At 70.8% G+C, this 54529-nt stretch carries 49 protein-coding genes and 3 pseudogenes; 19 read left to right on the top strand and 33 right to left on the bottom strand.

Features of this window, described 5'->3' with window-relative positions:
- The 4 genes and pseudogenes from ABD378_RS25735 to ABD378_RS25750 form a co-directional block, all read right to left on the bottom strand.
- Window positions 1-146 (bottom strand): annotated as a pseudogene (locus ABD378_RS25735) (electron transfer flavoprotein subunit alpha/FixB family protein); the annotation flags it as partial.
- Window positions 147-208: 62 nt separating this feature from the next.
- Complete coding sequence (locus ABD378_RS25740) at window positions 209-994, bottom strand: electron transfer flavoprotein subunit beta/FixA family protein (RefSeq protein ID WP_344524237.1); 786 nt, start codon at window positions 992-994, stop codon at window positions 209-211.
- 230 nt (window positions 995-1224) lie between these two features.
- A complete protein-coding gene (locus ABD378_RS25745) occupies window positions 1225-1734 on the bottom strand; it encodes a flavin reductase family protein (RefSeq protein WP_344524239.1) in 510 nt (169 codons plus the stop codon).
- Window positions 1735-2065: 331 nt separating this feature from the next.
- The gene (locus tag ABD378_RS25750; protein WP_344524241.1) at window positions 2066-2428 is read right to left on the bottom strand and encodes a thioredoxin family protein; all 363 of its coding nucleotides are present in this window, start codon (window positions 2426-2428) and stop codon (window positions 2066-2068) included.
- Window positions 2429-2628: 200 nt separating this feature from the next.
- On the opposite strand from ABD378_RS25750, the gene ABD378_RS25755 reads away from it, so the two are divergent.
- On the top strand, window positions 2629-3357 hold the full coding sequence (locus tag ABD378_RS25755) for a lysophospholipid acyltransferase family protein (RefSeq protein ID WP_344524243.1): 729 nt from the start codon (window positions 2629-2631) through the stop codon (window positions 3355-3357).
- 5 nt (window positions 3358-3362) lie between these two features.
- Here ABD378_RS25755 and ABD378_RS25760 read toward each other — a convergent pair whose 3' ends face one another.
- From ABD378_RS25760 to ABD378_RS25795, 8 genes are all read right to left on the bottom strand, one after another.
- Window positions 3363-4070 carry a B3/B4 domain-containing protein gene (locus ABD378_RS25760; protein ID WP_344524245.1) on the bottom strand — a complete coding sequence of 236 codons (708 nt, stop codon included), beginning with the start codon at window positions 4068-4070 and terminating at the stop codon, window positions 3363-3365.
- A gap of 28 nt (window positions 4071-4098) precedes the next feature.
- Window positions 4099-4692 carry a transglutaminase domain-containing protein gene (locus tag ABD378_RS25765; protein WP_344524247.1) on the bottom strand — a complete coding sequence of 198 codons (594 nt, stop codon included), beginning with the start codon at window positions 4690-4692 and terminating at the stop codon, window positions 4099-4101.
- An 86-nt stretch (window positions 4693-4778) separates the two neighbouring features.
- Window positions 4779-5849: a threonine aldolase family protein gene (locus ABD378_RS25770; RefSeq protein WP_344524249.1), complete on the bottom strand. Its 1071-nt coding sequence runs from the start codon at window positions 5847-5849 to the stop codon at window positions 4779-4781.
- Window positions 5850-5878: 29 nt separating this feature from the next.
- Window positions 5879-6649, bottom strand: coding sequence for an SDR family NAD(P)-dependent oxidoreductase (locus tag ABD378_RS25775; RefSeq protein WP_344524251.1), 771 nt, complete (start codon window positions 6647-6649; stop codon window positions 5879-5881).
- Window positions 6646-8061: a DUF6421 family protein gene (locus ABD378_RS25780; RefSeq protein ID WP_344524253.1), complete on the bottom strand. Its 1416-nt coding sequence runs from the start codon at window positions 8059-8061 to the stop codon at window positions 6646-6648. The genes ABD378_RS25775 and ABD378_RS25780 overlap by 4 nt, the downstream gene beginning before the upstream one ends.
- Window positions 8062-8142: 81 nt before the next feature.
- Window positions 8143-9150: an alpha/beta hydrolase fold domain-containing protein gene (locus tag ABD378_RS25785; RefSeq protein WP_344524255.1), complete on the bottom strand. Its 1008-nt coding sequence runs from the start codon at window positions 9148-9150 to the stop codon at window positions 8143-8145.
- On the bottom strand, window positions 9150-10280 hold the full coding sequence (locus ABD378_RS25790; RefSeq protein ID WP_344524257.1) for an LLM class flavin-dependent oxidoreductase: 1131 nt from the start codon (window positions 10278-10280) through the stop codon (window positions 9150-9152). The genes ABD378_RS25785 and ABD378_RS25790 overlap by 1 nt, the downstream gene beginning before the upstream one ends.
- A 333-nt stretch (window positions 10281-10613) precedes the next feature.
- On the bottom strand, window positions 10614-11177 hold the full coding sequence (locus ABD378_RS25795; RefSeq protein WP_344524259.1) for a tellurite resistance TerB family protein: 564 nt from the start codon (window positions 11175-11177) through the stop codon (window positions 10614-10616).
- Window positions 11178-11383: 206 nt separating this feature from the next.
- On the opposite strand from ABD378_RS25795, the gene ABD378_RS25800 reads away from it, so the two are divergent.
- Window positions 11384-12019 (top strand): glyoxalase, encoded by a 636-nt coding sequence (locus ABD378_RS25800; RefSeq protein WP_344524261.1) that lies wholly within the window; start codon window positions 11384-11386, stop codon window positions 12017-12019.
- A gap of 15 nt (window positions 12020-12034) precedes the next feature.
- Here ABD378_RS25800 and ABD378_RS25805 read toward each other — a convergent pair whose 3' ends face one another.
- The gene (locus ABD378_RS25805) at window positions 12035-12763 is read right to left on the bottom strand and encodes a DsbA family protein (protein ID WP_386546006.1); all 729 of its coding nucleotides are present in this window, start codon (window positions 12761-12763) and stop codon (window positions 12035-12037) included.
- Between the two features lie 160 nt (window positions 12764-12923).
- On the opposite strand from ABD378_RS25805, the gene ABD378_RS25810 reads away from it, so the two are divergent.
- Window positions 12924-13271, top strand: a complete 348-nt coding sequence (locus ABD378_RS25810; RefSeq protein ID WP_344524263.1) for a VOC family protein — start codon at window positions 12924-12926, stop codon at window positions 13269-13271.
- A 30-nt stretch (window positions 13272-13301) separates the two neighbouring features.
- On the opposite strand, the gene ABD378_RS25815 is transcribed toward ABD378_RS25810, so the two are convergent.
- Entirely contained in the window at window positions 13302-14498 is a 1197-nt protein-coding gene (locus ABD378_RS25815; protein WP_344524265.1) for an acyl-CoA dehydrogenase family protein, read from the bottom strand.
- Between the two features lie 324 nt (window positions 14499-14822).
- Between ABD378_RS25815 and rox the strand changes: the two genes are divergently transcribed.
- Window positions 14823-16271, top strand: coding sequence for a rifampin monooxygenase (gene rox, locus ABD378_RS25820; protein WP_344524268.1), 1449 nt, complete (start codon window positions 14823-14825; stop codon window positions 16269-16271).
- Between the two features lie 3 nt (window positions 16272-16274).
- On the opposite strand, the gene ABD378_RS25825 is transcribed toward rox, so the two are convergent.
- Window positions 16275-17408, bottom strand: coding sequence for a hypothetical protein (locus tag ABD378_RS25825; RefSeq protein WP_344524343.1), 1134 nt, complete (start codon window positions 17406-17408; stop codon window positions 16275-16277).
- A gap of 200 nt (window positions 17409-17608) precedes the next feature.
- On the opposite strand from ABD378_RS25825, the gene ABD378_RS25830 reads away from it, so the two are divergent.
- On the top strand, window positions 17609-18181 hold the full coding sequence (locus ABD378_RS25830) for a dihydrofolate reductase family protein (protein WP_344524270.1): 573 nt from the start codon (window positions 17609-17611) through the stop codon (window positions 18179-18181).
- Between the two features lie 28 nt (window positions 18182-18209).
- On the opposite strand, the gene ABD378_RS25835 is transcribed toward ABD378_RS25830, so the two are convergent.
- Complete coding sequence (locus ABD378_RS25835) at window positions 18210-19850, bottom strand: ABC transporter substrate-binding protein (RefSeq protein WP_344524272.1); 1641 nt, start codon at window positions 19848-19850, stop codon at window positions 18210-18212.
- Window positions 19851-19854: 4 nt separating this feature from the next.
- On the bottom strand, window positions 19855-21945 hold the full coding sequence (locus tag ABD378_RS25840) for a hypothetical protein (protein WP_344524274.1): 2091 nt from the start codon (window positions 21943-21945) through the stop codon (window positions 19855-19857).
- Window positions 21946-22130: 185 nt separating this feature from the next.
- Between ABD378_RS25840 and ABD378_RS25845 the strand changes: the two genes are divergently transcribed.
- Complete coding sequence (locus ABD378_RS25845) at window positions 22131-22943, top strand: amidohydrolase family protein (protein ID WP_344524276.1); 813 nt, start codon at window positions 22131-22133, stop codon at window positions 22941-22943.
- Between the two features lie 37 nt (window positions 22944-22980).
- Here ABD378_RS25845 and ABD378_RS25850 read toward each other — a convergent pair whose 3' ends face one another.
- A complete protein-coding gene (locus ABD378_RS25850) occupies window positions 22981-23394 on the bottom strand; it encodes a (R)-mandelonitrile lyase (protein ID WP_344524278.1) in 414 nt (137 codons plus the stop codon).
- Between the two features lie 47 nt (window positions 23395-23441).
- Window positions 23442-24281 (bottom strand): SDR family NAD(P)-dependent oxidoreductase, encoded by an 840-nt coding sequence (locus ABD378_RS25855; protein ID WP_344524280.1) that lies wholly within the window; start codon window positions 24279-24281, stop codon window positions 23442-23444.
- Window positions 24282-24495: 214 nt separating this feature from the next.
- Here ABD378_RS25855 and ABD378_RS25860 point away from each other — a divergent pair.
- Together ABD378_RS25860 and ABD378_RS25865 are read left to right on the top strand one after the other, a co-directional pair.
- Window positions 24496-25365, top strand: a pseudogene (locus tag ABD378_RS25860) (helix-turn-helix domain-containing protein).
- A gap of 88 nt (window positions 25366-25453) precedes the next feature.
- Window positions 25454-27052, top strand: coding sequence for a carboxylesterase/lipase family protein (locus ABD378_RS25865; RefSeq protein ID WP_344524282.1), 1599 nt, complete (start codon window positions 25454-25456; stop codon window positions 27050-27052).
- 30 nt (window positions 27053-27082) lie between these two features.
- Here ABD378_RS25865 and ABD378_RS25870 read toward each other — a convergent pair whose 3' ends face one another.
- Window positions 27083-27529, bottom strand: a complete 447-nt coding sequence (locus ABD378_RS25870) for an SRPBCC family protein (protein ID WP_344524283.1) — start codon at window positions 27527-27529, stop codon at window positions 27083-27085.
- A 158-nt stretch (window positions 27530-27687) separates the two neighbouring features.
- Between ABD378_RS25870 and ABD378_RS25875 the strand changes: the two genes are divergently transcribed.
- On the top strand, window positions 27688-28932 hold the full coding sequence (locus tag ABD378_RS25875; RefSeq protein ID WP_344524285.1) for an amidohydrolase: 1245 nt from the start codon (window positions 27688-27690) through the stop codon (window positions 28930-28932).
- Window positions 28933-28958: 26 nt separating this feature from the next.
- Here the strand turns inward: ABD378_RS25875 and ABD378_RS25880 are convergent, their stop codons facing one another.
- The 5 genes from ABD378_RS25880 to ABD378_RS25900 form a co-directional block, all read right to left on the bottom strand.
- Window positions 28959-30140 (bottom strand): acyl-CoA dehydrogenase family protein, encoded by a 1182-nt coding sequence (locus tag ABD378_RS25880; protein ID WP_344524287.1) that lies wholly within the window; start codon window positions 30138-30140, stop codon window positions 28959-28961.
- 30 nt (window positions 30141-30170) lie between these two features.
- Complete coding sequence (locus tag ABD378_RS25885; RefSeq protein ID WP_344524289.1) at window positions 30171-31370, bottom strand: CaiB/BaiF CoA transferase family protein; 1200 nt, start codon at window positions 31368-31370, stop codon at window positions 30171-30173.
- Window positions 31363-33042, bottom strand: coding sequence for an acyl-CoA dehydrogenase family protein (locus tag ABD378_RS25890; protein WP_344524291.1), 1680 nt, complete (start codon window positions 33040-33042; stop codon window positions 31363-31365). The genes ABD378_RS25885 and ABD378_RS25890 overlap by 8 nt, the downstream gene beginning before the upstream one ends.
- A gap of 13 nt (window positions 33043-33055) precedes the next feature.
- On the bottom strand, window positions 33056-34441 hold the full coding sequence (locus tag ABD378_RS25895) for an MFS transporter (protein ID WP_344524293.1): 1386 nt from the start codon (window positions 34439-34441) through the stop codon (window positions 33056-33058).
- A gap of 164 nt (window positions 34442-34605) precedes the next feature.
- The gene (locus ABD378_RS25900; RefSeq protein WP_344524295.1) at window positions 34606-35520 is read right to left on the bottom strand and encodes a LysR family transcriptional regulator; all 915 of its coding nucleotides are present in this window, start codon (window positions 35518-35520) and stop codon (window positions 34606-34608) included.
- Between the two features lie 162 nt (window positions 35521-35682).
- Here ABD378_RS25900 and ABD378_RS25905 point away from each other — a divergent pair.
- A pseudogene (locus tag ABD378_RS25905) lies at window positions 35683-36576 on the top strand (metallophosphoesterase); the annotation flags it as partial.
- Window positions 36577-36731: 155 nt separating this feature from the next.
- On the opposite strand, the gene ABD378_RS25910 reads toward ABD378_RS25905, so the two are convergent.
- Window positions 36732-37307, bottom strand: a complete 576-nt coding sequence (locus ABD378_RS25910; RefSeq protein WP_344524297.1) for a TetR/AcrR family transcriptional regulator — start codon at window positions 37305-37307, stop codon at window positions 36732-36734.
- Window positions 37308-37530: 223 nt separating this feature from the next.
- On the opposite strand from ABD378_RS25910, the gene ABD378_RS25915 reads away from it, so the two are divergent.
- A complete protein-coding gene (locus ABD378_RS25915) occupies window positions 37531-38265 on the top strand; it encodes an SDR family oxidoreductase (RefSeq protein ID WP_344524299.1) in 735 nt (244 codons plus the stop codon).
- Between the two features lie 18 nt (window positions 38266-38283).
- On the opposite strand, the gene ABD378_RS25920 is transcribed toward ABD378_RS25915, so the two are convergent.
- Both ABD378_RS25920 and ABD378_RS25925 read right to left on the bottom strand, forming a co-directional pair.
- Window positions 38284-38931 (bottom strand): M23 family metallopeptidase, encoded by a 648-nt coding sequence (locus tag ABD378_RS25920; RefSeq protein WP_344524301.1) that lies wholly within the window; start codon window positions 38929-38931, stop codon window positions 38284-38286.
- Window positions 38932-39046: 115 nt separating this feature from the next.
- Window positions 39047-40570 (bottom strand): bifunctional phosphatase PAP2/diacylglycerol kinase family protein, encoded by a 1524-nt coding sequence (locus tag ABD378_RS25925; RefSeq protein WP_344524303.1) that lies wholly within the window; start codon window positions 40568-40570, stop codon window positions 39047-39049.
- Window positions 40571-40649: 79 nt separating this feature from the next.
- Here ABD378_RS25925 and ABD378_RS25930 point away from each other — a divergent pair, with 79 nt between their 5' ends.
- From ABD378_RS25930 to ABD378_RS25940, 3 genes are all read left to right on the top strand, one after another.
- Entirely contained in the window at window positions 40650-41315 is a 666-nt protein-coding gene (locus tag ABD378_RS25930) for a PadR family transcriptional regulator (RefSeq protein ID WP_386545991.1), read from the top strand.
- Window positions 41316-41392: 77 nt separating this feature from the next.
- On the top strand, window positions 41393-41527 hold the full coding sequence (locus ABD378_RS25935) for a hypothetical protein (RefSeq protein WP_344524305.1): 135 nt from the start codon (window positions 41393-41395) through the stop codon (window positions 41525-41527).
- Between the two features lie 76 nt (window positions 41528-41603).
- On the top strand, window positions 41604-42287 hold the full coding sequence (locus ABD378_RS25940; protein WP_344524307.1) for a glycerophosphodiester phosphodiesterase: 684 nt from the start codon (window positions 41604-41606) through the stop codon (window positions 42285-42287).
- Window positions 42288-42306: 19 nt separating this feature from the next.
- On the opposite strand, the gene ABD378_RS25945 is transcribed toward ABD378_RS25940, so the two are convergent.
- Window positions 42307-42858, bottom strand: coding sequence for a GNAT family N-acetyltransferase (locus ABD378_RS25945; RefSeq protein WP_344524309.1), 552 nt, complete (start codon window positions 42856-42858; stop codon window positions 42307-42309).
- Window positions 42859-42951: 93 nt separating this feature from the next.
- Here ABD378_RS25945 and ABD378_RS25950 point away from each other — a divergent pair, with 93 nt between their 5' ends.
- Complete coding sequence (locus ABD378_RS25950; protein WP_344524311.1) at window positions 42952-43338, top strand: VOC family protein; 387 nt, start codon at window positions 42952-42954, stop codon at window positions 43336-43338.
- Window positions 43339-43456: 118 nt separating this feature from the next.
- Here ABD378_RS25950 and ABD378_RS25955 read toward each other — a convergent pair whose 3' ends face one another.
- Window positions 43457-44050: a TetR/AcrR family transcriptional regulator gene (locus ABD378_RS25955; protein WP_344524313.1), complete on the bottom strand. Its 594-nt coding sequence runs from the start codon at window positions 44048-44050 to the stop codon at window positions 43457-43459.
- A 135-nt stretch (window positions 44051-44185) separates the two neighbouring features.
- On the opposite strand from ABD378_RS25955, the gene ABD378_RS25960 reads away from it, so the two are divergent.
- The 4 genes from ABD378_RS25960 to ABD378_RS25975 all read left to right on the top strand — a co-directional run bounded on the left by ABD378_RS25960 (window position 44186) and on the right by ABD378_RS25975 (window position 49735).
- Window positions 44186-45124 (top strand): alpha/beta fold hydrolase, encoded by a 939-nt coding sequence (locus tag ABD378_RS25960; protein ID WP_344524315.1) that lies wholly within the window; start codon window positions 44186-44188, stop codon window positions 45122-45124.
- 213 nt (window positions 45125-45337) lie between these two features.
- Window positions 45338-46726, top strand: a complete 1389-nt coding sequence (locus ABD378_RS25965; RefSeq protein ID WP_344524317.1) for an NAD(P)/FAD-dependent oxidoreductase — start codon at window positions 45338-45340, stop codon at window positions 46724-46726.
- 356 nt (window positions 46727-47082) lie between these two features.
- Complete coding sequence (locus ABD378_RS25970) at window positions 47083-48663, top strand: hydantoinase/oxoprolinase N-terminal domain-containing protein (RefSeq protein ID WP_344524319.1); 1581 nt, start codon at window positions 47083-47085, stop codon at window positions 48661-48663.
- Window positions 48656-49735, top strand: a complete 1080-nt coding sequence (locus tag ABD378_RS25975) for an S-methyl thiohydantoin desulfurase family protein (protein ID WP_344524321.1) — start codon at window positions 48656-48658, stop codon at window positions 49733-49735. The genes ABD378_RS25970 and ABD378_RS25975 overlap by 8 nt, the downstream gene beginning before the upstream one ends.
- Here ABD378_RS25975 and ABD378_RS25980 read toward each other — a convergent pair.
- Genes ABD378_RS25980 through ABD378_RS25990 form a run of 3 tightly spaced genes read right to left on the bottom strand, consistent with a single transcriptional unit; the run spans window position 49705 to window position 54448 of the window.
- On the bottom strand, window positions 49705-52482 hold the full coding sequence (locus tag ABD378_RS25980; RefSeq protein ID WP_344524323.1) for a penicillin acylase family protein: 2778 nt from the start codon (window positions 52480-52482) through the stop codon (window positions 49705-49707). The genes ABD378_RS25975 and ABD378_RS25980 overlap by 31 nt on opposite strands.
- Entirely contained in the window at window positions 52479-54026 is a 1548-nt protein-coding gene (locus ABD378_RS25985) for a sodium:solute symporter family protein (protein WP_344524325.1), read from the bottom strand. The genes ABD378_RS25980 and ABD378_RS25985 overlap by 4 nt, the downstream gene beginning before the upstream one ends.
- Complete coding sequence (locus ABD378_RS25990) at window positions 54023-54448, bottom strand: DUF3311 domain-containing protein (RefSeq protein WP_344524327.1); 426 nt, start codon at window positions 54446-54448, stop codon at window positions 54023-54025. Before ABD378_RS25990 ends, ABD378_RS25985 begins: the two co-directional genes overlap by 4 nt.
- Window positions 54449-54529 lie beyond the last annotated feature (81 nt).

The following is a 54529-nucleotide window of genomic DNA, read 5'->3' on the forward strand; positions in this document are numbered from 1 at the left end:
GCCAGCACGGCGGCGGTGTCGGCGGCGCCGTTGCCAAGGGCGACGGCGACGGGCTCGCCGACGCGGCGGGCCAGCGTCAACAGCTCCAGGGTGGGCTTGCGGACGGCACCGTCCACGTGGTCGACGTAGACCAGAACTTCAGCCATGGGACTTCAATCTCCTGCGGTTACAAGGAACTGGGGCGGTTGGTGAAGGGAACGGCTGAAGCTCAGATGAACTTCTGACCCGCGAGGAACTCGGCGAGCTGCTTGCCGCCCTCGCCCTCGTCCTTGACGATCGTGCCCGCGGTCCGCGCGGGGCGCTCGGTGGCGGAGTCGACCTTCGTCCAGGCACCCTCCAGGCCCACTTCCTCGGCCTCCAGGTCCAGGTCCGAGAGGTCCCACGCCTCCACCGGCTTCTTCTTCGCCGCCATGATCCCCTTGAACGAGGGGTAGCGGGCCTCACCCGACTGGTCGGTCACCGACACGACGGCGGGCAGCGAGGCCTGAAGCTGCTCGGAGGCGGCGTCGCCGTCCCGACGGCCCGTGACGACACCGTCGTCGACGGAAACCTCGGAGAGCAGCGTGACCTGCGGGACGCCCAGGCGCTCGGCAAGCAGCGCGGGGATCACGCCCATGGTGCCGTCGGTGGAGGCCATACCGGAGATCACCAGGTCGTAGCCGGCCTTCTCGATCGCCTTGGCCAGCACCAGCGAGGTGCCCAGGGCGTCGGTGCCGTGCAGGTCGTCGTCCTCGACGTGGATGGCCTTGTCGGCGCCCATCGACAGCGCCTTGCGCAGCGCGTCCTTGGCATCCTCCGGACCCACCGTCAGAACGGTGATCTCCGCGTCGTCCGCCTCGTCCGCGATCTGCAACGCCTGCTCGACCGCATACTCGTCCAGCTCCGACAGCAGGCCATCGACGTCATCCCGGTCGACGGTCAGGTCATCGGCGAAGTGCCGGTCGCCGGTGGCGTCAGGCACGTACTTCACGGTGACAACGATCCTCAAGCTCACGCCGGCTCTCCTACTGCATCGTCTTTACTGGGCTGCTGCCTTGCTCTGGCCACTGCCTTCTTGCAGGCAGCATAGGCGCCTGAAGGGGCGGATCCCGGTCGGGGCGGCCCGCGCTCCGACCAGAATATTACTCGCCAGTACACCTACTGCATTCCCACTAAGCAAGCGCTTTGAACTGTGACCTTCCCAACGCTCTGTAATCGGGCGCGGAGAGGGGCATTCGGGAACTCTCAGTCGCGCAGCGCGTTGAAGCGCCCTTGGTGGTAGAGCAGGGGCCGACCGGCGCCTGCGGGGTCGCCCACCACGGCCTCCGCGAGCACGATCCGGTGGTCACCCGCGGGCACCCGCGCCGCGACCCTGCAGACGAGCCAGGCCAGCGTGCCGTCGAGCACGGGGACACCCTCGGGTCCCTCGTACCAGCGCGTGTCCCCGCCGAAGCGGTCGGCGCCGCTGCGCGCGAAGGTGGTGGCGAGGTCGAGCTGGTGCTCGCCGAGTATGTGCACGCCGACGTGATCGGCCTCCGAGACCGCGGGCCAGCTCGACGCGCCCGTACCGATGCCGAACGAGACCATCGGAGGCTCGGCGGAGACCGAGACGAGCGAGGTGGCGGTGAAGCCGACGGGCCCGGATGGGCCCTGAGCGGTGATCACGGCGACCCCCGCCGCGTGCTGCCGGAAGACGGAGCGCAGGAGGTCGGGGGAGGCGAGCTGGGGAGTGCGGAGATCGGGCGAAGCCGTCATGGAATTGTCCTTCTGCAGGAGGTACGAGCGGTTCCGTGGCTGCTCAGCAGCCCGGACAGCGCGCACTTGCATGACGGGCGAGGTCCACGTGGACGCGCTCGTAGAGAAGGAGCTCCGGAGGCATGGGAGCAGGCTGGCGATAGGTGCGGGGTGCAGTCAAGTCCGTTCCGCGATGTGAAAGACGGCTCACGGCGCCCTGGCGCCGCGTCGGCGCGGTCGCCCGCTCCCGCGTCATCGCGATCTCCCACCCGTGCCTCACACCGCCCCCATCCCTGTGTCGCGCCACCCGTTCCTGCCTCATGGCGCTCCTCCTCCCCCATGCCCCGCGGTCTCACACGGCCTTGCCGAGGGCGGCGATCACATCAACCTTGCGCGGCTGCCCGGTCGCGCGCAGCACGACCTGTCCGTCCGCGTCGAGCACCAGCACCGTCGGCGTCTTGAGGATGCGCAGTTCCCGTACGAGATCGAGCTCGGCCTCCGCGTCGATCTCCACGTGCGACACGCCGGGGACCATTTCGGCCACCTCGGCGAGGACGCGGCGGGTGGCCCGGCAGGGCTGGCAGAAGGCGCTGGAGAACTGCACGAGCGTGGCGCGCTCACCCAGTTCATGCCCCGTCCACGTGCCCTGCGCCGGCGCGTCGAGCCGGTCTCCCGCGTCGCGTATCCGCACGTCAGCCTCCCGCCCCTGCGTCATGATCCAACCGTCCCCGACTTCAGCGTCCGTACGCCCGCGGACATTCCCAACGTGACGAGAATCTCGCGCCCGCCGGGCACGATGGGTGGCCAGCCGTCCGTTCTTGGGGCACGATCTGCGCAACGCCGAAAAACCTACGGCTGCGTAACTTCCCGCCGGGAGCCCCCTCCCATGGCAGACACGAAGGGCCCTCCCCACCCATGGCAGAGCTTGTCTACCGTCCGGTCATCGGTGCCGCGAAAACGCTGTTCAAGGCATGGGACCTGAAGATCGACTGCAAGGGGTCGGAGAACATCCCTCGCACCGGCGGTGCGGTCCTCGTCAGCAACCACATCAGTTATCTCGACTTCATCTTCGACGGCCTCGCGGCCCTGCCGCAGAAGCGGCTCGTGCGCTTCATGGCCAAGGAGTCGGTGTTCCGGCACAAGATCTCCGGCCCCCTGATGCGCGGGATGAAGCACATCCCCGTCGACCGCAAGCAGGGCGAGGCGGCCTACCAGCACGCCCTCGACTCGCTGCGCTCCGGGGAGATCATCGGCGTCTTCCCCGAGGCGACGATCTCTCCGTCGTTCACGCTGAAGTCCTTCAAGTCGGGGGCCGCCCGCATGGCGCAGGAGGCCGGGGTCCCGCTGATCCCGATGGCCCTGTGGGGGACGCAGCGGCTGTGGACCAAGGGGCAGCCGCGCAACTTCAAGCGCAGCCACATCCCGATCACGATCCGGGTCGGTGAGCCGCTCGATGCTCCCAAGGACCAGTTCGCTGGCGCGATCACCAGGCGCCTTCGTGAGCGCTGCCAGGAGCTCCTCGAAGCCGCGCAGCGCGCCTATCCCGTACGCCCCAAGGGCCCGGACGACACGTGGTGGATGCCGGCGCACCTCGGCGGCACCGCGCCGACTCCGGCCGAGGTGAAGGCCGCCGAGGCGAGCTGAATCGATTACTCCGGGCGCCGGGACGCCCGCTCCGGCGCGTGGACGGTGAGCCGCACGCCGGGGCTGAACTTCTCGAGCAGCTCGGCCAGCTCGGCGCCCGCGGCCTCGACGCCGGAGTCAGGACCCATCCCCTCCAGCAGGAAGATGGCGTTGACCGACTCCTCCGTGAGGCGGGTGCGCGGGCCCTGGCGCCAGTTCCAGCGCCGGCAGGTGACGCCCTCGTCGTCGCACCAGACGACCTCGCCCGCGTCCGGGTGCTCGACGGCCTGCTCCCCCGCGGCCATGGTGACGAAGTCCTCGGTGCCGTCGGCCCGCACCAGACGCATGCCGCCCTTGATGTGGTCCAGGTCCTCGCCGCCGACCGGGATCAGGTGGGCGACGCTGATCGCGTTGTAGACGTCGACGAGGGTGTTGATCCTGGGCAGGCCGCCGTCGGCGAGGGCGCGCTTGGCAAGCGCCTCGGCGGAGTTGCGCGTACGGGACGGCTTCGCGCCGAAGGCGGTGTACGCCGCGCGCCAGGCCACCATGTGCGGGTCCTCGTGCGGGGCGCGGCCGTCGAGCCGCTCGGCGAGGCGGCGCGCGGCCTCGTCGAGGAGGGCCGAGCTCTCGTCGGTGCTGGGTCCGTTGACGAGCCCGTAGGCCTCGATGGCGACGTGGGTGAAGCCGGGCGCGAGGGCGCGCACGTCGTCGGTCACGGTGATCTGGAAGGTCATCGTCTGCCTTGCGTTCGGGTGCGGCGGTTCAGAGTGCGTCGGGAAGGTGCTCCCACAGGTACGGCCGGTCCGGAGCATCCTTCAGAGCGCGGAGGACCACCGGGTGCGGTACATCAAAGAGTACCGGATAGTCCACCTCACTGGACTCGATATCCGCCACGAAGGCCAGCCGCTCCCCGTCGAGGGAGAACTGGGCGTCGACTCCGGGATTGTTCCCGCGGGGGTCCTGCCGATGCCAGGCTCCCCGGAAACGGACCGCGACGAGGCCGTGTACGCAGTACCCCGTACCCGCGTCGTACGCCAACCGCTGATAGCAGAACGCGGTGGGGATGTCCTCGGCGCGCAGCAGCGCGGCCAGCGCGTGGGCCTTGGCGTGACAGATACCGGTGCGCTGCTCAAGGACGTCGGAGGCGCGCCAGGTCACACGGAGATCGCCGCTGTCGGCGGAGTGCGGGATGGCGTCCCGCACGAACTCGTATGCCGCGCGGGCGTATGCGTATGAATCCTCGACCTGTGCGGCGATGCGTGCGGCCGTCTCGCGTACGAGCGGGTGGTGGTGATCGATGACGTCGTCGGCCGCCAAGTAGGCGGACAGGTCAGGGGTTTCCTGGATCGGCTGCATGCCACGGGAGCATAGAAATGCGACCGACCGCGAGTCAATGCTTTTACGGTCGATCGCATACCTATGCAGTTGGGTGAAGGTGTCGGCTAGCGCGCCATCTCTTCCTTGAGGGCCGCGACGAAGCCGTCCACGTCCTCCTCGCGCGTGTCGAACGCGCACATCCAGCGGACGTCGCCCGCCGCCTCGTCCCAGAAGTAGAAGCGGTACTGCTTCTGCAGCCGCTCGCTCACGTCGTGCGGCAGCCGCGCGAAGACCGCGTTGGCCTGCACCGGGTAGAGGATCTCCACGCCGTGGACGGCGCGCACCCCTTCGGCGAGGCGCTGCGCCATCTCGTTGGCGTGCCGGGCGTTGCGCAGCCAGAGGTCCTTGGCGAGCAGGGCCTCCAACTGCACCGACACGAAACGCATCTTGGAGGCAAGTTGCATGGAGAGCTTGCGCAGGTGCTTCATGTGGCTGACGGCGTCCTGGTTCAGGACGACGACGGCCTCCCCGAAGAGCGCGCCGTTCTTCGTGCCGCCCAGGGACAGGATGTCCACGCCGACCGCGTTCGTGAACGTCCGCATGGGGACGTCGAGGGACGCGGCGGCGTTCGATATGCGCGAGCCGTCGAGATGCACCTTCATGCCGAGCTTGTGCGCGTGGTCGCAGATCGCGCGGATCTCGTCGGGCGTGTAGAGCGTGCCCAGTTCGGTGTTCTGCGCGATCGAGACGACCTGCGGCATCGCACGGTGCTCGTCGTCCCAGCCGAATGCCTGCTTGTCGATCAGCTCGGGCGTGAGCTTGCCGTCCGGCGTGGGCACCGTGAGCAGCTTCAGGCCGCCCATGCGCTCGGGGGCGCCGCCCTCGTCCACGTTGATGTGCGCGGACTCGGCGCAGATCACCGCGCCCCAGCGGTCGGTGATCGCCTGGAGCGCGACGACGTTGGCCCCCGTGCCGTTGAAGACCGGGAACGCCTCGGCCGTGGGGCCGAAGTGGCCGCGGATGACCTGCTGGAGGTTGGCGGTGTAGTCGTCCTCGCCGTACGCGATCTGGTGACCGCCGTTGGCAAGCGCGATGGCGGCGAGCACCTCCGGGTGGGCGCCCGCGTAGTTGTCGCTCGCGAACCCCCGTACATCCGGGTCGTGATGGCGGCGTGCGTCGGTCTTCGGAGGGTTCACGGCTTCTCTGTCACGGGTGTCGCGAGCGGTCACGGCTTCTCGGTCAGCCACAGGCGGTTTCCGTTCACTTCTCCGGCGGGCCGCTCCCAGACTCCGGCGATGGCCTCGGCCAGCTCCTTGACGTCCGTGAAGCCCGCGAACTTCGCGTTGGGCCGCTCCGCGCGCATCGCGTCGTGCACCAGCGCCTTGACCACCAGGATGGCAGCCGCCGATGTCAGGCCCTGCTCGGCCCCCGCCTTGCGGAAGGCGTCACCGAGGGCGAGGGTCCAGGCCTCGGCGGCGGCCTTCGACGCGGAGTACGCCGCGTTGCCCGCCGTGGGCTTGGAGGCGCCGGCCGCGCTGATCAGGAGATAGCGGCCGCGGTCGCTGCGCTGCAGGCCGTCCTGGAAGGCGAGCGAGGTGTGCTGCACGGTGCGGATCAGGAGCTTTTCGAGCAGGTCCCAGTCGGCGAGGTCGGTCTCGGCGAAGCTGGCACTGCCGCGCCAGCCGCCGACGAGGTGGACCAGGCCGTCGATCCGCCCGAACTCCTTCTCCGTGCGGGTGGCCCACTCCCTGGTCGCGTTCAGGTCGAGGAGATCGACCGTGTCGCCTATGACGGTGGCCCCGCCGTGCGCGTACCGCGCGGCGTCCACGGCCTCCGCCAGGCCCGCCGCGTCGGCGACGGACGCCACGACCGTGGCACCGGCCTCGGCGAGCCTGAGCAGCGTGGCACGGCCTGCCGGCCCGCCTGCCCCCGCGACCGCGACCACGGCTCCATCGAGTGCGGACATCGTCCTCGCCTCCTTGGTGCGGTCGCTCATGCGGCGACCTGCTCGGCGCGCGCCGCGGTGATCCCCTTGGTGGAGGCGATCACATGCTTGAGCTTCTTGGAGAGCGCCTCATAGAACATGCTGAGCGGAAACTCGTCGGGAAGCACCTCGTCGACCAGTTTTCGGGGCGGAAGCTGCACATCCAGGGCGTCCGGGCCCTTGGCCCAGCGCGATCCGGGGTGCGGGGCGAGGTACTGGGACACCAGGTCGTACGCGGCGAACCAGTGGACGAGCTTGGGGCGGTCGATGCCCGCCCGGTAGAGCTCCTCGATCTCGGCGCACAGCTGGTTGGTGACCTGCGGCGCGCGCTCCCAGTCGATCTTGAGCTTGTTGTCGGTCCAGCGGACGACATCGTGCTTGTGCAGGTACGCGAAGAGCAGCTGGCCGCCGAGCCCGTCGTAGTTCTTGACGCGGTCACCCGTGACCGGGAAGCGGAACATCCTGTCGAAGAGGACGGCGTACTGCACGTCACGCGCCTGCGGGACGCCCTCGGTCTCCAGCTTCACGGCCTCCTTGAAGGCGGTGAGGTCGCAGCGCAGCTCCTCCAGGCCGTACATCCAGAACGGCTGCCGCTGCTTGATCATGAAGGGGTCGAAGGGCAGGTCGCCGTGGCTGTGGGTGCGGTCGTGGACCATGTCCCACAGGACGAACGCCTGCTGGCAGCGGTCCTGGTCGCCGATCATCTCGCGGACGTCGTCGGGCAGTTCGAGCCCGAGGATGTCGACGGAGGCCTCGGTGACGCGGCGGAAGCGGGCCGCCTCGCGGTCGCAGAAGATGCCGCCCCAGCTGAAGCGCTCGGGAGCCTCGCGCACGGCGATGGTCTCCGGGAAGAGCACGGCCGAGTTCGTGTCGTACCCGGCGGTGAAGTCCTCGAAGGTGATGCCGCAGAACAGCGGGTTGTCGTAGCGCGTGCGCTCGAGCTCGGCCAGCCAGTCCGGCCAGACCATGCGAAGGACGACCGCTTCGAGATTGCGGTCCGGGTTGCCGTTCTGCGTGTACATCGGGAAGACCACGAGGTGCTGCAGGCCGTCCTCGCGGTGCGCCGCGGGCTGGAAGGCGAGCAGCGAGTCGAGGAAGTCCGGCACCTTGAAGCCGTCGTCCGCCCAGCGCCGCAGGTCCGAGCCGAGCGCCTGGTGGTACGCGGCGTCGTGCGGCAGGAACGGGGCGAGCTGGTCGATCGCGGATATCGCGCGGTCGACGGCGAGTTCGGCCACGGCCTTGGCCGGGGCGCCCTCCGCGTCGAAGTCGATCGAACCGTCCGCGGACTGCCACGGGCGGATCTCTTCCACGGCGTCCTTGAGCATCGGCCAAGCCGGGTGCTCCACAACCTTACCCATGGGGGCACCTCCGCTCGCGGGAGGAACCGCCCCCTCCGTAACCCTCTGCACAAGAATTTCCGTCACTTGTCAACCTCCACGGGAGAACCTCGCGTATGGACACCGTATGGGTGCGAGGTTCTCCACCACAAGAGGAGGCTCGGGAAATTATCCTGTGAAACCCCCGACATCACAGCTAATTTTCCTGCCAGATGCCGTTGCGGCGACCGCTTCTGCCACATCTGCCACCGCGGACCGCGCATCGTCCAGGAGCCGCGGGAAGCCCAGGAAGCCGTGGAACATCCGCGGATAGTGCCCCCGGGTCACCGCGACCCCTGCCAGACGCAGCTTGACCGCGTACGCCGCGCCCTCGTCGCACAGCGGATCGCAGCCCGCGGTGACGATGTGCGCGGGCGGCAGCGCGGCGGCGTCCGCGCGCAGAGGCGAGGCGTAGGGATGCGTGCCGTCGCCGTCCGGCCCGAGGTACTGCTCCCAGAACCAGCGCATGTGCGCGGCGGTGAGGAAGTAGCCGGTGGCGTTCGACGTATACGAGTCGCTGCCCTGCCCCGCGTCGAGCACGGGATAGAGCAGCACCTGGAGCGCCACGGCGGGCCCACCGCGGTCCCGCGCCATCAGGGCCGCGACGGCGGCGAGGCCGCCCCCGCTGCTGTCCCCCGCCGTCACCACGGCGTGCGGATCGCCGCCGAGCACGCCATCCCGCGTCTCGGCTGCGGCCCAGCACAGGGCCGCGTACGCGTCCTCGGTGGCCGCGGGGAAGGGGTGCTCGGGGGCGAGACGATAGGCGACGGAGACCACGACGGCGCCGGACTCGGCGCAGAGGGTGCGGGCGGTGGCGTCGTGGGTGTCGAGGTCGCAGAGGGTGTAGCCGCCGCCGTGGAAGAAGACGACGGTGGGGCGGGGGCGGCTCGTCCCCGCGGGACGGTAGACGCGCACGGGCAGGTCGGGAGCCCCGGCGGGACCGGGGACGCTCCGGTCCTCGACCGTCCCCACGGGTGGCGCGGCCTTGGCCGAGGGAGGTGTCGCGGCGAGGATGCGGCGGGCCTCGGCCGCGTCGGTGACGGTGCCGCCGAGGTCGGGAAAGGCGGCGCTGAGGGCGTCGACGAGGGGGCGCGCCTCCGGGGCGAGCCGATCGCCGTACGTGTCGTCGGCCGCCATCACCCCGCCTCCTGGGCGCGGAAGTACGGGATGACCTTCTCGCCCCACTGCCGCAGGGTCTCCATGCAGGCCTCCTGCGGGACGGTGCCCATCTGGACGAGGCACATGATCTCGTCGGCGCCGGCGTCACGGAGCCGCTCCACATAGGCGATGGCGTCGTCGGCAGTCCCGTAGGCGTGATCGGCGTTGAAGGTGGCCGTGGAGGTGGGCCGGACCGGGATGTCGTGCTCGTGCAGCCGCGCGACGACCTGCTCGGCGGCCTCGCGCATCGCGGCCGCCTCATCGGCCCCTTCGACCACAGCCTCATCAGGGATGCCCGCGCCGCCGTACCAGTGCCCGATGGACTGCGCGAAGAACCGCTGCCCGCGGATTCCCACGCTCCGGGCCGCTTCCCGGTCATCCAGCACGATGGTCGGACAGAGCACGGAGAAGTGGTCGTTGACGACGCTGGACACGAAGCGGGCGTCGCTGCGGCCCGCGATGGCCGCGTCGTACGCCGCGCGCATCCCGGCGATCGACTCGGGGCCCGCGAAGCCCATCACCAGGGCGCCGATGCCGAGTTCGGCGGCCTGCGTCAGGGTCTCGGTCCTGCTGCAGGCAAGGAAGAGCGGGGGGTGCGGGGTCTGTTGCGGCCGGGGCAGGATCGGGTGCGGATCGATGTCGAGCAGCGCGCCGTGATGCTCCAACTCCTCGCTCCGCCAGGCCTTCCCGATGATCTGCAGCGCTTCCTCGACCTCCTGGGTCGTACGTTCCTTGTCGACGCCGCAGAGCGAGGTCTCCTGGAGCGTTCCGCCACGCCCCGCCCCGAGGTCGAGCCGTCCGCCGGACAGCAGATCGAGCATGGCGGCGCGCTCGGCGACCCGCGCCGGGTGGTTGAAACGGAACGGCATGCAGACGACGCCGTGCCCGATACGGATGGTGCTCGTGCGGGCGGCGACCCAGGTCAGGAAGATCTCCGGGGCGCTCATGTGGGCGTACCACTTGAGGGAGTGGTGCTCGACCGCCCAGATGCGGTCGAACCCCATCTCCTCGGCCAGGACGGCCTGTTCGACGCTGTCACGGATGAGTTGATGCTCGCGCTCGACAGTGGGGTCGGCGAGCTGTGCTTCGAATATGACGGAGAACTTCACGTGCCCTCCAGGGAGTTGAGCCAGCTGAGCCCTGGGCGCGTGGATGCCTCGCGCGCCCGTATTTCGATTAGCCATATGACTAGTCGTCAGGTCACGAGGAAGCAAGGCTCATGCGCGGGGAAATCCCGATGGGTCGATGCGCCGATGCGCCGATGCGGGGCGTCGTGCGGAGAAGCAGCTGGGGCCCGCACCTTGAGGTGCGGGCCCCAGCTCGCGCGCGATCGTGCGCCCGTGCGCCCGTCATGCGGGAACGATGTCTTCGACCATCAGCCATCAGCCCCTCCGTCCCGCGAGCAGCTCACGGAAGGGCAGGGCCGCGATGCTCGAACCTGATCAGAGGCCGAACTCCTGCGGTGAGACGCCGAGTGCCGCGCACGCTTCACGCAGGACCTGCTCCTCGGCCGGGGCGATGTACCCGTCCGCGCCCGCGACGACAAACCCCGTCTGTACGACCGCCTTGGCCTCCACCGGCTTCTTCGCCGCCTTGGCGATCTCCTGCATGGCCTCGGTCTTGCCCTGCTGGAAGTTGAACGTCAACTGGTCGACGTGCTTGTTGAACCGCTGCTGAAGCTGCTCGGGCGGGAAGTTCTTCAGGACGTCGTTCTGCAGGATCAGAGACTCCACATGCTGCCGCTCGGCCGGGTCGACCGACCCGTCGGCGGCGGCGACCAGGGCGCACATGGCCATGCTGGCGTCACGGTAGGAACCGCTCTTGAGCTCCGTCTTGAGGGTGGCGAGCTGGGACTTGAGCACGCCCACGAGCTGGGCCTTCGAGCTCCCGCCCGCCCGCGACCCCGACCCCGACCCCGACCGTCCGTGGCCGCCGGAGCCCCGCGCCCCCTGGGACTGCTGCTGCAGGCCCTTGGCTTGGTCCTTGATCCGGTCCCACATCGCCATCCGTGCCACCTCTGCTACCAGTTCGCTCGTCCGCGCGCGTTCCGCGCGTCATCCTGCCAACGCCGTCCAATCCCACGAAGTTCCGCGACCGGCGGCCCTGAGGGGGTGAGACTGACTCGCGAAATCGATCACCGGGGGTCGGCAGCTCACCAGACCGGTCAGGAACGGAGAAGCGCCCGCCCCCAGCCGTAACTAGCGTGATGTCCATGGCAACCACCGCATCCGTCACCCTCGACGTGGCCGACCCCACGGCCGCCCGCCGCTTCTACACCGCCGCCTTCGGATTGGACACGCAGATACGTCTGCGGACCTCTGAAGCGCCCACGACCGGTTTCCGTGGGTTCACGCTGGCGCTCACGGTCTCCCAGCCGGCCACCGTCGACAGCCTCATCGGCGACGCCCTCGACGCCGGCGCCACGTCGCTGAAGCCTGCCGCGAAGTCCCTATGGGGCTACGGCGGTGTCGTACAGGCCCCGGACGGCGCGATCTGGAAGGTCGCGACCTCGGCGAAGAAGGACACCGGGCCTGCCACCCGGCAGATCGACGAGATGGTGCTCCTGCTGGGAGTCGCGGATGTGACAGTGAGCAAGCGCTTCTACGTCGGCCAAGGCCTCGCCGTGGCGAAGAGCTTCGGCCGCGTGTACTGCGAGTTCCATGGTGGGGCCGGCCCCTTCAAGCTGGCGTTGTACCGGCGCCGCGCCCTCGCCAAGGACCTTGGTGTCTCGCCCGACGGCACCGGATCGCACCGGCTCCTGATCGGCGGCGACGCCGGGCCCTTCACCGACCCGGACGGGTTTGCCTGGGAGGCCACAGCGCCGGCGCAGCGGGCCCACGCGGTGTGACGCGTTCGCCGCTCGCTACAAGGTCAGGAGCAGGTCGAAGGACTCCTTGTCGAAGAGCGAGCCGTACAGGTCGCCCGTGACCTGGGTGCCGTTGACGGCCACCGTGGGCGTGCCGGGGCCGCGAGGGTCATCGCCGCCCGCTGCCTCGTACGTCTTCTCCGAAGCGGTGACGAAGTCCTTGTACTTCATCGTCGCCACGGCGGAGTCGAAGGGTTTACCTCTCAGTCCCTCGACCTCACCGGCCAGCTTCAGCAGGGAGGCCGTGGTGTAGCCGCCCGCGAGCTCGCTCTCGGTCATATTCTCGAACAGCACCGTGTGGTACTCGGTGAACTTGCCCGCCTCCAGCGCCGCCCGCAGGGCATTGACCGCTCTCTTCGATCCGTCCCCGCCCATACGGTCGTCCCTGAAGGACGCGAGGGTGTACTCGGTCTTGGCCTCGCGGCGCAGCGTCATCTCGCGCAGCGCCGGGGCGCCGGTCGCCTCGAATTCCTCGACCACCGGACAGCGCGGATCCTCGTACAGCCGGACCGTGGTCGCCGCGGCCGGGTCCCCCACCACGATCGTCGTGCCGTCCGCGGCCAGCTCCTCCGGCAGCTCCCCGACACCCGCGTAGGGTGCCGGGCGCGATCTGCCGGCACCCTTGTCGTCCTCATCCTTGGACTGCGTCTTCGGTGCGCAGCCCGTGACCATCACTACAGCGATCGCGGCCACGGTTGCGGCGGCCAGCCCTCTTGCATTCCTCACCTGCGAATCCCCTCCCCTTTGATCGCGCAGACTCTAAGCGTTCAAGGTCACGGATCGCACAGCGGTTTCGGCATCGGCAGTATGTTGCGACGAGTGCGCCGCGGCGCCCCTGGAGAGAATCAGGGACGCACTCGATCCCCCCTGCCGACAGGAGTCACCCATGTCCATCCGCCGGGCCATGCCCGACATCCGATCCGAGGCCATGGAGGAGAGTCGTGACTTCTACGGCCTCCTGGGGTTCGAGGAGGTCATGAACCTCGGTTGGGTCATGACGCTCGGCTCGCCTTCCAACCCCACGGCCCAAGTCACGTTCATGAGCCACGACAAGACCGCGCCCGTCGTGCCCGACATGAGTGTGGAAGTGGACGACGTGGACGCGGTCTACGCAGCGGTGCGCGAGAGTGGCGCGGAGATCGTGCACCCCTTGCAGGACGAGGAGTGGGGGGTGCGCCGGTTCTTCGTACGTGACCCCAATGGCCGGGTCGTCAATGTGCTCGGCCACCAGTGATCCCGGTGACCCCCGTGTGCCCCGCGCCGTTCAGGCGTCGAGGCCTCCCCGATTGACCAACTGGCTCGCGATGACGTTGCGCTGGATCTCGTTGGTGCCTTCGCCGACGATCATCAGTGGGGCGTCGCGGAAGTAGCGCTCCACGTCGAACTCGGTCGAGTAGCCGTAACCGCCGTGGATCCGCACGGCGTTGAGGGCGATCTGCATGGCCGTCTCGGAGGCGAAGAGCTTGGCCATGCCGGCCTCCATGTCCACGCGGCGGCCCGCCTCCGCCTCTTGGGCGGCGTACAGGGTGAGTTGGCGGGCGGCCGTCAGCGATGTGGCCATGTCGGCAAGGTAGTTGCCGATCGACTGGTGCTTCCAGATCGGCCGCCCGAACGACTCGCGCTCCTGGGCGTAGGCCAGGGAGTCCTCGAACGCGGCCCGAGCGACCCCGAGTGCGCGCGCCGCGACCTGGAGCCGTCCGGTCTCCAGGCCCTTCATCATCTGCGCGAAGCCCTTGCCCTCCACCCCTCCCAGTACGGCGTCGGACGGCGCCCGGTAGTCGTCGAACGACAACTCGCAGCTCTCCACGCCCTTGTAGCCCAGCTTGGGCAGGTCGCGCGAGACCGTCAGACCGGGGCCGTGCTCGACCAGCAGGAGCGAGATGCCCTTGTGGGCGGGGCTGGCGGCCGGGTCGGTCTTGCACATCAGGGCTATCAGGCCGGACCGGCGGGAGTTGGTGATCCAGGTCTTCGCCCCGTTGATCACATATCCGTCCGCGTCCGCGTCCGTGCCCTTGCCCTTGCCCGTGTCCTTGCGGGCGGAGGTTCGCATCGCCTGGAGGTCCGAGCCGCCGCCCGGCTCGGTCAGTGCCATGGTCGCCCGGACCTCACCGGTGGCCATCTTCGGCAGATAGCGGCGCTTCTGCTCCTCCGTGCCGAAGTGGAGCAGCAGCTTCGCGACGACGGTGTGGCCGCCCATCGCACCGGCCAGGCTCATCCAGCCGCGGGAGAGCTCCTCGGTGATCAGGACGTAGCAGGGCGTGGAGACCGGTGTGCCGCCGAATTCCTCGGGGACGGCGAGGCCGAAGATGCCGAGCCGCTTCATCTGCTCGATCAGGGCTTCGGGGTAGGTGTTGGTGTGCTCCAGTTCCTGGACGACCGGCTTCACCTCTTTGTCGACGAAGTCCCGCACCGTGCTGACGACGAACCGCTCGTCCTCGGACAGGATGTCGAGAGTGCTCATGCTGTGACGCTCCTCGTCCGACGGGCACGCCGAGCCGCGCATCGTTCACGGAAAGCTCTGCAGAGGGTCGACGAGCCGGTGCTCGGCGGCCGCGCACGGCGCATGCTCGACGGCTCATGAAAAAAGGCAAGGAGAACAGACGCTCCTTGCCACTCTCAACATATAGCGCACCGGGGGCCTTGCGGCAAGGCCCGGGTCGTGCCGCAGAATCATCGATCGAAGGTCAGAAACTACGGAATGAGAATCACGAAGTGCGTGTGTCGTTGTCGCCCCTTCAGCGCGCCATCGACGACGTTGAATTCAACTTCGTGAGTGGGGGTCCTCATGATTGATGTCATCGTGGTCGGCGGCGGACCGACCGGCTTGATGCTGGCGAGCGAGCTGCGTCTGCAAGGAGTGCACACGGTCGTCCTTGAGAAGTTGACCGAGCCGACCCGGGAATCCCGCGGGCAGGGCCTGCACGCGCGCAGCGTCGAGGTGATGGCCCAGCGCGGTCTGCTCGACCGGTTCCTCGCGGTCAGCGAGAAGTTCCAGGTCGGCGGTCTCTTCGGCGGCATCATGAAGCCCTGGCCCGACCGTCTGGACACGGCGCACCCGTTCGGTGTCGCCACCCCGCAGCCGCTCACCGAGCAGCTGCTCGACGAGCGTGCGCTCGAACTCGGCACCGAGATCCGGCGCGGCTGCGAAGTCGTCGCACTGAGCCAGGACGAGAACGGGGTGGCCGTCGAGTTGACGGACGGCACTCAATTGCGCTCGCGCTACCTCGTCGGGTGCGACGGTGGCCGCAGTGCGGTGCGCAAGCTACTCGGGGTCGATTTCCCCGGGGAGCCCGCCACGGTCGAGACGCTCCTCGGCGACATGGAGTTGACCGCGGACGCGGAGACGGTTGCCGCCGTCGTCGAGGAGGTCCGCAAGACCCAGCTGCGGTTCGGCGCCAGCCCCGGCACGGACGGGACGTACCGGCTCGTGGTGCCCGCCGACGGTGTGTCCGAGGACCGTGCCGCGCCGACCATCGAGGAGTTCAGCCGGCGGTTGCGGGCGGTCGCGGGCACCGACTTCGGTGTGCACTCGCCGCGCTGGCTCTCCCGGTTCGGCGACGCCACCCGGCAGGCCGAGCGCTACCGCGTCGGCCGGGTGCTCCTGGCCGGCGACGCGGCGCACATCCACCCGCCGACCGGCGGGCAGGGGCTCAACCTCGGGGTGCAGGACGCGTTCAACCTCGGCTGGAAGCTGGCCGCTGCGGTCAACGGCTGGGCTCCGGAGGGCCTCCTCGACACCTACGAGGCCGAGCGGCACCCGGTGGGCGCCCGCGTCCTGGACAACACCCGGGCGCAGATCACGCTCCTCGGGACCGATGCGGGGCCGACCGCGCTGCGGGAGCTGTTCTCGAAGCTGATGGACTTCGAGGAGGTGAATCGGTACGTGACCGGGATGATCACCGCGGTCGACGTCAGCTACGACTTCGGCGAGGGCCACGAGCTGCTCGGGCGGCGGATGCGGGACGTCGAGCTGAAGCGGGGGCGCCTCTACGAGCTGATGCACGAAGGCCGTGGCCTGCTGCTCGACCAGACCGGCCGACTCTCCGTCGCCGGGTGGGGCGACCGGATCGATCATGTCGTCGACGTCAGCGAGGAGCTGGACGTGCCCGCCGTGCTGCTGCGGCCGGACGGTCACGTGGCGTGGGTCGGTGAGGATCAGCAGGACCTGCTCGCCCTGCTGCCGAGGTGGTTCGGCGCACCGAGCCACGAGGAGTCGGTCACCGGCACGTCGTAGTCCTCAGCCGACCTGTGTGTGGAACTGCACGAGTCGCTGCTGGACGAGGTTGACCGTGCCGCGCTGACGGCCCGGCACCCGGCGGCGCAACGCGACCAGTGCGGGGCCGAGTTCGCGCACGGTGTCCGGGTCGCGGACCTGCTCCCACTGGTGGTGGGCCAGGTCCGCGGCGGCCTCGACATCGGGGGCGTCGGGGGCTTGACCTGCCGTGAGCCTGGTGGAGACCACGGCGAGCCAGATCTCGCAGCTGCGGCCGGGTTCCTTGGCGAAGATCGCCAGATGCCCCCGGACCTCCATCCAGTGCACCACCTCGGGCGAGGACGACCCGTACGTACGCAGTGCTTCCTGCTCCCAGGCCGCTGCCATGGCCGCGGCCTCGCCGTGCCGTCCGGCCTCCACGGCCTTGGTGATCGCCGCGTGCGGGTCCGAGCCCGTCGTCCGCGGCGCCGTGGAAGGTGGTGCGGCAGGGGTGGCGGGGCCCTGCTGCTGGGCAGGCACCGGCACCCTGTTCCAGTCGGCGCAGAGCACTATGTCGATCGCGCCCTCCTCCAGGGCCTGGGCGGCGACGTGTTGGTGCAGGTCCGGCAGCGGCGGCCGGTGCCCGCTGCGCAGGACCGTCGCAAGCGCCTTCATGTACGAGGGCACCGCGACTGCACGCCGACCGGGCGAGGGAGCGATCCGGCCGTACAGCGCCACGCCCGTCCCCACGTCCAGGGGGCGCCGCGCCAGCTGCTGCCAGCTGTCCGTGTCGGCGTGCAGATCGGCGATGACGGTCGTACTGCCAGGCGGGCGCAGCCGCAGTTCCTGGGCGATCCAGTGCCAGGGGAATCCGGTGTAGCGGACCGTCGCCGCCGTGGTCCGCGCGAGGGCGACATGCTGCAGTTGCTGACGGCGATCGAGGTGCAACTGCCCGACCAGGTACACCGTCAGGGGCCCCGGAGCCATCGCGGCCGCGCGCAGCCGGGTGAGCACGGTCTGCGGATCCAGCGGGTCCGCGAGTTCCACGACACTGGCGGTCGCGGTTCCGGCGAGCACCGCGGGCGACACCGCCGCGAGCACGGGCAGCACGGAGGCCGCATCCACCATTCGGGCCTTGCCGACCGGCGCCGCCGCGATCAGCAGCGCGGTCCCGGGCACCGTCCCCTCCCCATCAGTCACCAGTGCACCGTATCCGCTGCTCACCCCGGGGGCGGCAGCGGGAAGACGATCCACCCCGCTCAATGGCTTTCCCCCTGACCGGAGGGCGACCGATTACTTCCGGCGTGCACCGCGGTCAGTAACGTCGTAGCCGCGAGGATGGAGCGGCAACCAGTGACAACTGACCAGGAGATCTTGAGATGCGTACGTTGATCAGCACCGCTTTCGTTTCGCTCGACGGCGTCGTGGAGGCCCCGGGCGGCGAGCCCGGCTACCGGAACTCCGGCTGGACCTTCAAGGACATGGAGTTCCTGCCGGAGGCGTTCGAGATCAAGGGCCGGGAGCAGCAGGAGGCCACGGCGATATTGATGGGCCGGGTCAGCTACGAGGCGTTCAGCCCGGTCTGGCCAGGCATGGAGGACTTCGCCGACTACAAGCCGATGCCGAAGTACGTCGTCTCCACCAGCCTCACCGAGGGCGACCTCGTGTCGGACTGGGGCGAGACCACCATCCTGCGCTCTCTCGACGAGGTGGCCGAACTGAAGAAGACCGAGGGAGGACCGATCATCATGCACGGCAGCGCCACGCTGAACCGGAACCTCTCCGACGCCGGCCTGATCGACCGCTACCACCTGCTCGTCTTTCCGCTGCTGCTCGGCGCGGGCCAGCGGCTGTTCAGCGACACGGACAAGGACGCCCAGAAGCTGAGGCTCGTCGAGCACGAGGCATACTCCAACGGCCTGCAGATGAACATCTTCGACGTCGTGCGCTGACGCCGCGCGGCTCCGTCGGTGGGGTGGCCTAGCCGCTGCGTACGACACAGTCCTCCGGCTGTCGTCTGCCGGTCGGCCAGGCCAGGCCCACGAAGTCCAGCGTGCCCGGGCCCGCCTTCGTGCCCGGTTTCAACTCGACGACGGCGAGGGGCTTGTCGTAGGGGTTGCCCGCCTTGGTGAGGCAGATGCGGCCGCTGGTGCCGTTCACGCGGTTCATCGACTGCATCGTGGCCCAGCGGTTGCCCACCTGTTCGGCGGAGGGCACTGCCTCTCCGGTGGGCTTCGCGCCGCGGATCGCCTCGACCGCGGTGCGTACCCCGTCGTGCACCATCATGGTGCGGGAGTCGCCCAGTTCCACGTCGCCGATGTCGCGGCCCGCCGACCTCAGCGCGGTGACGGTGTCTCCGAGTCGCTCCAGCTCGGCCAGCGGGTCGCGCAGGGAGCCGGGGGCCTTCGACTCGGGCGGCTTCTTTCCGGTCCGCTTCTCCTCGCCCTCTTGCCAGAGCCGGATCTCGGTGCGCCAGGAAGCGGGGTGGGCCGGTGCGGCGTACTGCACGGTCAGGCGCGGCTTGCCGGAGCTGTCCCGGAGTTCGGCCCAGTCATCGTCGGTCATCCGGTTGTTCAGGGAGGCCGCGTCCGAGCCGGACACCACGGTGAACTTGCGCTCCGCGCAGGCCTCCTTGGCCAGGCGCTTCAGGAAGAGGCGCAGATGCGTGGAGCGGCCCGCGAAGTAGACCGTGTCGGCGCCCGAGTTGCAGATCGTGTTGACCGTCGGCCTGAACTGGTTGTCGACGTCGCCCGGGTCGGCGACCCCCGGGGACGTGAAGGTCATGTCGTCGGGGCCCGCCGGGCCGTCCTCCGGCAGCTTCTGGAAGGCGCTTGCGAGCGAACGGACGTACGGGTCGTCGGGCCGGGTGTCGCGGACCAGGACGGTCTGCCGGTCCTTGCGGCTGCCGTTGAAGTCGGCCAGCGCCCGGGCCTGTTGGTCGTTGGTCGGTATGATCCGGGCAAGACCCTTGAAGTCGTACGTCCCGTCCTTGCTCTCCCGGTTGGCCAGCGAACTCGCCGACGCCCGCGCCACGAGCACCGGCACCTGCTGCTCGGTGAGACTGCGCACCGCTCTCTTGGTGGCGCCGAGGGAGAGGTTGAATCCGGTCACCGCGCGCAGGTTGTCCTGATCGGAGCGGGCCATCCGCACCAGGTCCGGCACCACATCGCCCTGCCGGGCATAGTCCTTGCCCGGGTTGGCGAGCACAAGGCGCACCACCGGCTTCCCCGGCTCCCGGTTGGCGCGGTACTGCGCCAGGAAGGCACCCTGCAGCTCGCTGCGCAACTGCCGCCGCTCGGCCTTCGAATCCGGCTGCAGCGGGAGCATCATCGCCACGGTGACGTGCGGCTGTTTGCCGATACGGCGGTTCTCCTCGGCGATCCGCGCCGCGACCGGGGCGATCTCCGGCTCCCCGAAGTCGTAGCCGGAGCCGTTGACGCCGACGCACTCCCCGCCGGACTCGGTGACGCCGTCGGCGCAGCTGCCCGCCTCCTCGGTGAGCCGCGAGACGAGGACGTACGCCCCGAAGGCGAGGAGGGCCGCCACGGTGCAGGTGATGATCTTCTTCAGGAGCGTGTTCCACAGGTGTTCGTGCAGCCAGTCGGCGGTGGTCCGGAACATCCGCTCAGCTCCCCTCTCCGATGTGGGCCGTACAGGAACAGGACTGCAGCGGCTGCCGGTTGCGGGCGCGGCGGTCCCACCGTCCTGCCCGTGCGGTGAGCACGGGCGCCGCCCCGGCGTACTCCCGGGCAAGCTCCCTCAGCAGCTGCGCCATCCGGTCCGCCGCCGCGATGTCCGGCGGCCGGGTGCGCTCCTCGCAGAGCCACACGGCGTGCAGCAGCTCGTCCAGCTGACGCTGCAGTTTGCCGCCGTCGACGCGGGCCACCGTCATCCGGGCGTGCCGCTCGTCGTGGCCGCCGGGCGAGGGTGCCTGGGCGAGTGCGAGCAGCTGGTCGCACCACTCCTCGGCGCCCACGCCGTCCGCCGGGAACGTGGCGGCGAGGTGCCGCACGGCGCGCTCGGGGCCGTTGGCGACCAGGTCGTGGTTGAGGCCGTGCGCCGCGGTGGTGCCGAAGGCGCGGTCGGGGGACTCGGCCCTGCTGCGGTAGTGCGTGTGCAGCAGGCTGTGGTTGCGGCGCCATTCGGCGCCCGCGTCGGGCGGTCCGTGCAGCCTGCTCATCAGCAGTTGCCGGAGGCCGAAGTCGCCGATGAAGTGCCGCTCGCAGGCGGGCCAGCCGCTCTCCAGGAGATAGCGCCCCACCTCGTCCGCGGTGAGCCCGCCGGCCGTCTGTTCCAGCTGCGGGCCGCGCAGCAGGGCGCGGGCGCAGTCGCCGGTGTGCGCGACCGACAGCTGGGTCAGCAGGTCGAGCCACCGGTCGGTGTGCTCGACGGGCAGCCGCTCGGGCAGCTGTCCGAGCACCAACTCGGCCAGCAGCACGTCCCGTACGGCGCGGGGCTCCCCGTCGAGCCCCGCGGGCTGGTCGAGGAGCTCCCGGTCGTTGTCAAGCTCCGGCAGCTCCCCGGCCGCCTCGACGAGACGCTGCACCGTCCGGGGGCGGCGGCCGGAGAGCCGGTGCACCGCGCTCTGCGCCCGGCGCAGCCGCGCCGCCTCCGGTGCGCCGCCGGTGTGCTGCTGCAGCTCCCGGTGAATGTGCTCGGTGGTGAGCAGCGGCATCCGCAGCAGCAGCACGCCCTGCCCCAACCGGCCGCGGGCGGATAGCCGTTGCCAGCCGGGCGGCTCCTCCTGGTCCGGACGGTAGTCCGCGACCTCCTCGGTGCGCGGCTCGTCGGCCAGGAACAGCGGCTCGGCCATCCGTTCGCTCGCCACGAGCACCGTACGCTCGCGGTGGCCGTCGGCCCGGTCGGTGAGCGCCGCCGCCAGGAGTGCGCGGCCCACCGGCCAGTTGGCGTGCTGCAGCAGCACGGCGGGGCGGCCGACGCGGGTGAGTGCGGCGCCGAGGCCGGTGTAGGCGGCGTCCAGGTCCTCGCGCAGGGCGCGGAAGAGGAAGCCTTCCGCGAACCGCCTGTCCTCGCCGCCCTGTTGGAAGTCGTTGGCGAGCAGCCGCAGGCCGGTGCCCGCGCTTCCGGCGGCGCCGGGATAGTCGCCGTAGGTGGCGCCCACCGGTTCGGCGCCGGTGCTCGCCAGCTTCTCCAGGAACTCCGTCAGCGCGGCACCCACCAGCGGCGCCGCCGCGGGGGCGACCACCCCGGCGAGCGCGGACAGATAGCCGGTCAGCAGACTGCGGACGAACCTGCCGAGCCCTCGCCTCGGCTGCAACAGCGCCCGGTACCGGGTCAGTTCCTGCTCCAGCTCGCGCCGCCGCAGTCGCGCGCCGGCCGCCACCGCGGCCATCCCGGCGAAGAACCGGGGCGTGGGCAGAACCCCGCCCGGACCTTCCCACTCACTCATCCGCAGGGCGACGTCGTACATCGTCTCCGTCGCCTCCGAGCGGCAAGAAGGGCGCCGCGCGGCCTCCTCCGCGTACCGCGCGTCCGCACAGTCCACGTACGCCACCGGCACCTTGCGCCCGAACCGGTCCCGCAGCAGCTCGAGGAGGCGCCGCTTGCCCATGCCCGGCCCGCCGGTGAGCAGCACGACGGGCAGGTCGGGCCCGTACAGCAGCTTCTCGTCGCGGCCCCGGGCGTTTCGGCCCAGCAGCCTGGGAAAGAATCCTTCGTCCTCGATGAGCCCTTCGAATCCCAGCTCACGGCCCATCCGGCTTACCCCCGTGCCGTGCGTGGCCGCTGTGCGGCGTGTGGTCAATGTCGCACGGAGCGTACTGGGCACGCCTCCCGAATACATCAAGTTTCCTGCACAAAAGGCCAGTTGGCGCGTCGGCGTCGAGGGCCTGGGGCATCCTCAGTCATGCCCACAGCGCCCGGAGAGAGGCAGGGACCCTGATGCCGGTCATCGACGCGTGGATGCAGCACCCCACGCTCCGTCACTCCAACCACGAGATGTTCGAGTCGTTGCGCCGGTGGACGGGGATGGAGTCGCTGGAGGAGCCGTTGCCGGTCAAGGCCACCCTGGCCGCGATGGCCGCCGCGGATGTCGAGATCGGCCTGTCCACGGCCTGGTACGGGCCGCAGGGGCCGCTGATCAGCAACGACGAAGTCGCCGAGTTCGTCGCACAGTCCGAGGGACGGCTGCGCGCGGTGGCAGGCGTGGATCTCACCCGGCCGGTCAAGGCCGTGCGGGAACTGCGCCGCGCGGTGCGGGAACTCGGCGCCGTGGCCCTGCGGATCGTGCCCTGGCTGTGGCAACTCCCGCCCACCGACCGGCTGTACTACCCCCTGTACGCCACCTGCGTCGAGCTCGGCATCCCGTTCTGCACCCAGGTCGGGCACACCGGTCCGCTGCGCCCGTCCGAGACCGGCCGGCCCATCCCGTACATCGACCAGGTCGCGCTCGACTTCCCCGAACTGACCATCGTGTGCGGGCACATCGGCTACCCGTGGACCACGGAGATGATCGCGGTGGCCGACAAGCACGCCAACGTCTACATCGACACCAGCGCCTACACCACCCGCCGTTACCCGCGTGAACTGGTCGACTACGTACGCGGCCGGGGTCGCGCGAAGGTGCTGTTCGGCTCGAACTACCCCATGATCACGCCGGGCAAGGCGCTGGAGCACCTTGCCGAACTGGGCCTGGACGAGGAGGCCACCGAGCTGTTCCTGTCCGGCAACGCGCGACGGGTCTTCAGCCTCTGACCGCGTCGTGCACGGGCCGCCGAGCCCGGTATGCGGGTCAGCGGGTGTTGGTGCGCGGCCCGTTGTAGGTGTCGTCGGTGACCTTCTCCAGCCAGGTGGTCTCCGGGCTGCCGTCGCCCGTGCCCTCCCACAAGGCCAGGTGCTGCATGAAGCGGTCGGGGGTGGCACCGTGCCAGTGCTCTTCGCCGGGCGGGCAGGTGACGGTCTCGCCGGGGTGGGCCTCGATGACCGTGCCGTCGCGGGTGCCGATGAGGGCGATGCCTTCGGCGATGTGCAGGGTCTGGCCGACGGCGTGGTGATGCCAGTCGGTGCGGGCGCCGGGGGCGAAGCGGACCATGTTCATGCGCATGCGGGAGGGCTCTTGTCCGGCGTAGACGACGTCGAACCAGACGTCGCCGGTGAACCAGTCCGCGGGGGCCTTCACGGTGGGCTGCTGCTTGAGGAGTTCCACGGGGTGTTCCTTTTGTGGGGGTGGTCAGGCGGCTTGCAGGAGGGGGGTCAGGCGGCTTCGTCGTGGGCCAGGTCCGCGCCCAGGGCGCGGGAGGCGCGGGCCTGTGCGATGAGCTCGTGGCCCTTGGCCTCGGCGGCGGGGATGGCGTCTGCTCCGGCGACGAACCGCGGCGGCGGCTCCTCCAGGTCGGCGACCTTCAGCAGGGCGTCGGCCAGCTTGGCGGGGTCTCCGGGCTGCTGCCCGTTCATGGACTCCCACACCTTCTTGGTGGCGGCGGTGCGCTCGGCGTAGTCGTCGATGGACAGCTCCGCCCACGTGGTGGAGGCGTCCACGAGCAGCTCGGTGCGGAAGAAGCCGGGTTCGACGACGGTGGTGCGGATCCCGAACGGCTCGACGTCGAAGCGCAGGGACTCCATCCAGCCCTCGACGCCGAACTTGGCGGCGGCGTACGCGACGCAGAACTCCTGGCCGACCAGGCCGGCGATGGAGGAGACGGTGATGATGTGGCCTGCGCGCCGGGCGCGCATGGCGGGCAGGACCGCGCGGGTGACGTTCATCGGGCCGAACAGGTTCGTCTCGATCTGTCGGCGCATCTGGGCGTCGGAGATCTCCTCGAAGTAGCCGGCGTAGAAGTTCGCGGCGTTGTTGACCAGGACGTCGATCCGGCCGAACGTCTCCACTGCCTGCTCTGCCGCCCGGCGGGCCTGGCCGGGGTCGGTGATGTCGAGCGCGGCGACGAGCAGGTTGTCGTGCTCGCCGACGGCTTCGCGGACCTGGGCGGGCTTGCGTCCGGTGGCGACCACGCGATGCCCGGCTGCCAGGGCCTGGCGGGCGATGTCGGTGCCCAGGCCGCGGCCTGCACCGGTGATGAAGAAGACCTTGCTCATGGGGGGTGTGCTCCAGGAGGGCTTACGGGTGATGAGCGTGCGCCGTCGACGAGAATTCACCGGGGGAATCCGGTGGCCCTTCTCTGCGGCTTCTTCTTCACATTCACACAGGTCACCGGGTGCGGAAAGAGGAGAATTCCATCCCGGGAGGAGAACATCCCGGGAGGAATTCCTCCTCCCCACGATCGGCGGGACCGGTGCGAGACTGGGGAGCATGACCAGCAGCGCGCATCTCAAGGAGCTGGGCGAGTTCCTCAAGGCACGACGGGCGGAGCTCAGCCCCCGCACGGTCGGCCTGCCCGACAGCGGCACGCCGCGCCGGGTGGCGGGCCTGCGCCGCGAAGAGGTCGCACAGCTGGCGTCCATCAGCACGGACTACTACACCCGTCTTGAGCAGGGGCGCATGCAGCCGTCCGTGCAGGTGCTGCAGACGCTGGTGCGGGCGCTGCACCTCCAGGACGACCAGCGGGACTACTTGCTCGACCTGGCGGGCAAGACCGGCGCACGGCCGCGCGGCAAGGCACGCCAGAAGGTCAAGCCGCAGCTGCGGCGGCTGCTTGACCTGACCGCCACTCCCGCGATCGTGCTGGGACGGCGCATGGATGTGCTGGCCTGGAATGCGCTCGGCGCGGCCCTGGTCACCGATTTCTCCGAGGTGCCGGAGAAGGAACGCAATTACGTCCGTCTTCTGTTCACCGACCCCGCCCTGCGAAATCTCTACCCGGACTGGGAGACGGTCGCCCGCACCGCTGTGGCACAGCTGCGCAGGGAAGCGGCGAAATATCCGCAGGACCCGCGGCTGGTTGCGCTGGTGGGTGAGCTCTCCGTGCGCGACGAGGATTTCCGCACGTGGTAGGCAAGCCATGAGGTCTCCGCCCTGAGCGTGGGCACGAAGAGGCTCCGGCATCCCCTGGTCGGTGAGCTGACCCTGGACTGGGACACGCTGACCGCGAGCACCGACGCCGATCAGCAGCTCGTCGTGTGGACCGCCGAACCCGGCACGCCGTCCTACGACGGGCTGCGCATCCTGGCCTCCTGGGCGGCGGACCACACGGACGTGCGCACGAACTCCCTTGATACGTAGGTGGTGTACGTAGGTGGTGCTGGCACCACCCCGCGACCGGTGGCTGTCCGGCTGCTCGCCGGATCCTCAAATCCATACGCTCGTCTACATGTTGAAGCGGACAGCACACGCAGCCATCACCGTCACTCTCGCCACCGCAACCGTGGCCGCCCTGGCCGTCACGGCCACCGCAGGCACCAGCGGCGACACCGGCCCCTCGGTCGTGCGGACCGACAAGGGCGCCGTACGCGGCACGGTCACCGACACCGTGCGCACCTTCGAAGGCATCCCCTACGCCGCCCCGCCCACCGGTGAGCGACGGTGGGCGTCCACCGCGCCCGCCAGGAGGTGGCAGGGCGTCAAGGACGCCACCGAGCCACGCTCCGCCTGCCCGCAGACCGGCCTCGTACCGCCCGCGGGGCCCAAGTCCGACACCGAGGACTGCCTCTTCGTCAACGTCACCACCCCGCGCGCCGACCCCACCAGGCCGCGCCCCGTGATGGTCTACCTGCACGGCGGCGACCACACCGACGGCGAGGGCGCCATGCACGGGGCCCAGCGGCTCGCCGCACAGGGCGATGTGATCGTCGTGACCGTCAACTACCGCCTGGGGGCGCTGGGTTATCTCGCCCACCCCGGCCTGGAGAAGGGCTCCCGGCGCGGCGAGTCCGGCAACTACGGCTTCCTCGACCAGCAGGCCGCCCTGCGCTGGGTGCGGCACAACGCCTCCGCCTTCGGCGGCGACCCCGGCAACGTCACCCTCTTCGGCCAGTCCGGCGGCTCCCACAGCACCTGCGCCCACTTGGTCGCCCCCTCCTCCGCAGGCCTCTTCGACCGGGTCGTCTCACAGAGCGGCCCTTGCACGAGCGCCGACGGCAAGACCAGCCGCGAGGCCGCCCTGCGGCAGGGCGAGAAGACGGCCGCCGACATCGAGAAGAAGCCCGGCGTGAAGCACTGGCGCAAGGCACCCGTCGAGCACCTGGTCCACCCCTTCCAGCAGGGCCCGCGCTACTCCCCCGTCTACGGCGGCGAGTTGCTGCCCCTGACACCCGATGAGGCATTCGCCACCGGCCGGTTCAACAAGGTTCCGGTCCTCCAGGGCATCAACCGCGACGAGATGCGAGCCATGGTCTACGGCATGGAGCTCGCCAAGAAGCAGACCACCGGCGACCCGGCCGCGACCATCGACGCAGCCGACTACCGGGCCCGCATCGAAGAGGAGTTCGGCAAGGAGAAGGCCACGGCCGTCACCGAGCGCTACCCCATCGGCGCCTACGACGACACCCCCGCCCTGGCGCTCGCCGCCGCCCTCACCGACGCCCACTTCGCCAGGCCAGCCGTCGACACCGGACGCGCACTGGCCGCCCAAGTCCCCACGTATTCCTATGAGTTCGCCGAGAAGGAAACCCCCTGGTACGCGGACCCGATGTACCCGAAGCCCGGTTTCCCGGCCGGTGCCGGTCACCTCTTCGAGCTGCCCTACCTCTTCGAGATCGACGACTACGAGGAGCTCGACCCCGCCCAGCGCGGCCTGTCCGACGCGATGATCCGCACCTGGACGGACTTCGCCCGCACCGGCAAGGCGGACTGGAAGCCCACCACCCCCGCCGAGCCGCACACGCAGTCCCTCGCCTCGGGCCCCGGCGGCATCCACCCGGTGGACTTCGCCAAGGACCACCGGTACGACTTCTGGAAGTCACTGGGCTGAGCCGGTCGGTCACCGAGGCGGGGCGGGCGGTCAGACGTTCCGGCCGTGCTCGCCCACCGCGATCCGCGCCAGCTTCGTCAGCATCATGCCGTTGCGGACCGCCACGACGTAGTCCACGGGGAGTCCGTGCATCCGGGTGCCGGGCCCCCGCAGAGGGTGCCAGTCGAGGATGAAGAGGGTGTGCTCGCCCCAGGGGATCAGTTCCATGGCGATGCGGGCCGCTCCGAATGGGCCCGCCTTCGCCTCCAGCTGGAGGCGGCGCTCCGGCTCGCTGACGCGGACGACGCAGCTGTCGTCGAGGACCAGCGGACCGACGCCGACCCGGACCCGCAGGCGGGCGCCCACCGCGGGCCAGTGCGGATCCGCGGCGAGGACCTCCTGGGTTCCCGTCACCCACTCCCCGTACCGGCGGCCGTCGGACAGCAGGCTCCAGACCTCGGCCGGCGAGGCCAGGATCAGGCGGCGGTTCCGGGACACACTGACCACGCTCCTCCTGGGTGCTATGGCACGATTTTTGCACCTTGTCATCTGAGACACCTTCCGAGGCGGCCAGTGCCGGGCGCCACGCCTTGTGCGAGGGTGACTCCGAGGGTGATCTCCTACTTCGAATACTTCGAATGCCGCGAAGGAGTCGCATGACACCGGAAGCCACCGCAGCGAGCCTGGCCCTGGACGTGACCTCGGGGTTGAAGACGCGTGACCTGGAGGACGTGTACCAGGACCTGCATCGCCACCCCGAGCTCTCCTTCCAGGAGCACCGCACGGCCCAGATCCTCGCCGAACGGTTGCGCGGCGCCGGGTACACGCTGACCACCGCGGTGGGCGGCACGGGCGTCGTGGGCGTCCTGGAGAACGGTGACGGACCCGTGGTGTGGCTGCGCGGCGACATGGACGCGCTGCCCGTCACGGAGACCACGGGCCTCGCGTACGCCTCCACGGTCGACGGTGTCATGCACGCCTGCGGCCACGACATGCACGTCACCTGGCTGATGTTCGCGGCCGAGGCGCTGGCGGCCGCCCGCGAGACCTGGTCGGGCACCCTCGTGGTGATCGGGCAGCCCGCGGAGGAAGCGGGCGGCGGAGCGAGGGCGATGGTCGCCGACGGGCTGCAGGAGCGTTTCCCGCGGCCCGACGTCGTCTTCGGCCAGCATGTCGCCCCCGGTCCCGCGGGCCTCGTCTCCCACACGCCGGGGCTGATCATGTCGGCCGCCGACGACGTACACATCGTGGTGCCCGGGGTCGGCGGGCACGGCTCACGTCCCGAGTCCACCGTCGATCCGGTGGTGACGGCCGCCTACATCGTCACCCGGCTGCAGACCGTCGTCTCGCGTGAGGTGGCCGCGGCGGACGCGGTGGTGCTCACCACGGGGCAGTTCAACGCCGGCCAGCGGCCCAACATCATCCCCGCGGAGGCCCGGCTCGGGCTGAACCTCCGTACGCAGGACGTGGAGGTGCGCGAGCGGGTGCTGGCCGCCGTCCGCCGCATCGTCGAAGGGGAATGCCAGGCCGCCGGGTGCCCCGTGCCGCCGGAGGTGAGCATCGGCACGAGCTTCCCGGCCACGATCAACGACGCGGCACTCGACGCGGAGATCGCGGCCCTCCATCGCGAACTGCTCGGCGCGGAAAGCGTGTTCGACTTCGGGGCCGCGATGGGAAGCGAGGACTTCTCCCTCCTCGTGCCCACCGCGGTGCCCTACGACTTCTGGTTCGTGGCGTCGACACCTGAGGCCGCCTGGCAGGCCGCCCCCGGGCAGGGGCTCGGCCAGAAGATCACCGCGGTGCCGGGCAACCACAGCCCGCTGTTCGCCCCGGACCTCTCGGTCCTGTTGCCGGGCGTACAGACACTGGTGGGCGCCGCACTGCACCGGCTCAGCGGCTGAGGCAGCGGGCGAGCGGCGACCGGCGGTCAGCGGAAGGCCGCGTGGCCGGTGAGGGCCTGGCCGAGGGCGAGGGTGTGCATCTCGCTCGTGCCCTCGTAGGTCAGCACCGACTCGAGGTTGTTGGCGTGCCGGATCACCGGGTACTCCAGCGAGATGCCGTTCGCGCCGAGGATCGTGCGCGCGGTGCGGCAGATCTCGATGGCCTCGCGTACGTTGTTCAACTTGCCGAAGCTGATCTGTGCCGGGTGGACCCCGGCCGGTGAGTCCTTCAGGGCGGACAGGTGCAGGGCGGTCAGCGTCGCCTTGTGGAGCTCGAGGGCCATGTCCACGAGCTTCTGCTGCGTCAGCTGGAAGCCCGCGATGGGCTTGCCGAACTGCTCGCGCTGCAGGGCGTAGTCGCGCGCCGACCGCCAGGCCGAGCGGGCCGCGCCCGTGACGCCCCAGACGATGCCGTAGCGCGCCTCGTTCAGGCAGGTGAGCGGGGCGCCGACACCACGCGCATCGGGAAGCCGCGCGGACGCGGGCAACCGGACGCCGTCCAGGACGAGTTCGCTGGTGACGGACGCGCGCAGCGACATCTTGTGCTTGATGACCGGCGCGGAGAAGCCGGGGGTGTCGGTGGGCACGACGAAGCCGCGTACGCCGTCTTCTGTTTGCGCCCAGACGACGGCGACGGCCGCCACCGAACCGTTCGTGATCCACATCTTGCGGCCGTCGAGGATCCAGTCGTCGCCGTCGCGGCGGGCGCGGGTGGTCATGGAGGCCGGGTCGGAGCCGTGGTCGGGTTCGGTCAGACCGAAGCAGCCGATGGCCGAGCCTTCCGCCATGCGCGGCAGCCACTCCTGCTTCTGTTCGTCGGAGCCGAAGCGGTGGACGGCGAACATGGCCAACGACCCCTGTACGGACACGAAGGAGCGAAGGCCGGAGTCGGTCGCCTCAAGCTCGCGGCAGGCGATGCCGTACGCACGGGCCGACATCCCGGCGCAGCCGTAGCCCTCGATGTGCATGCCGAGCAGGCCCATCTTGCCGAATTCCCGGGCCAGTTCGGGCAGGTCGGGCAGCTCGCCGGACTCGAACCAGTCGGCGATGTGCGGCTCCACCTCGGCGTCGAGGTACTGGCGGACCGTGTCGCGCACGGCACGCTCCTCGTCGGTGAGGAGTGCTTCCAGGTTCAGCGGGTCGACGGCGTCGAGTGCGGGGAACGGCACGGTTCAATCTCCTTGCGAGTTCTGAGAGTTCTACGGGTGGTCGAGCAGACGGTCGATGTCCGCGTCGTCGTAGCCGAGTTCGGCGAGTACGTCCCGGCTGTGCAGGCCGAGGGTGGGCGGCGCCGTGCGTACGGCGGGGCGTTCGCCGCGGAAGCTGACGGGGAAGGCGACCTGCTGGAGCGGGCCGACGTCGGGGTGGTCGACCTTCTGGACCATGCCGAGCGCCTCGGTCTGCGGGCAGTCGTAGACCTCGTCGAGGGTGCGGATGGGGGCGACGGGCACGCCGCGCGGCTTGAGCAGCGCGCACCAGTGGGCCACCGTGTCGTCGACGAGGACCGCCTCCAGCTTGGCGTTGAGGGCCTTGCGGTGGGTGACGCGGGCGCGGTTGGTGGCGAAGCGCGGGTCGTCGGCCCACTCCGGGTGGCCGAGCGTCTCGCTCAGGCGGCGGAAGAGGCCGTCGCTGCCCACCGCGATCACGAAGTACCCGTCGGAGGCGGCGTAGGCCTGGTACGGGACGAGGCTCGGGTGACCGGAGCCCAGGCGGGTGGGCCGTTCCCCGGTGGCGAAGTAGCCGGTGGCCCAGTTGATGTGCAGGGCCAGCTGGGACTCGTACAGGGAGGTCGTCACGTACTGGCCGCGGCCCGTGCGCTCGCGCTCGACGAGGGCCGATGTGACGCCGATGAGGCCGAACAGAGCGGCCCCGAGGTCGCCCATCGCGTACCCGGCCTTGACGGGCGGTCCTTCCGGCTCGCCGGTGAGCGACATCAGACCGGCGCTCGCCTGGGCGACCATGTCGTACCCGGGCTCGTCGCGCAGCGGTCCGGTGTCGCCGAACGCGGAGATGTGGAGCAGGACCAGGCGGGGGTAGCGCTCGCTGAGGGTGCGGTAGTCGAAGACGTCGGCCAGGGAGCTGCCGGGGCGGAAGTTCTCCACCATCACGTCCGCGTCGGCGAGCATCCGGTGGACGGCCTCCTGCCCCTCGGGGGACTTGAGGTCCAGGGTCACCGAACGCTTGTTGCGGTTGGCGGCCAGGTAGTAGGTGGCGTCGGGGCCGTTGAAGGGCGGGCCCCAGGCGCGGGTCGGGTCGCCGCCCTGGGGGTGCTCGACCTTGATGACGTCCGCGCCCAGGTCGGCGAGGGACATGGTGACGTAGGGACCGGCGAGGATCTTGGAGAGGTCCACGACCTTCATGCCGGCCAGGGGGGACGCGGGGCGGGGCTCATCAGGCATGTGCGGCGGGCTCCTTGGCCGTGGCGGGCGGGATCTGACCACCCTCGGCCAGTTCGGCCAGGTGGTCCAGGGCGGCGCGGGGCAGGGCGTCCGGGTCGTCGAGGAGCGCCGTGTAGGTGCGGGCGACCAGGAGCGCGCGGCCGTTGCCCGTCGCCTCGGTCTCGTGGTCGGCCTGGTCGTACAGGAGCGTCGCCATGACGGCGTGCGTGAGCCGGTCGGCGTACCGTCCGGCCCTCATCTCCTGTTCATCGGCGGGGAGTTCGAGAAGACAGTCGCCCTGCTCGCGGAGGAGTTCCCAGCGGCGCTTCACGGGACCGCGGTCGCCGTAGGTGTCGGCGAGGGTGCGATGGGAGCCGAAGCGGCGCATGCAGCGCAGCACGTCGAGCGCGATGACGTTCGATGACCCCTCCCAGATGGAGCCGAGGTGCGCGTCGCGCACGAGCCGCGGATCGACCCAGTCCTCGATGTAGCCGTTGCCGCCGCGGATCTCCATGGCCTCGCCGGTGACGGTGCGGGCGCGCTTGCACAGGGTGTGCTTGGCGAGCGGCGTGAGGACGCGGACCAGCGCCTGCGCACGCTCGTCCCCGTCGTCGGCGGCCGTGAGGCGGGCAGCCGCCTCAAGGACAAGGCCGAGCGCGGCTTCCGTGTCGAGGATCATCGGCAGGAGCGTGGCGCGCATCAAGGGCTGGTCGAAGAGGGGCCTCCCGAAGACGTGGCGGGTGCGGGTGTGGTCGACGGACTCGCGGACCGCGCGGCGCATGAGGGCGGTGGCGCGCATGGCGTTGGACAGGCGCGAGACATTCAGCATCTCGGCCATCTGCCGGAATCCGTGGGTGAGTTGACCGACCGGGGTCGCGTACGCCGCTTCCAGCGTCACCTCGCCGCTCGCGATGGACCGCGACCCGAGCTTGTCCTTGAGGCGGTCGATGCGGATGGCGTTGCGGGTGCCGTCGGGCCGCAGCCGCGGCACGAGGAACATGCCGAGGCCCCGGGTGCCGTCGCCCTGTCCGGGGACGCGGGCGAGGGTGAGGATCACGTCGGCGGCGGGGTTGGACGCGAACCACTTCTTGCCGGTGAGCGTCCAGTGCGTGCCGCGGTCGGTGGCGCGGGTCTGCGTCAGGCCGACGTCCGTGCCGCCCTGCTGCTCCGTCATGAACATCGCGCCCGTGGCCCGGAGTCCGGGGTCCGTGGAGGAGAGCGCGGCGATCTCGGCCGCGTACCGGTCGGGGTCGAACAGGCGCAGGATGCGGGCGGCCGAGTCGGTCATCGACAGCGGGCAGGCCATGCCGAACTCGGACTGTACGTAGAGATAGGACAGGGCGTACTTGACGGTGTGCGGGACCTTGGTGGGCCAGCCGTGCACGCCGGGACGGTGGGACATCGCGGCCAGGCCGAAGCGTTCGTAGGCGATGGCGGCAGCGCGGTCGTGGGCCGGGTGATACTCGATCGCGTCGACGCGGGTGCCGTCGGGGGCGTACGGGATCAGGCGGGGCGGGTGGGCGTCGGCGAGGGCGGCCTGCCGGTCGAGGTCGCCCGCGGCCAGCTCGCCGAGTTCCGCGAGCAGGGGCTCGACGCGGGCGCGGTCGTCGGGGGTCAGGAGACGGTCGAGCAGGGGGCGCAGGGCGGGATCGCGGTCGGCGAAGTTCGCGGTCGCGGGAGTCGGCGAGGACACAGGTGGCTCCAGGTCAGGCGGGTTGTGCGGTACGGGAGTCGGTGCCGACGGCGGTGTCGTCGGCCGGGTCGCCGGTGCGGGCAAGGAGGGGCAGTACACCGGCGAGGGTGAGCGCGGTGTACGCCAGACCGAGGGCGACGACCGGCCAGATCGAGTCGAAGGTGGTGAGCAGGTACTGCGAGACGATCGGCGCGGTCCCGGCGAACAGGGTCGTGCACAGCTGGTACGAGAGGGACATACCGGTGTAGCGGACCTCTACGGGGAAGACGCGGGCGAGGATCCCGGCGAGCGCGGCGTAGTACATGGCGTGCGGGAAGGTCGCGAGGCCCATGCCGAGGACGGCGAGCCAGAAGTCGCCCGTTCCGACGAGGACGAACATCAGCGGCAGCAGGACGAATTCGGGAAGCAGCATCCACAACACGGCTTTCCGGACGGGCCACTTGGTGGCGAGCACGGCGCCGAAGGGCTGCACGATCACCTGCACGACGAGGGCGAGCGAGATGACCGTGAGGAAGGTCGTGCGGTCGAAGTCCAGGTCGGCGGTGGCCCAGGACAGGGCGAACGTCGTCTTGATGTAGGTGATCGCGACGCCCGCCGTGCCCGCGAGGACGCCGAGGAACACCAGCATCGGGGAGCGCGTGAGCACTTCCTTGATGGGCAGCTTGATCGTCTTGTTGCGGGCAAGGGCGGCCCGCATCTCGGGGGTCTCCGCGAGCCTGAGCCGGATGAAGAGTCCGACGGCGACCAGGACCGCCGAGAAGAGGAACGGCACGCGCCAGCCCCACGACTCGAAGGCCGCGTCGGGGAGTTGGGCCATGCCGAGGAAGGCGAGAGTCGCCAGGAGGTTGCCGACCGGGCAGCCCTGCTGGGCGAAGGAGCCGTACAGGAGCTTGCGTCCCGGCGGCGCGTACTCGGTGGCGATGAGGACGGCGCCGCCCCACTCGCCGCCCATCGCCACGCCCTGGATCATGCGCAGCAGGACGAGGAGGATCGGCGCCGCGGCACCGATCTGCGCGTATCCGGGGAGCAGTCCCACGCAGAAGGTGGCGCCGCCCATCATCGTGAGGGTGGTGACCAGCGCCTTCTTGCGGCCGTACTTGTCGCCGAAGTGCCCGAATATCAGTCCGCCGAGGGGGCGGGCGAGGAAGCCGACCCAGAAGGTGGCGAAGGCCGCGAGGGTACCGACGGCGGGCGAGGCCTCGGCGAAGAAGATCTTTCCGAGGACCAGGGCCGAAGCGGACCCGTAGATGTAGAAGTCGAACCATTCGATGGTGGTACCGACGAACGCGGTGACGCCCGCGCGGCGCGCCTCGCGGGCGAGTCGTGGATCGGGGGCTTCCGGTGCCCCTGGGGCCGGGGCATCGTTCGATTCCCCGGGGAGCGGGGCGTCTTGCTGCATGACGAGCGTCCTCTCGTGGCGGCAGATCCCGCGACGGAGGGCGACGAGGTGGGGAAGGGAGCCGAGCGGCCGGCTACCGGTCCTCGCTCCGTCGCGAGACGTGGATCACTCTGCCCTCCACCATTAGGAGGTGTCCAAGACCAATAACGGCCCGCACTGAGACGTCATCCAGCAGAATCCGGGGCATCGGCGGGTACCGGCAGGACCTCATCCGCCACCCGAAGAACCGCGTGCAGCGCCGCCGACCGGTTGCCGGTGCGCCAGCCGAGCGCGATGGGAAGGACCGGTACGTCGTCCCCGGCGAGCGGCCGGAAGACGACGTGCTCCAGATGGATGTTGCGGGCCGACTCCACCACGACGGCGAGGCCGACGCCCGCCCCCACCAGGGCCAGCATGTTGTACGAGTCCGGCGCCTCCTGCACGATCCGGGGCGCGAACCCGGCCTCGTGGCAAGCCTGCACCATGGCCTCGCGCACGGCGGACTCCCGGGACAGCGGGAACGTCACGAGGGGCTCGCCCGCCAGTTCGCTCACCGGGACCTCGGGCCGCGCGGCCAGCGGATGGCTGTCGGGCAGGGCGAGCACCAGCCGCTCCATGCGCACCACGCGTGCCGTGATGCCGCGCCGCACGGGCAACGCCACGAAGCCGATGTCGAGCGACCCGTCGGCGACCCGCCGCAGCGCCTCGCCCGTGTACGTCTGGCCCTCCAACACCAGCTCGATGCCTGGGAGTTGGGAGTTGACGGCGCGGGTGAGCAGCGGCAGCGCGGAGTAGCTGCTGGCCCCGGCGAAGCCGACGCTGACCCGGCCGACCTCTCCCAGGTGGGCGGCCCGCACCGTGCGCCGTACCGCCGCCTCGTCGGCGAGCAGCCGCCTGGCGGGCTCCAGGAGCGCCTGGCCGGCCGGGGTGAGGCGGACGGTGCGGGTGGTGCGGTCGAACAGCTTGACCCCGAGGTCCCGCTCCAGGAGCTTGATCTGCTGGCTCAGGGGCGACTGGGCGATGTGCAGGCGGTCGGCGGCGCGGCCGAAGTGCAGTTCCTCGGCGACGGCGACAAATCCCGACAGGTGTCTGAGCTCCACGCCGGTGACCCTACGACGCCGGCCGCCGGCCCGCCGAGCAGGGGGCTCGGGGGTCGCGCCGGGGTTGGCAGCGGGCTCGCAGCGGGCTCCGGCCCGGTGGCCGCCACCGGCAGTTCGCCTGATCGTCTTCCGCTGTCCGCGCCGATATGGGAGAACGCTCGGATGTGCGATGACGAACTGATCCCGCCCAGGGCGGACTTGACCGAGAAGCAGTGGCTTCGGGCCGACGCGCCGCTCGCCCGTGACCTCGCCGACAAGTGGGGCCCACAGGCCCTCACCCTGCACCGGCGCACCCTGCTCGGAGGAGCCGCCGCCGGAGCCGCGCTCGCCGTGCTGCCCTTCGGCGCGCGCCAGGCCACGGCGACCCAGGGAGTCGCGAAGTTCCCCTTCCCCGACGCACCGAACCAGCAGGGGGAGTTCGCCGTTCTGGTGACCGGCGACTCCGGCACCGGCGGCGAGGAGCAGCTGGCCGTGACCGAGGCCGCACGGCGGGTGTGCCGTGCCGAAGGGATATCGCTAGCCGTCGGCCTGGGTGACAACATCTACGAGAACGGGCCCGAGTCCGACCACGACTCCGAGTTCCGGGACAAGTTCGAGACGCCCAACACCGGCATCGACGTCCCCTGGCTCATGGTCCTCGGCAACCACGACTGCTCGGGCCTGATCCCGGGCAGCGGCGGCGACCCATCGCGCGGCGACCGCGAGGTCTCCTACGCGGCGTCCTCGCCGCGCTGGTACATGCCGAGCCGCTACTACAACGTCACGCTGCCGTCCTCCGAGGCCCCGGGGCGCGGCGACCCGGTGGTGGAGTTCTTCGCCCTCGACACCAACCCCGTCGCATCGACCGTCGCCCAGACCTCGCCCCACTACCGGTGGGACGGCCCCTACATGCGCGCCCAGCGGCAGTGGCTGGACACCGCGCTTGCCGCGTCCAGGGCCCGCTGGAAGGTGGTCCTGGGCCACCACCCCTACCTGAACAACGGGAAGCACGGCAGCGCCGGTTCGTACGACGGCTTCGTCATCGGCCACTACACGAGCGGGATCCACCTCAAGGAGCTCTACGAACAGGTGGTGTGCGGCAGGGCCGATCTGATCCTCTCCGGGCACGACCACACCCTGCAGATCCTGGAGCCCACACCACGACGACCTCCGCCGCGCTCGCGGGCCGGAGCAGCGTGGGCGGCTAGGGACGTGGCGATGGCCCGCTGGGGTCACCGGTCCCTGGGCGTAAGTCCGTCCAGCGTGAGCTCTACGAGGCGTTCGGCCTGCTCCCGCTGGTCGGGCCCGGCCGAGGTGAGGCCGATGCCGGCCAGCGCGGCGAACAGGTCGGTCGGACGGATGTCGGACCTGACGTCACCGGCGGCGACCCCCGCCTCCATGAGCGAGGAGAGGGCCTCCTGGATCATCTCGCGGCTCTCGCCATAGGGGTTGCCCCCCGAGGCGACGACGGAGCGCAGCGCTTCGGCCATGCCGAGCTTGGCGGTCACATAGTCGAGGAAGCGGCGCATCCACGCGTGCAGGGCGTCCCGAGGCGGCATCGTCGCCAGGAGGTCGGGTACGGCGTCGCACAGCCGGGCCACTTCGTTGCGGTAGGCCGCCTCGATCAGCGCCTCCCGCGTCGGGAAGTTCCGGTAGAGGGTGCCGGTCCCGACGCCCGCCTCCCGTGCGACGCGCTCGAAGTGCGCGTCGAGCCCTTCCTCGGTGAACAGCCGCACTGCCGCGGCCAGGATCTTGTCCCGGTTGCGCTGCGCGTCCGCCCTCAGCGGGCGGCCTGCCTCTCGGGCCATCGGCGGTTCTCCCCTGCCTTCGTTCTGCTTCTCTTCCCTCCGCACGCCTTCACTTGCCGTCGCTTGCTGTCCCTTGCCGTCGCTTGCTAAGTGGAGGCGTCTCCACTTAGCCTGGTCGAGCGAAGTGGCGGCGCCTCCACTTTAACCACCCCTGGGCACGGAACTGCCCTGCCCTCCCCTTCCCCCTCCCCGCGGGAGGACCCCTCTGAAAGGACTGCCGATCATGTCGGGAATCGAAGGAAAGGTCGTGGCGATCACGGGCGCAAGCAGCGGCATCGGCGAGGCGACGGCCCTGCTCCTCGCCGAGCGCGGCGCGAAGGTCGTGCTCGGAGCGCGCCGCCCGGAGCGTCTTCGGGCGCTGGCCGCCCGCATCGAGCAGGCCGGCGGAGAAGCCGCCTGGGCGCGCACGGACGTGACGCGGCTCGCGGACCTGAACGGCCTCGTCGAGCTGGCACGCGAACGGTTCGGCAGGCTCGACGTCCTCGTCAGCAACGCCGGGATCGGTCTGATCTCTCCCCTGGACGATCTCCGCGTCGAGGACTGGGAGCAGATGATCGACGTCAACCTCAAGGGTGTCCTCTTCGGCATCGCCGCCGCCCTGCCCGTCTTCCGGGAGCAGGGCTCAGGACACTTCGTCAACACCGTCTCCACCGCCGGGCTACGCATCGTCCCGCTCCAGTCCGTGTACGCCGCCACGAAGAACGCCGTCCGCACGGTCTCGGAGGGCCTGCGCCAGGAAGCCGGTGACAGCCTGCGCGTCACCGTCGTCTCGCCGGGCTACGTCCGCACGGAGTTCGCGGAGCACATCGACCCCGAGGTGAGGGCCCAGCTCCCCGACACCATGGAGAAGTCCGGGCTCGAGCCGGACGCGGTCGCCCGCGCCATCGCCTTCGCCGTCGAGCAGCCGGACGGTGTCGACGTGGGCGACATCGTCGTCCGCCCCACCGCACAGGCCTGAGCCGTCGCCCCCTGGACCTCACAGCAGCCGGGCGCCACGCCTCGCGAGGTAGCGGACCGGATTGATGTCCGACCCGTAGCCGCGCCGGGCCCGGATCTCCAGGTGGAGGTGCGGTCCGGTGGCCCGCCCTGTGGCCCCGCTGCGGCCGAGCCGGTCGCCGACGCCGATGCGGGCCCCTTGGCGCACCGAGATGCGGGAGAGGTGCGCGTACACGGCGTAGTGCCCGTCCCGCAGCCGCACCGTCACCGCCTTGCCGTACGCACCCGACCAGCGCGCCAGGACCACCGTGCCCCCGCCCACGGCGTGCACCGGGGTTCCCGAGGGGACGGCGAGGTCGATGCCGGTGTGGTGCCCGGCGAGCCAGTTGCCCCGCACGCCGTACCGGGCGGTGACGCGGAAGCGTCTGCGCAGCGGCAGGGCGAATCTGCCGGGAGGTCCCTGGGGGGCGAGCGCGCGGTCGTCCGTGATCGCCTCGTCCGCCTCGGCGAGATCTTCCTCGAACTCCTCGTCGTAGCCGACGCCGCAGCCGCCGTCGGATTCCGCGGCGGCGTGCGGCGCGGGGCCCGCCACCGTGAAGGCGCCGCCGGCCAGGAGGACCGCGGCGACGCTCAGTACGTCACGTCGTGTGGTGCCCGCTTCACGCGGGCTGTCTATGTCGTAGCCCATGACCGCCAGCACACTGGCGACGGGCCAGGACCGCACGCCGAATGCGCCGCTTGGCGTAATGCCCTCCCTGCCGACTGCCCTCCCTGCCGGATGCCCCTCCCCGCCGGCGCCGCGGTCAGTCGGAGGTCGGCCGGTAGACGGTGAGCGCTTCGGGGAGCTTGTCGAGGAGCAGCGCGGCGGGCGCGGGGGCGAGTTCGCCGTCGTACGCCATCTGTGTGCCGTCGGGCAGGCCGGAGATGACCAGGCGCTGGGCCTTGGCGGACGCGTACAGGCGGGTCTTGGCCAGCTGGCCGGCCAGCGCCGCCGCCAGCAGGCGGGTGCGCGCGAAGTGCCCGCCGTTCGCGATACGGACGTCGAGCAGCCCGTCGGCCAGGTCGTGCCTGCGCACCGGGGCGATGCCGGTGCTGCGATAGGCGCCGTTGCCCGCGAAGAGCAGCCACATCGAGCGGGCCTTTCCGTTCACCACCGCGCGCAGCGGCTGCCCGGTGTGCAGGATCTGGGCGACGCCGAGCAGCGCGGCGGGCGGACCGCCGACCTTCGGGGACCATTCCTCCCTGATGCGTACGAGCTCGGGGTAGGCGCCGAGGCTGAAGGTGTTCAGGAAGTACACCGGCTCGGAGTGCGTCCGGCCGTCAGGACCGGTCCCGCCCAGGGGCTTGATCCGGCCGACGTCGGCCCGTACGGCACTGCCGTGGGCGAGGGCGACGCAGGCGTCCGCGACCGTGTCGACGCCCAGGTCGGCGGCGAAGTGGTTGAACGTTCCGCCGGGCAGCACCATGAGCGGCACGTCGAAGCGCAGGGCCGGGGTCACGGCGGCGTTCACCGTGCCGTCTCCGCCGCACACGCCGAAGACCCCGCCGCGCCGGGCGGCGTCCCTGGCCGCTTCCTCCAGGACCTTGGGCAGCGGCCCCGCTTCCTCCTCGTACAGCACGACCTCGGCACGGGGCAGGACCGTCTTCAACTGCCGGACCGGGTCCATGAGTTGCGGCTGGGCCCCGGATGAGGGGTTCACCACCACGACAAGGCCCTCGCCGTCCGGCAGTGCGGGCGCGTCCGCACGGGGCCGCGCGGGCGGCGGCAGCTGCGCCCTGGAGGGCACCATGCCGCGCACCGCGTAGGCGGCGCCAAGGCCGAGGGCCGCGCCGACCAGGACGTCGCTGGGGTAGTGCACTCCGGTGTAGACGCGGGAGAAGGCGACCGACGCCGCGACCGGGGCCACGGCCGCACCCATCCCCCGCGACTCCAGGGCCACTCCCGTGGCGAAGGCCGCCGCCGACGCCGAGTGCCCGGAGGGGAAGGAGCTGGTGACCGGCTGCCGGGACAGGTGCCGGATCACCGGCACCGCGTCCAGGACCGGCCGTGAGCGGCGCACCGCGCTCTTGCCCAGGGTGTTGACCGTGGCCGACGCGAGGGCCAGGGATGCGACCCCGCGCACCGCGGCGCGCCGGCCGCGCGCCCCACCGAAGGCCCACATCCCCGCGGCGATGCCGAACCACAGCAGTCCGTGGTCGGCGCTCCGGCTCAGCCGTGGCAGCACCGGCTCCGCCGCCGGCCAGGAGCGGGCGGCCACGTGGTGGAAGGCAAGGCGGTCGGTGGCGCCGAACAGCCTGCGGAAGGGCGGCCTGCGGAGATCACTCATGAACCCCCTATACCCCGGCGCGCCTTTCGCACCGCACACATCTTGCGCCGACGCCGTGAGCCTCACTTCAATCAGTCATATGGCAGCCCTTCGTCCCACCTCACCGCAGCGTTCCGGCTCACCGCAGCGTCCCGGCCCACCGCAGCGGCCCGCCGAGCTGCCGCCGACCGCGTGGGCCGTGCTCGGCCTGCTCTCCTTCCCCGGCGAGCGGACCGGGTACGAACTGAAGAAGTGGGCGGACGCCTCCCTGCGCCACTTCTACTGGTCGCCCGCCATCAGCCAGATCTACGCCGAACTGCGCCGCCTCGAAGCGCTCGGGTACGCCTCGTCGCGGCGCTCGGGGCCCGAGGAGCCCCGCGCGAAGCGGTCGTACGCCATCACCGCCGAGGGACGCGCGGCGCTCGTCGGATGGGCGGGGGGCGCCGAGGACGCGGGGCCGCCCGTCCTGAAGCACCCGCTGCTCCTGCGGGTATGGCTCGGGCACCTGACGGCGCCCGAGCACCTGCGGGCCCTGGTGTCCGAGCACATCGCACACACCCGGGGCGAGCTCAAGGAGGTGCACGACGCGCTCGCCCGCGCGGACGGCGATGAGGCGTGGACGCATCCGCAGATCGCGCTCCGCTGGAGCGGGCGGCGGCTTGAGGCGGAGGTCGACCTTGCGGAGGCGATGCTGGCCGATCTCACGGAAATGACCGGACCCTCGGCCTCCGGTCAACCCCCCGAGGACTCGCCCACCGACGGGTGACGTGGCTCGCGGCGTGGGGCTCCCAGCCGGTAGGACGGGCGGGGTCAGCCGACCCCGCCGTATGGAGCAGTGCGCCTGTGACCACCCGTGCCGTCCTTGTCGCCGCCGTCATCACCGGGGTCCTGCTCGGGATCGCGGGAAGCAGAACGGGCGACTCCGATTCTTCGGGGCAACCCCGTACGGGCGGTTCCATCGCGGAGGCGGGCCGTTAGGCTGCGACCTTGCCGCGTGGTACTCCCGTCCTCGCCGCGTGGCCACCGAGCCGCCGTCGACGGAAGCGAGTGAACCTTGAACTTCCTCACCATCGGTCATCGCGGGGTCATGGGTGTCGAACCCGAGAACACCCTCCGGTCCTTCATCGCCGCGCAAGCCGCGGGCCTCGATCTCATCGAGCTCGATCTGCATCTGAGCAAGGACGGCGCCCTCGTCGTCATGCACGACGCCGACGTGGCCCGTACGACCGACGGCAAGGGACCGATCGCCGAGAAGACCCTGGCCGAGCTGCGAGAACTCGACGCGGGACGCGGCGAGCGCATTCCCGTCTTCGAAGAGGTCCTTGATGCCGTGAAGGCGCCGCTGCAGGCCGAGATCAAGGACGTGGCCGCCGCCCGCGCCCTCGCCGAGGTGATGCACCGGCGCGATCTGGTCGGCCGCGTCGAGGTGATCTCCTTCCACGACGAGGCGATCGCCGAGATCGCGCGCCTCGTCCCTGGCGTACGCACCGCGCTCGTCGCGAGCCGCTACGGCACCGACGTCGTGGAGCGCGCCACGGCGGTCGGCGCCACCACCCTCGTACTGAACATCAGGCGCCTGACGCTGGAGATCGTCCAGCGTGCCAAGAAGGCCGACCTGCGGATCATCGGCTGGGTCGTGAACACGCAGGACGATCTGCGGCTCGTGCGCGCGCTGCAGCTGGACGGCGCGACCACGGACTATCCGGAGATCAAGCGGACGGGCCGCTTCACGGCCTGACTCTCCTCGGGGTCCGCGCTCAGCCGAGGGACTTGACCAGCAGCTCGAACTGCAGGTCGTCCCGCTGCGGAATGCCGAACCGCTCGTCGCCGTACGGGAAGGGGGTCATCTTTCCCGTACGGCGGTAACCGCGGCGCTCGTACCAGGCGATGAGGTCATTGCGTACGGAGATCACGGTCATATGCATCTCCTTCGCACCCCACGCCTCGTGGACAGTCCGCTCGGCCTCCGCCATGATCACCTTGCCGAGGCCCGCGCCCTGGAGCGCCGGGCTCACCGCGAACATCCCGAAGTAGGCGTGCTCACCGCGGTGTTCGAGCTGGCAGCAGGCGACGACCTCACCGTCCCGCTCAACCGTGAGCAGCTTGCTCGCGGGTGACTTGATGACGTCGACGACACCCTGCGGGTCGGTCCGCTGCCCCTGGAGGATGTCCGCCTCCGTGGTCCAGCCGGCCCGGCTGCTGTCGCCGCGGTACGCCGACTCGATGAGCGCGACGAGCGCGTCGACGTCCGCGTCGGTGGCGTCCCGGAAGGTGAGGTCGCTCGTGCTGGGGCGCGGTGCGGTGTCCATGGGGCGGGTTCTCCGATCTCTCTGGCCCACCGCTGTCGGGCGCGGCGTGGGCGAGGCACCGCCGAGGGTATCCCCCCACTAAGGTGCGGCTGCATGGTGCATGTACTGAGCAGCAGGATCCTTCTCCGTCCCACCGACCCCGAGCGCTCACGCGCGTTCTACGGCGACGCACTTGGCCTCGCCGTCTACCGCGAGTTCGGCACGGGCCCCGAACGCGGCACGGTCTACTTCCTGGGCGGCGGCTTCCTCGAGGTCTCCGGCCACTCCCAGACCCCGCCCTCCCCCGGCCTCCAGCTGTGGCTGCAGGTGGCGGACGTGCGGACGGCGCATGCGGAGCTCGTGGCACAGGGGGTGGAGGTGGTGCGGGAGCCGGTGAAGGAGCCCTGGGGTCTGGTCGAGATGTGGATCGCGGACCCGGACGGCGTCAAGATCGTCATCGTCGAAGTTCCGGCGGACCACCCCTTGCGGTACCGCCCATAGCCCAGACACCGCAGCTCACGACGGAGCCCCACCGCGCGCCATCCGCGATGAGCTCAAGCGCGCGGGTTCTTGGCTCATCCGGTGGCGCGAACGAGTGCGGGCCCGTCCGACGGCCGTATCAGATTCGTTGCGCGCGCAGCGCCTGTGACAGCGCGTCAACGGTCACGCCCACGATGGCCAGGAGCTGCGCCGGGCTCGCCCCGGCCCTGCTCATGACGGCGAGCGACTGGTTCACAGCCGCCGCGTGTACGGCGAAGGCCTCGGCGTCCTGGTCGGCCAGTCGGCCGGCCTTCAGCGCGGCGCGCAGGCGCAGGCGCTGCAAGCCGAACGCCTGCTTGGCGTGCGCTGCGACGCTCGGACTCAGCACTGGAACTGCCATGACCGACTGGGCCATCAGGCATCCATCAGGTAGTTCGGGATCGGCGATGCGCTCGAGGGTGACGTCGAAGAACGCACGTACAGCGGCAACAGGTTCCGAGGCCGCACACGAAAGGGCGGCGTCGTACTTCTCGCCATAGCGCGCGGCGTAGAGATCCAGGCAGCGCAGGAAGAGCGTGTCCTTGTCACCGAGGGAGGAGTAGATGGAACTGCGGTTCAGGCCGGTTGCCCGAGACAAATCGTCCAATGAGGTGTCGGCGTAGCCGTCGCGCCAGAACTGGATCATCGCGGCGTCGAGCGCCGTGTCCATGTCGAACTGCTTCTTGCCTGCCACGCGGCACTTCCTTGCCGATGCGTCGATGGTTCGGACTGTGTTGTGTTCCGCATCATTTCATCTTGAACTGGTTAGTTCAAGATGTGTTAGCGTTCAAACGTGGTCATTCGCACCTGACACCGACGGAGGATCCCGGTGACCGGCCCAGCAACCAGCACTCCGCATGTCCCCGAAAGCAACCCCGTCCGCGACCTGCCCCTGCAGCATCTGCCCGGATTCACTCACCGCTGGGTCGACGCGGACGGCGTCCGCCTTCATGCCGTCGAAGGCGGACGGCCGAGCGGCCCGGCCGTCGTCCTGCTCGCCGGATTCCCGCAAACCTGGTGGGCCTGGCGAAAAGTGATGCCCGGCCTCACCCACCGGTTCCACGTCATCGCGATCGACCTGCCGGGTCAGGGCCACTCCGAGCGTCCGGAGCGCGGCTACGACACGCACGCGGTCGCCGCGCACGTCCACGCCGCCGTGAAAGCTCTCGGAGTGTCGACTTACACCCTCGTCGCCCACGACATCGGCGCCTGGGTCGCTTTCTCCCTCGCCCTCAACTTCGAGAGCCACCTGCGCGGGGTCGCTCTGCTCGACGCCGGAATTCCCGGTATCACTCTCCCGGAGTCAATTCCCACCGACCCGGATCGAGCGTGGAAAACCTGGCATTTCGCGTTCCACATCGTGCCCGACCTGCCCGAGACGCTGCTGGCCGGCCGCGAACGCGAGTACGTCGGCTGGTTCCTGAAGGTGAAGGCCCTGTCTCCCGACACGTTCGACGACGCCGAACTCGACCACTACGCGGCGGCCGTCGCCGCCGACGGCGGCCTGCACGCTTCCCTCGCGTACTACCAAGACGCCGCGGAGTCAGCGCGCAAGAACCGCGAGGCGCTCGAGCGGCGGCACCTGACCGTGCCCATCCTCGGAATCTCCAGCAGCCACGGCTCCGTTCCGGACATGGCCGGCTCCATCAGCCCATGGGCCGACAACACCACCGGAATCGTCGTGCCCGACGCCGGACACTTCATCCCCGACGAGCAGCCCGAAGCTGTCGCTGCCGCGATAACAGACTTCATCGCCGACGACGACTGACACCCGTACGGACGAGTTCACCGTCCTCAACGCCCATGATCCGTGGGACTATCTCCGGCTCGCGGGGGCAGACGGCTGATCCGACGGTTCGGGTGCAATCGTCCGACGGATCGGGGGTACTCGGGCCCCTCGCCCGGCGCACCCGACGTGCGCCGGGCCGCCCCTCGTCGGAGGATTGACCGGACCCCTCGCCCAACCCTGGAGCGATCTCGTATGCAACGTCCCCGGATTCTGATCATCGGCGGTGGCTTCGCCGGTATGGAGTGCGCGCACAAGCTGGAGCGGACGCTCAAGGCACAGGACGCCGAACTGCGGCTCATCAGCCCGCAGGACCATCAGCTGTATCTACCGCTGCTCCCCCATGTCGCGTCGGGCGTGCTGACCCCGCAGTCGGTCGCGGTGCCGCTGCGCCGCATGCTGCGCCGTACGGCGATCGTGCCGGGCGGGGCCATCGGGGTCGACCCGCACGCGAAGGCCGTGATCGTACGGAAGATCAACGGCGAGGAGGTCGTGGAGCGCTACGACTACCTCGTCCTGACCCCGGGCAGCGTGACCCGGCAGTTCGACATCCCGGGTGTCGACCGGCACGCCGTGGGCGTGAAGACGCTGGCCGAGGCCGCCTGGATCCGCGACCACGTGATCTCGCAGCTCGACCTGGCCGCGGCGAGCTCGGACCGGGCCGAGCGTGAGGCCCGGCTGCAGTTCGTGGTCGTCGGTGGCGGGTACGCGGGCACGGAGACGGCGGCCTATCTGCATCGTCTGACGAGTGCCGCCGTCAAGCGCTATCCCGGGCTCGACGCGTCGCAGATCAAGTGGCATCTGGTCGATGTGGCACCGAAGTTGATGCCCGAGCTTGGCGACCGGCTCGGGGAGAAGGCCCTCGACATCGTGCGGCGGCGCGGCCTTCATGTGTCGCTCGGGGTCACGGTGGACAAGGTGACCGAGGACACCGTCACGCTCACCGACGGGCGCACGCTGCCCTGCCACACGCTGATCTGGACCGCGGGCGTCGCGCCGAGCCCCCTCATCGCCACGCTGGGCGCCGAGACCAACCGGGGCCGCCTGGTCGTCGACCCGGAGCTGACGGTGCCGGGCATGGACGGCGTGTTCGCGCTCGGCGACGCGGCGGCCGTCCCCGACCTCGCCAAGGGCGGCGACGCGATCTGCCCGCCGACCGCGCAGCACGCGATGCGCCAGGGATGGGCCGCCGCGAAGAACATCACCGCGGCGTTGCGGGGCACGCCCATGACCGCCTACCGGCACAAGGACATGGGCCTGGTCGTCGACCTCGGCGGCATCCAGGCCGTATCGAAGCCGCTGGGCGTGCAGTTGACCGGGCTGCCCGCTCAAGTCGTCGCGCGCGGCTACCACTTGGGGGCGCTGCGCACCGTCACCGCGCGTTTCCGCACGGCAGCGAACTGGGGGCTCAACGCCCTCGCGGGCGACGACTTCGTACGGACCGGGTTCCAGTCCCAACGGCCCGCGACGCTCGCGGACTTCGAGCTGACGGACGTCTATCTCTCGCCGGAGGAGATCCACGCGCGGGTGACGGCGGAGGTTGCGGGGCACTCGATGGCTCCGGAGAAGCCGCTGTTCCCGTAGGGCTGATACGGCCTGTAGGGCCGATACGGATTCGTGCATGCGCTCAGAGGCCGGTGCTCGCAAGCAGCGAGCGCCGGCCTCTGTGTGGGAGTACCACCGGGGAACGCGCGCACGCCGGGGCGGCCACTACCTCCCTGGTCGTGCGGCCGGGCGGCGACTACCAGTGGTGGGGTAGGCGCCGCTTCGGCTTGCCGGGGCTCCGGAAAGCCGCGGCCGTCGTCTGAAGGTCGATGCCGCCGTCAGACGGCCGGCGGACGCCCCTCCGAGGTGCCCTCTCGCCGCCTGGTTGATCACGGCGCGCGTCACGTCCGTACTACGCGTCACACGCCCGTCGCCACACTAAGGACTCCACCACCATGCGTATCGGCATCGATGTCGGTGGGACCAACACCGACGCCGCCCTTCTCGGGCACGACGACCGCGTCCTCGCGGCCGCCAAGTCACCGACCACCCCCGACATCACCTCCGGTGTCACCGCGGCGATCCGGGCCCTGGCACCACCCGTCGAATCCGTCACCGCGGTGATGATCGGCACCACGCACTTCCTCAACGCGCTCGTCGAGGGCGCCCGGCTCACTCCCGTGGCGGCCGTGCGCCTGGGCCTTCCCGCCACCGCGGCCCTGCCTCCCATGGCGGACTGGCCCGCGCGGCAGCGGGCCGCCGTCGGCGGGCACGGCTTTCTCTGCCACGGCGGACGGGAGTTCGACGGGCGGCCGCTGTCGCCGCTCGACCCGGACGAGCTGAAGCGGACGGCCGCCGACATCGCCGCGCGCGGGCTCACCTCGGTCGCCGTGTCCTCGGTCTTCTCGCCGGTCGCGGAGGCCGACGAGCGGCTGGCCGCCGAGATCCTGCGGTCCGAGCTGGGCGTGGGCGTGCACTTCTCGCTCTCGCACGAGCTCGGCCGGGTCGGGCTGCTCGCCCGCGAGAACGCCACGATCATCAACGCGTCGCTGCGGGACCTGGCCACCGTCATCGTCGAGTCGTTCGGGAAGGCGCTGGCCGAGATGTCGATCACGGCGCCGTTCTTTCTGTCGCAGAACGACGGGACGCTCATGGACGTCGACTTCGCGCGCACCTGCCCCGTCGCGACCTTCGCTTCGGGGCCGACCAACTCGATGCGGGGCGCGGCCCTCCTCTCGGGCCTCGGGAACTGCGCGGTCGTCGACGTGGGCGGCACGACGGCCGACATCGGCATCCTCGCCGGGGGCTTTGCGCGCGAGGCGGCGGGCGAGAGCCTGGCCGCGGGGATCCGCACCAACTTCCGTACACCTGACGTGCTTTCGCTCGGCATCGGTGGCGGATCCTGGGTGTCGCGCGACGGTGAGACGGGACCGCGGTCGGTCGGCTACGTGCTCACGGACGAGGCGCTCGTCTTCGGCGGTACGCGGCTGACGGCGACGGATCTGGCGGTGGCCGCGGGGCGGGCGGACATCGGGGACGGCACCCATGTCGCCCATCTGGGGCGGGAGTTCACCGAGCGCGCCCTGGACCGCATCGCCGAGCGGCTCGCCGAGGGCGTCGACCGGATGCGGACATCGGCGGCGGTCCTTCCGGTGGTCGCCGTGGGCGGCGGATCCGTCCTCGTCCCCGATGTACTGCCCGGCTTCGCCGATGTGCGCAGGCCGGGGCACTTCGACGTGGCCAACGCGGTGGGAGCGGCGATCGCGCAGGTCGGCGGCGAGATCGACCGGGTCTTCCACGTCCCCGAAGGGCGCCGGGACTCGGTGCTCGCCGGGGCCCGCGAGGATGCCGTCGGGCGTGCGCTGGATGCCGGGGCGCGCCCCGGGAGCGTACGCGTCGTCGACATCGAGGAGGTGCCGCTCGCCTATCTGCCCGGCGGTGCGACGCGCATCCGCGTCAAGGCGGTGGGCGATCTCGACCTCGGGCGTCTCCCCGAGGCCACGGGGGCCGGCGCCGGGGCGATCTCCCATGCGTGAGATCACCCTCGACAACCTCGACGACATCGCCCGGGGCGCGGGCATCCTCGGCACGGGCGGGGGCGGCGACCCCTACATCGGCAAACTCCTCGCGCGCGAGGCGATCCGCGCGCACGGTCCGGTGCGGGTGGTCCCGATCGACGCGGTCGACGCCGACGCGACCGTCGTCCCCATCTCCGGCATGGGCGCGCCCACCGTCCTCCTTGAGCGTGTGCCCAACGGCCGGGAGGACCTGGCCGCGCTGCGCGCCCTGGAGCGGCACCTCGGGCGGCGGGCCACGCACCTCACCGCGCTGGAGGTCGGCGGGGTCAACTCGATGCTGCCGATCGCGTGCGCCGCGCGGGCCGGGCTTCCCCTCGTGGACGGGGACGCGATGGGGCGGGCGTTCCCCGAGGCGCAGATGGTGCTGCCCGGGCTCGCCGGGATCACCAACTCGCCGATGGCGCTCGCCGACGACAAGGGCAACACGGTCATCGTCGAGGCCGTCGACAATCACGCGGCCGAGCGGATCGCGCGCGCCGTGTGCGTGGAGCTCGGCTGCCAGATCAGTTGCGCGGACACGGTGCTGCGGGGCGACCAGCTCGCCGACGGTCTGGTCCCTGCGACGCTGACGCTCGCCGGGCGGCTCGGCGCTGTGGTGCGGGATGCGCGCGCCGCGCACGGCGATCCGGTGGCGGCGGCGCGGTCGACGCTGGATGGCATCCCTCTCCTGACGGGCAAGGTGGTCGACGTGGTCCGTCGCACGGAGGGCGGCTTCGCGCGCGGTCACGCCCGCGTCGAGGGGACGCGGGGTGACGCGGGCCGGGTGCTCGAACTCGGCTTCCAGAACGAGCACTTGCTCGCCACGCGCGACGGGGTGACCGTGGCGACCACGCCCGACCTGATCTGCGTCCTGGACAGCGAGACCGGTGACCCGGTGACCACGGAAGGCCTGCGCTACGGCCTGCGCGTCAGCGTCATCGCCGCCCGCTGCGACCCGCGCTGGATCACCGAGGAGGGCCTCGCGCTGGCCGGTCCCCGCTACTTCGGGTACGAGGTGGACTACCTGCCCTTCGGTTCGGCCGCCCCCTGATCCGTCCCGGCGGACGGTCGCAGCGTAATCGTCCGCCGTGTGTGCTTCTCCACCGCCTCGCGGGAGTAGAGCAGCGGGAAGGACCCGTCCGCGGCCCAGCTCGCGAACAGGTCGTCGTAGTGCGGGCTGCCCGGAACGCCGGACTGCCCCGGCGAGTTCATCGCCACGGAGTCGTCCCAGGAGCCGACGTCCACGACGAGCCGGAAGGTGGCCCCCGCGGTCTGCCGGAACCCGGGCCCGTAGGCGGCGGCTCCCACGGTGTCCCCACTGCCGCCGCGCGGAACGGGCCCGACGGAGGCCCATTGCGGGGCGGGCCCGTCGAGCAGGGCGGCGATGGGGTGGTGCGGGTGGGCGTGGTGGAGGGCGCCCCAGGACCAAGCCGCCGGGTCGGCCCCCAGGAGCCCGGTGAGTTCGCCGAAGGCCGCGGCGAGCGTGCCGAGCAGTAGCGCGGGGTCCGGGTCACCGTCCAGGAGCTCCAGATCGACGCGGGCGTCCGCCGCCGCGTCCTCGGCGGGAAGCACCCGGGCAAGGGCCCGGTCACGCTGCCCCTCGCCGACGATCCCGTCGACGGCCCGCGCCAGGAGGGCCGGACGCAGGTGGCGCCGGTACCAGACCTCGAAGAGGGCGGCGGCCGGGGAGTCGGCGGTGAGGCGGGTGTCCCATTCGCGAAGGAGCGCGAGGGCGGTGGCGAGGGGAACGCCGGGGGCGGCGAGGTGCCCGGGCTCACCCACGCCCGCCGCAGCGCCAACACCGGCATCACCACCCACCACCGCATACCGGGCACCGGGGGCGGTGGGACGCCCGGACTCGCCCACACCCGCCACGCTGCCAACACCAGCCTCACCACCCGTCGCCGCGCGCAAGGCACCGGAGTCAGCAAGGCCCCCGGACTCACCCGCACCCGCCACGCTGCCGACACCGGCATCATCGCCCACCACCGCATACCGGGCGCCGGAGTCGGCGAGGTGCCCAGACTCAGGCGTGCCCGCCGCAGTGCCAGCACCGGCCTCATCTCCCACCACCGCATGCGCGGACGCGCCATCCCCTGGCAGGCCGCCCTCGATCGCGCCATCGCCGGACGCGCCATGGCCGGGCGCAGAGGCGTCGGCCGTCGCGTCGCCGGGCGCGGAAGCGTCCGGCAGCGTGGTCCCGCCCCGCAATCCCGCGAGCAGCGCCTGTAGCCGCCGTCCCGGCAGGCTCACGTAGTCCGTCTGTAGTCGCACGCAGTCCTCGACCGTCCAGGACGCGTGCGCGCTGAGTTCCTCGGTGATGCGCTCGTGGCGTGTCGGTGCGTACCAGTCGTACGTCACCGTCTTCTCCGCGTTGGGGTACGTGGGCGGCAGGTTCAGCTGGTTGGCGGTGGCGAACCAGCCCTGGGCCGGGTCGCGGACCGAGGGGAGTTCCTCCACGTCCAGGAAGCCGTCCCATTCGTAGCGGCCGTCACCCGGCACGGGGAGGGTGCCGTCCCAGCCGGGGCGGACGGGGACGCGGCCCGCGGGGCGCCAGCCGATGGTGCCGTCGGGGGACGCGTAGACCTGGTTCTCGCCGGGGGCTCCCCAGCGGCGCATCGCCGTGACGAACGCGTCGGGACTCGCCGCCCGCATGTAGTCCATGCTGCCGAGGTAGGGAGCCATGCCGGGGCCGAGCCAGGCCGCTCGGACCGCGAACGCGGCGTTGCATTCGGGGAGTTCACGGATGACCGGGCCGTGGCGGGTGAACCAGAGGTCGGCCGGGACGGGCTCGCCGCCGCGCACCGGGATCGGTTCCGTGACGCACGTCATCGGCTCCCAGCGGTCCTGGTACCTGTACTCGTGCGGGTTCGCCGGGTTCGTGCGGTAGACGTACAGGTCCTCCTGGTCGATCGGGAAGATCGTCAGTCCGAAGGCGACGTGCCCGTTGTGGCCGATGGAGATGCCGGGCAGGGCCGGTTCGCCCGCGCCGATCGCGTCGATGCCCGGCGCCGAGAGATGCGCGAGGTAGCGCAGCGCGGGCAGGGCGATCCCGCGGTGCGGGTCGTTGGCCAGGAGCGGGCGGCCGGTGGCGGTCCGGGACGGGGCGATGACCCAGTTGTTGGAGCCGTCCAGGCCCTGGCGGGGCGCCGCGCCCGCCGCCCACGGGGGCGTGGTGGCCATCTCGTACACGCGCAGGACGTCGTCCGGAATGACCGACAGGTCGAGGCCCTCGGGGACGCGAAGGCGGTGCGGGGCGGGCTCGCGGCGGCGGCGCAGCTCCTCCGCCTCGGGGCCGTGCTCGCGCAGGGTGAGGGCTCGGGCGACCTCGTCGCGCAGGTTGTACTGCAGGCCGTGGCTGCGGATGCGGGCCACGTCCGATGCCTGCCAGTACGCGGGCTCGTACTTCAGCAGGGCGAATTCCGGAGGGAGTTGTGACGCGTCGGCTCGGCACAGCGCGACGTACGCGTTGATGCCGCCGACGAACGCCGCGGTCACCCGCTCCGTGTCGTCCCCGTACGCACGCCACTCCTCGGCCATGTCGCCGCGGTAGAGGAACAGCCGCGCCGCACGGTCGTGTTCGGCGTACCGCTCCCCCAACACCTCGGCGAGCAGCCCGAGTCCGCGGCGCCGCCAGAGGTCCAGCTGGAAGAGGCGGTCGCGGGCGGCGTTGAAGCCCTGGGCCAGGAAGAGGTCGTCCTGCGACGCGGCGTACAGATGCGGGACGCCCCACTGGTCGATCCGGATCTCCACGGGCTCCTGGAGGCCCGGCACCTCGAAGGCGTCGCTGTCCGTCATCGGGGCTCCTTCACGGCGGTCTGAGCCGACCTCTCCTCCGGGAGTGCCGGGTTGGTGGCCGCGGGGACCTCGCTCGGCCCAGGTCCTGGCGCGAGCCAGACGACCGCCAGCAACACGACGAGGTTGGCGGCGAGCGCGATGATGCCGCCGTTCACCCCGTGGTACGGGTCGTTGTCGGTGGCCCACAGCGCGGTCATCACCACGAGCCCGGTGAGCATCCCGGCGACGGCGGCCCTGGCGGTCAACCGCCGCCAGAACAAAGCGAGCAGCACGACAGGAACGAGCTGCGCCAGTCCCTCGTACGACAGGACGGAGAGCTCCACGAGGGTGTTGGGGTAGAAGAGGCTGCCCGCGAGGGCGATCAACCCCGCGATGACACATACCAGTTGGGAGAGCCGCTTGGCCCGCATGTCGTTCGCGTCGCCCGACTTGCCCGCCGCGCGGCGGCGCGCCCGCGGATCGGCGCCGTTGCCGCCGCCCAGGACCGTTCGGCCCCACAGCGTGCCGATGGAGAGCATGAAGACGCTCATCGGCACGATCGCCGAGAGCGCGCCCGCGACGCCGATGAGCGCGACGACGGGTGAGGGCAGGGAGTCGGTGACGAGACTGAAGAGGGCCAGGTCGGGATTGCCCAGGGTCGGCATCACGAACAGCGCCGTGGCACCGACCACCATCGGGACGAACAGGAGCAGTTGGTACCAGGGCAGGAGCAGCGCGTTGCGGCGCAGGGCGTTGGGGCTCTTCGCGCTGAGGTAACCGGCGACGGTGGTCGGGAAGATGGTGATCGTCACCGCGTTCAGGACCACGGTGCTCAGGAACCACATGGCGTTGCGCCCGCCGGACTCGTGCCCGGGGAAGGTCAGCCACTCGGGCTTCTCGGTCACCATGCGCTGCATGAAGTCGCTGAAGCCGCCGAGGTAGTGCATCGGGATGTACACGGCGAGGAACACGACGGCGACGATCACCAGCATGTCCTTGAGCGCGCTCACCCACGCCGAGCCGCGAAGGCCGGACACGAGGATGAACACCTCGGCCACGACGAAGGAGATGACGGCGGCGACCTTGAGGTCGACGCTGCCGTACGTCATCGCGTTCACGACGACGCCCATGCCCTGAATCTGCACCTGGATGTAGGGGACGATGAAGACCGTCGCGACGACGGCCACGAGAATCCCCACCGGGCGTGAGCGGAACCGGAATTCGGCGATGTCCGCGATGGAGATGAGGCCGTGCCGGGTCGCGTACGTCCACAGTGCGGGGCCGACGACGTACGCGACGGCGAAACCGACGGTCAGATAGGCGACCAGATAGAGGATCGGCGCGCCGAAGGAGTACGACCAGCCCGCGGTGCCGAGGAACGAGAAGCTCGTGTACGTCTCGCCGGCCATGAGCAGCCAGATGAACAGGACCCCGAGTCCGCGGCTGGAGACGGACCACTCGGCCAGGCCCTTGGACCGGCCGCGGGCGCTCCATACGCCGATCCCGATGGTGGCGGCCATGGCGAGCCCGAACACGGTGGTGGCGACGGCTGCGTTGCCGTTCATCGGCGGCCTCCTTCGGTGTCGGTGCCTGCGGAGGTGCCTTCGGGGGTGCCTACGAGGTCGTCGGCCGGGAGGGGTTCGACAGCGTTCGTGCGGTACGCCGGGTCGAGGCGGGCGGCGAGCCAGATGACCAGAGGGCTGATCACTGTGGCGGCGATGACCCAGGCCAGGAGGAAGGGGACGCCGAGGATGCGCGGCTCGATGCGGTTGGCCACGAACGGGGCCGAGCCGTAGAGCAGGACGGGGACGAGGAGCAGCCAGAGGGAGGGGCGGGCCACGCCGCGGAGGGTGGGGAGGCCGTCGAGGGGCGAGGCCACGGCGTCGCGCGCGCCTTCTCTCGCGCCGTCGTCGGCGCCGTCCTTCGCACCGTCCTTCGCGCCCTCGTTGGCGCTGTCTTTCGCGTCGTCATCAGCTGTCGGGGACATGGGGGGACTCCTTGTGGGGCGGCATGAGGGGGGCACACCGGGGAAACGGAGGGGGAGGGTCGGGTCACACGGAGGGGGGGG

The organism is Streptomyces rectiviolaceus (assembly GCF_039533825.1).
Taxonomy (GTDB): Bacteria; Actinomycetota; Actinomycetes; order Streptomycetales; family Streptomycetaceae; genus Streptomyces; species Streptomyces rectiviolaceus.

Coding starts and splice junctions, on each gene's coding strand:
- ABD378_RS25795 (WP_344524259.1), bottom strand. CDS start 11,177: ATGGCGATGTGGGACCGGATCAAGGACCAAGCCAAGGGCCTGCAGCAG.
- ABD378_RS25865 (WP_344524282.1), top strand. CDS start 25,454: ATGTTGAAGCGGACAGCACACGCAGCCATCACCGTCACTCTCGCCACC.
- ABD378_RS25755 (WP_344524243.1), top strand. CDS start 2,629: ATGGCAGAGCTTGTCTACCGTCCGGTCATCGGTGCCGCGAAAACGCTG.
- ABD378_RS25750 (WP_344524241.1), bottom strand. CDS start 2,428: ATGACGCAGGGGCGGGAGGCTGACGTGCGGATACGCGACGCGGGAGAC.
- ABD378_RS25815 (WP_344524265.1), bottom strand. CDS start 14,498: ATGAGCACTCTCGACATCCTGTCCGAGGACGAGCGGTTCGTCGTCAGC.
- ABD378_RS25970 (WP_344524319.1), top strand. CDS start 47,083: ATGCGTATCGGCATCGATGTCGGTGGGACCAACACCGACGCCGCCCTT.
- ABD378_RS25745 (WP_344524239.1), bottom strand. CDS start 1,734: ATGACGGCTTCGCCCGATCTCCGCACTCCCCAGCTCGCCTCCCCCGAC.
- ABD378_RS25785 (WP_344524255.1), bottom strand. CDS start 9,150: ATGGCGGCCGACGACACGTACGGCGATCGGCTCGCCCCGGAGGCGCGC.
- ABD378_RS25945 (WP_344524309.1), bottom strand. CDS start 42,858: ATGGACACCGCACCGCGCCCCAGCACGAGCGACCTCACCTTCCGGGAC.
- ABD378_RS25950 (WP_344524311.1), top strand. CDS start 42,952: ATGGTGCATGTACTGAGCAGCAGGATCCTTCTCCGTCCCACCGACCCC.
- ABD378_RS25990 (WP_344524327.1), bottom strand. CDS start 54,448: ATGTCCCCGACAGCTGATGACGACGCGAAAGACAGCGCCAACGAGGGC.
- ABD378_RS25965 (WP_344524317.1), top strand. CDS start 45,338: ATGCAACGTCCCCGGATTCTGATCATCGGCGGTGGCTTCGCCGGTATG.
- ABD378_RS25765 (WP_344524247.1), bottom strand. CDS start 4,692: ATGCAGCCGATCCAGGAAACCCCTGACCTGTCCGCCTACTTGGCGGCC.
- ABD378_RS25835 (WP_344524272.1), bottom strand. CDS start 19,850: ATGTTCCGGACCACCGCCGACTGGCTGCACGAACACCTGTGGAACACG.
- ABD378_RS25975 (WP_344524321.1), top strand. CDS start 48,656: ATGCGTGAGATCACCCTCGACAACCTCGACGACATCGCCCGGGGCGCG.
- ABD378_RS25875 (WP_344524285.1), top strand. CDS start 27,688: ATGACACCGGAAGCCACCGCAGCGAGCCTGGCCCTGGACGTGACCTCG.
- ABD378_RS25840 (WP_344524274.1), bottom strand. CDS start 21,945: ATGGGCCGTGAGCTGGGATTCGAAGGGCTCATCGAGGACGAAGGATTC.
- ABD378_RS25845 (WP_344524276.1), top strand. CDS start 22,131: ATGCCGGTCATCGACGCGTGGATGCAGCACCCCACGCTCCGTCACTCC.
- ABD378_RS25855 (WP_344524280.1), bottom strand. CDS start 24,281: ATGAGCAAGGTCTTCTTCATCACCGGTGCAGGCCGCGGCCTGGGCACC.
- ABD378_RS25810 (WP_344524263.1), top strand. CDS start 12,924: ATGTCCATCCGCCGGGCCATGCCCGACATCCGATCCGAGGCCATGGAG.
- ABD378_RS25920 (WP_344524301.1), bottom strand. CDS start 38,931: ATGGGCTACGACATAGACAGCCCGCGTGAAGCGGGCACCACACGACGT.
- ABD378_RS25760 (WP_344524245.1), bottom strand. CDS start 4,070: ATGACCTTCCAGATCACCGTGACCGACGACGTGCGCGCCCTCGCGCCC.
- ABD378_RS25930 (WP_386545991.1), top strand. CDS start 40,650: ATGGCAGCCCTTCGTCCCACCTCACCGCAGCGTTCCGGCTCACCGCAG.
- ABD378_RS25895 (WP_344524293.1), bottom strand. CDS start 34,441: ATGCAGCAAGACGCCCCGCTCCCCGGGGAATCGAACGATGCCCCGGCC.
- ABD378_RS25980 (WP_344524323.1), bottom strand. CDS start 52,482: ATGACGGACAGCGACGCCTTCGAGGTGCCGGGCCTCCAGGAGCCCGTG.
- ABD378_RS25910 (WP_344524297.1), bottom strand. CDS start 37,307: ATGGCCCGAGAGGCAGGCCGCCCGCTGAGGGCGGACGCGCAGCGCAAC.
- ABD378_RS25925 (WP_344524303.1), bottom strand. CDS start 40,570: ATGAGTGATCTCCGCAGGCCGCCCTTCCGCAGGCTGTTCGGCGCCACC.
- ABD378_RS25915 (WP_344524299.1), top strand. CDS start 37,531: ATGTCGGGAATCGAAGGAAAGGTCGTGGCGATCACGGGCGCAAGCAGC.
- ABD378_RS25885 (WP_344524289.1), bottom strand. CDS start 31,370: ATGCCTGATGAGCCCCGCCCCGCGTCCCCCCTGGCCGGCATGAAGGTC.
- rox (WP_344524268.1), top strand. CDS start 14,823: ATGATTGATGTCATCGTGGTCGGCGGCGGACCGACCGGCTTGATGCTG.
- ABD378_RS25775 (WP_344524251.1), bottom strand. CDS start 6,649: ATGAGCGACCGCACCAAGGAGGCGAGGACGATGTCCGCACTCGATGGA.
- ABD378_RS25830 (WP_344524270.1), top strand. CDS start 17,609: ATGCGTACGTTGATCAGCACCGCTTTCGTTTCGCTCGACGGCGTCGTG.
- ABD378_RS25800 (WP_344524261.1), top strand. CDS start 11,384: ATGGCAACCACCGCATCCGTCACCCTCGACGTGGCCGACCCCACGGCC.
- ABD378_RS25985 (WP_344524325.1), bottom strand. CDS start 54,026: ATGAACGGCAACGCAGCCGTCGCCACCACCGTGTTCGGGCTCGCCATG.